At 42.4% G+C, this 57671-nt stretch carries 57 protein-coding genes and 1 other RNA gene (2 of these 58 running past the window's edge); 56 read left to right on the plus strand and 2 right to left on the minus strand.

Annotation, left to right across the window (positions count from 1 at the left end; all coding sequences use genetic code 11):
* The 18 genes from rpmA to D1155_RS05520 all read left to right on the plus strand — a co-directional run.
* On the plus strand, window positions 1-76 hold the end of the coding sequence (gene rpmA, locus D1155_RS05435) for a 50S ribosomal protein L27 (protein ID WP_148491958.1). The gene continues 185 nt to the left of window position 1, outside the view; 76 of the gene's 261 nt are visible here — the last part of the coding sequence; its start codon lies off the left edge, out of view; the stop codon is at window positions 74-76.
* Window positions 77-392: 316 nt separating this feature from the next.
* Window positions 393-1685, plus strand: a complete 1293-nt coding sequence (gene obgE, locus D1155_RS05440) for a GTPase ObgE (RefSeq protein WP_160201373.1) — start codon at window positions 393-395, stop codon at window positions 1683-1685.
* Window positions 1686-1736: 51 nt separating this feature from the next.
* Window positions 1737-2243, plus strand: a complete 507-nt coding sequence (locus D1155_RS05445; RefSeq protein WP_160201374.1) for a M23 family metallopeptidase — start codon at window positions 1737-1739, stop codon at window positions 2241-2243.
* 30 nt (window positions 2244-2273) lie between these two features.
* Window positions 2274-2792: an HD domain-containing protein gene (locus tag D1155_RS05450; RefSeq protein WP_160201375.1), complete on the plus strand. Its 519-nt coding sequence runs from the start codon at window positions 2274-2276 to the stop codon at window positions 2790-2792.
* Window positions 2793-2811: 19 nt separating this feature from the next.
* A complete protein-coding gene (locus D1155_RS05455) occupies window positions 2812-4656 on the plus strand; it encodes a TIGR03960 family B12-binding radical SAM protein (RefSeq protein ID WP_160201376.1) in 1845 nt (614 codons plus the stop codon).
* Window positions 4649-5308: a TIGR03936 family radical SAM-associated protein gene (locus tag D1155_RS05460; protein ID WP_160201377.1), complete on the plus strand. Its 660-nt coding sequence runs from the start codon at window positions 4649-4651 to the stop codon at window positions 5306-5308. Before D1155_RS05455 ends, D1155_RS05460 begins: the two co-directional genes overlap by 8 nt.
* A gap of 81 nt (window positions 5309-5389) precedes the next feature.
* Window positions 5390-6082: a helix-hairpin-helix domain-containing protein gene (locus tag D1155_RS05465; protein ID WP_160201378.1), complete on the plus strand. Its 693-nt coding sequence runs from the start codon at window positions 5390-5392 to the stop codon at window positions 6080-6082.
* A 43-nt stretch (window positions 6083-6125) separates the two neighbouring features.
* Window positions 6126-6635 carry a hypothetical protein gene (locus D1155_RS05470; RefSeq protein WP_160201379.1) on the plus strand — a complete coding sequence of 170 codons (510 nt, stop codon included), beginning with the start codon at window positions 6126-6128 and terminating at the stop codon, window positions 6633-6635.
* A 4-nt stretch (window positions 6636-6639) separates the two neighbouring features.
* Window positions 6640-7668: a SpoIVB peptidase gene (spoIVB, locus tag D1155_RS05475; RefSeq protein ID WP_160201380.1), complete on the plus strand. Its 1029-nt coding sequence runs from the start codon at window positions 6640-6642 to the stop codon at window positions 7666-7668.
* A 173-nt stretch (window positions 7669-7841) separates the two neighbouring features.
* Entirely contained in the window at window positions 7842-8648 is an 807-nt protein-coding gene (gene spo0A, locus D1155_RS05480; protein ID WP_160201381.1) for a sporulation transcription factor Spo0A, read from the plus strand.
* Between the two features lie 59 nt (window positions 8649-8707).
* Window positions 8708-8887, plus strand: a complete 180-nt coding sequence (locus tag D1155_RS05485; protein ID WP_201759535.1) for a DUF896 domain-containing protein — start codon at window positions 8708-8710, stop codon at window positions 8885-8887.
* A 147-nt stretch (window positions 8888-9034) separates the two neighbouring features.
* On the plus strand, window positions 9035-9478 hold the full coding sequence (locus tag D1155_RS05490; protein ID WP_160201382.1) for a hypothetical protein: 444 nt from the start codon (window positions 9035-9037) through the stop codon (window positions 9476-9478).
* A gap of 74 nt (window positions 9479-9552) precedes the next feature.
* Window positions 9553-10722, plus strand: a complete 1170-nt coding sequence (nifS, locus tag D1155_RS05495) for a cysteine desulfurase NifS (protein ID WP_160201383.1) — start codon at window positions 9553-9555, stop codon at window positions 10720-10722.
* Between the two features lie 4 nt (window positions 10723-10726).
* Window positions 10727-11173, plus strand: a complete 447-nt coding sequence (gene nifU, locus D1155_RS05500) for a Fe-S cluster assembly scaffold protein NifU (protein ID WP_160201384.1) — start codon at window positions 10727-10729, stop codon at window positions 11171-11173.
* A complete protein-coding gene (gene mnmA, locus D1155_RS05505) occupies window positions 11151-12230 on the plus strand; it encodes a tRNA 2-thiouridine(34) synthase MnmA (protein WP_160201385.1) in 1080 nt (359 codons plus the stop codon). Before nifU ends, mnmA begins: the two co-directional genes overlap by 23 nt.
* Before the next feature lie 83 nt (window positions 12231-12313).
* Window positions 12314-12502 (plus strand): hypothetical protein, encoded by a 189-nt coding sequence (locus tag D1155_RS05510; protein ID WP_160201386.1) that lies wholly within the window; start codon window positions 12314-12316, stop codon window positions 12500-12502.
* Between the two features lie 402 nt (window positions 12503-12904).
* Window positions 12905-13459 carry a helix-turn-helix transcriptional regulator gene (locus D1155_RS05515; protein ID WP_160201387.1) on the plus strand — a complete coding sequence of 185 codons (555 nt, stop codon included), beginning with the start codon at window positions 12905-12907 and terminating at the stop codon, window positions 13457-13459.
* A 46-nt stretch (window positions 13460-13505) separates the two neighbouring features.
* Complete coding sequence (locus tag D1155_RS05520; RefSeq protein WP_160201388.1) at window positions 13506-14039, plus strand: hypothetical protein; 534 nt, start codon at window positions 13506-13508, stop codon at window positions 14037-14039.
* A 71-nt stretch (window positions 14040-14110) separates the two neighbouring features.
* Here the strand turns inward: D1155_RS05520 and D1155_RS05525 are convergent, their stop codons facing one another.
* A complete protein-coding gene (locus tag D1155_RS05525) occupies window positions 14111-15184 on the minus strand; it encodes a hypothetical protein (RefSeq protein ID WP_160201389.1) in 1074 nt (357 codons plus the stop codon).
* 134 nt (window positions 15185-15318) lie between these two features.
* Between D1155_RS05525 and D1155_RS05530 the strand changes: the two genes are divergently transcribed.
* The 12 genes from D1155_RS05530 to D1155_RS05585 all read left to right on the plus strand — a co-directional run bounded on the left by D1155_RS05530 (window position 15319) and on the right by D1155_RS05585 (window position 28656).
* Window positions 15319-15561, plus strand: a complete 243-nt coding sequence (locus D1155_RS05530) for a hypothetical protein (protein WP_160201390.1) — start codon at window positions 15319-15321, stop codon at window positions 15559-15561.
* A gap of 4 nt (window positions 15562-15565) precedes the next feature.
* On the plus strand, window positions 15566-16816 hold the full coding sequence (locus D1155_RS05535; protein WP_160201391.1) for a pitrilysin family protein: 1251 nt from the start codon (window positions 15566-15568) through the stop codon (window positions 16814-16816).
* A gap of 24 nt (window positions 16817-16840) precedes the next feature.
* A complete protein-coding gene (dut, locus tag D1155_RS05540; protein WP_160201392.1) occupies window positions 16841-17269 on the plus strand; it encodes a dUTP diphosphatase in 429 nt (142 codons plus the stop codon).
* Between the two features lie 2 nt (window positions 17270-17271).
* Window positions 17272-18279 (plus strand): deoxyguanosinetriphosphate triphosphohydrolase, encoded by a 1008-nt coding sequence (locus D1155_RS05545; RefSeq protein WP_160201393.1) that lies wholly within the window; start codon window positions 17272-17274, stop codon window positions 18277-18279.
* 85 nt (window positions 18280-18364) lie between these two features.
* On the plus strand, window positions 18365-20320 hold the full coding sequence (locus tag D1155_RS05550) for a Dam family site-specific DNA-(adenine-N6)-methyltransferase (RefSeq protein WP_160201394.1): 1956 nt from the start codon (window positions 18365-18367) through the stop codon (window positions 20318-20320).
* 16 nt (window positions 20321-20336) lie between these two features.
* Window positions 20337-22115, plus strand: coding sequence for a restriction endonuclease FokI C-terminal domain-containing protein (locus D1155_RS05555; RefSeq protein WP_160201395.1), 1779 nt, complete (start codon window positions 20337-20339; stop codon window positions 22113-22115).
* Window positions 22116-22270: 155 nt separating this feature from the next.
* Window positions 22271-24022 carry a DNA primase gene (dnaG, locus tag D1155_RS05560; RefSeq protein WP_160201396.1) on the plus strand — a complete coding sequence of 584 codons (1752 nt, stop codon included), beginning with the start codon at window positions 22271-22273 and terminating at the stop codon, window positions 24020-24022.
* A gap of 62 nt (window positions 24023-24084) precedes the next feature.
* Window positions 24085-25224: an RNA polymerase sigma factor RpoD gene (gene rpoD, locus D1155_RS05565; protein WP_160201456.1), complete on the plus strand. Its 1140-nt coding sequence runs from the start codon at window positions 24085-24087 to the stop codon at window positions 25222-25224.
* 6 nt (window positions 25225-25230) lie between these two features.
* Window positions 25231-25956, plus strand: coding sequence for a class I SAM-dependent methyltransferase (locus D1155_RS05570; protein WP_160201397.1), 726 nt, complete (start codon window positions 25231-25233; stop codon window positions 25954-25956).
* Window positions 25949-26731, plus strand: a complete 783-nt coding sequence (locus tag D1155_RS05575) for a Nif3-like dinuclear metal center hexameric protein (RefSeq protein ID WP_160201398.1) — start codon at window positions 25949-25951, stop codon at window positions 26729-26731. Before D1155_RS05570 ends, D1155_RS05575 begins: the two co-directional genes overlap by 8 nt.
* A gap of 153 nt (window positions 26732-26884) precedes the next feature.
* An RNA gene (gene rnpB / locus D1155_RS05580) (RNase P RNA component class A) lies at window positions 26885-27230 on the plus strand.
* A gap of 67 nt (window positions 27231-27297) precedes the next feature.
* The gene (locus tag D1155_RS05585; protein WP_160201399.1) at window positions 27298-28656 is read left to right on the plus strand and encodes an MATE family efflux transporter; all 1359 of its coding nucleotides are present in this window, start codon (window positions 27298-27300) and stop codon (window positions 28654-28656) included.
* 1 nt (window position 28657) lies between these two features.
* Here the strand turns inward: D1155_RS05585 and D1155_RS05590 are convergent, their stop codons facing one another.
* A complete protein-coding gene (locus tag D1155_RS05590; RefSeq protein ID WP_160201400.1) occupies window positions 28658-29218 on the minus strand; it encodes a hypothetical protein in 561 nt (186 codons plus the stop codon).
* A 129-nt stretch (window positions 29219-29347) separates the two neighbouring features.
* Between D1155_RS05590 and D1155_RS05595 the strand changes: the two genes are divergently transcribed.
* The 26 genes from D1155_RS05595 to D1155_RS05720 form a co-directional block, all read left to right on the plus strand.
* Window positions 29348-33565 carry a 2-hydroxyacyl-CoA dehydratase gene (locus D1155_RS05595; protein ID WP_160201401.1) on the plus strand — a complete coding sequence of 1406 codons (4218 nt, stop codon included), beginning with the start codon at window positions 29348-29350 and terminating at the stop codon, window positions 33563-33565.
* 366 nt (window positions 33566-33931) lie between these two features.
* Window positions 33932-34537 (plus strand): superoxide dismutase, encoded by a 606-nt coding sequence (locus D1155_RS05600; protein ID WP_243151025.1) that lies wholly within the window; start codon window positions 33932-33934, stop codon window positions 34535-34537.
* 117 nt (window positions 34538-34654) lie between these two features.
* Window positions 34655-35383: a YebC/PmpR family DNA-binding transcriptional regulator gene (locus D1155_RS05605; RefSeq protein WP_160201402.1), complete on the plus strand. Its 729-nt coding sequence runs from the start codon at window positions 34655-34657 to the stop codon at window positions 35381-35383.
* A gap of 480 nt (window positions 35384-35863) precedes the next feature.
* Window positions 35864-37528 (plus strand): phospho-sugar mutase, encoded by a 1665-nt coding sequence (locus D1155_RS05610; RefSeq protein ID WP_160201403.1) that lies wholly within the window; start codon window positions 35864-35866, stop codon window positions 37526-37528.
* Window positions 37529-37608: 80 nt separating this feature from the next.
* Window positions 37609-40227 carry an alanine--tRNA ligase gene (alaS, locus tag D1155_RS05615; RefSeq protein WP_160201404.1) on the plus strand — a complete coding sequence of 873 codons (2619 nt, stop codon included), beginning with the start codon at window positions 37609-37611 and terminating at the stop codon, window positions 40225-40227.
* A gap of 49 nt (window positions 40228-40276) precedes the next feature.
* Window positions 40277-40522, plus strand: coding sequence for an IreB family regulatory phosphoprotein (locus D1155_RS05620; RefSeq protein WP_160201405.1), 246 nt, complete (start codon window positions 40277-40279; stop codon window positions 40520-40522).
* Between the two features lie 59 nt (window positions 40523-40581).
* Window positions 40582-41055 (plus strand): Holliday junction resolvase RuvX, encoded by a 474-nt coding sequence (gene ruvX / locus D1155_RS05625; protein ID WP_160201406.1) that lies wholly within the window; start codon window positions 40582-40584, stop codon window positions 41053-41055.
* A 5-nt stretch (window positions 41056-41060) separates the two neighbouring features.
* Entirely contained in the window at window positions 41061-41555 is a 495-nt protein-coding gene (gene purE, locus D1155_RS05630; RefSeq protein ID WP_160201407.1) for a 5-(carboxyamino)imidazole ribonucleotide mutase, read from the plus strand.
* A gap of 30 nt (window positions 41556-41585) precedes the next feature.
* Window positions 41586-42305 (plus strand): phosphoribosylaminoimidazolesuccinocarboxamide synthase, encoded by a 720-nt coding sequence (gene purC / locus D1155_RS05635; protein WP_201759537.1) that lies wholly within the window; start codon window positions 41586-41588, stop codon window positions 42303-42305.
* 2 nt (window positions 42306-42307) lie between these two features.
* A complete protein-coding gene (gene purM, locus D1155_RS05640) occupies window positions 42308-43351 on the plus strand; it encodes a phosphoribosylformylglycinamidine cyclo-ligase (RefSeq protein ID WP_160201408.1) in 1044 nt (347 codons plus the stop codon).
* Window positions 43345-43929 (plus strand): phosphoribosylglycinamide formyltransferase, encoded by a 585-nt coding sequence (gene purN, locus D1155_RS05645; protein ID WP_160201409.1) that lies wholly within the window; start codon window positions 43345-43347, stop codon window positions 43927-43929. Before purM ends, purN begins: the two co-directional genes overlap by 7 nt.
* Window positions 43930-44646 carry an IMP cyclohydrolase gene (locus D1155_RS05650; RefSeq protein ID WP_160201410.1) on the plus strand — a complete coding sequence of 239 codons (717 nt, stop codon included), beginning with the start codon at window positions 43930-43932 and terminating at the stop codon, window positions 44644-44646.
* A gap of 37 nt (window positions 44647-44683) precedes the next feature.
* Window positions 44684-45868, plus strand: coding sequence for a phosphoribosylaminoimidazolecarboxamide formyltransferase (locus tag D1155_RS05655; RefSeq protein ID WP_160201411.1), 1185 nt, complete (start codon window positions 44684-44686; stop codon window positions 45866-45868).
* Window positions 45869-46314: 446 nt separating this feature from the next.
* A complete protein-coding gene (gene purD / locus D1155_RS05660; protein ID WP_160201412.1) occupies window positions 46315-47583 on the plus strand; it encodes a phosphoribosylamine--glycine ligase in 1269 nt (422 codons plus the stop codon).
* 21 nt (window positions 47584-47604) lie between these two features.
* Complete coding sequence (locus D1155_RS05665; RefSeq protein ID WP_160201413.1) at window positions 47605-51312, plus strand: phosphoribosylformylglycinamidine synthase; 3708 nt, start codon at window positions 47605-47607, stop codon at window positions 51310-51312.
* Window positions 51313-51404: 92 nt separating this feature from the next.
* Window positions 51405-51851 (plus strand): acyl-CoA thioesterase, encoded by a 447-nt coding sequence (locus D1155_RS05670; RefSeq protein ID WP_160201414.1) that lies wholly within the window; start codon window positions 51405-51407, stop codon window positions 51849-51851.
* Between the two features lie 74 nt (window positions 51852-51925).
* Entirely contained in the window at window positions 51926-52804 is an 879-nt protein-coding gene (gene spoIIIAA / locus D1155_RS05675; protein WP_160201415.1) for a stage III sporulation protein AA, read from the plus strand.
* The gene (locus D1155_RS05680; RefSeq protein ID WP_160201416.1) at window positions 52797-53312 is read left to right on the plus strand and encodes a stage III sporulation protein AB; all 516 of its coding nucleotides are present in this window, start codon (window positions 52797-52799) and stop codon (window positions 53310-53312) included. Before spoIIIAA ends, D1155_RS05680 begins: the two co-directional genes overlap by 8 nt.
* Window positions 53313-53337: 25 nt before the next feature.
* Window positions 53338-53532 carry a stage III sporulation protein AC gene (gene spoIIIAC, locus D1155_RS05685; RefSeq protein ID WP_160201417.1) on the plus strand — a complete coding sequence of 65 codons (195 nt, stop codon included), beginning with the start codon at window positions 53338-53340 and terminating at the stop codon, window positions 53530-53532.
* 2 nt (window positions 53533-53534) lie between these two features.
* Complete coding sequence (locus tag D1155_RS05690; RefSeq protein ID WP_160201418.1) at window positions 53535-53918, plus strand: SpoIIIAC/SpoIIIAD family protein; 384 nt, start codon at window positions 53535-53537, stop codon at window positions 53916-53918.
* A gap of 3 nt (window positions 53919-53921) precedes the next feature.
* Entirely contained in the window at window positions 53922-55010 is a 1089-nt protein-coding gene (locus D1155_RS05695) for a stage III sporulation protein AE (protein ID WP_160201419.1), read from the plus strand.
* The gene (locus D1155_RS05700; RefSeq protein ID WP_160201420.1) at window positions 55007-55174 is read left to right on the plus strand and encodes a stage III sporulation protein AF; all 168 of its coding nucleotides are present in this window, start codon (window positions 55007-55009) and stop codon (window positions 55172-55174) included. The genes D1155_RS05695 and D1155_RS05700 overlap by 4 nt, the downstream gene beginning before the upstream one ends.
* A gap of 37 nt (window positions 55175-55211) precedes the next feature.
* Entirely contained in the window at window positions 55212-55577 is a 366-nt protein-coding gene (locus D1155_RS05705) for a hypothetical protein (RefSeq protein WP_160201421.1), read from the plus strand.
* A 5-nt stretch (window positions 55578-55582) separates the two neighbouring features.
* Window positions 55583-56215 (plus strand): SpoIIIAH-like family protein, encoded by a 633-nt coding sequence (locus D1155_RS05710; protein ID WP_160201422.1) that lies wholly within the window; start codon window positions 55583-55585, stop codon window positions 56213-56215.
* Between the two features lie 335 nt (window positions 56216-56550).
* Window positions 56551-56982, plus strand: a complete 432-nt coding sequence (locus D1155_RS05715) for a hypothetical protein (RefSeq protein ID WP_160201423.1) — start codon at window positions 56551-56553, stop codon at window positions 56980-56982.
* 471 nt (window positions 56983-57453) lie between these two features.
* Window positions 57454-57671, plus strand: the 5' portion of a protein-coding gene (locus D1155_RS05720) for an Asp23/Gls24 family envelope stress response protein (RefSeq protein ID WP_160201424.1). The gene runs 145 nt beyond the window's last position; only the first 218 of its 363 coding nucleotides appear in the window; its start codon is at window positions 57454-57456; its stop codon lies beyond the right edge, outside the window.

The raw sequence follows: 57671 nt of genomic DNA on the forward strand, positions 1-57671 counted from the left end.
GATTGAAGGTACTGTTAAGTTCGAAAGAAAAGACAAGACTAGAAAACAGGTTAGTGTTTATCCAAAAGAAGCTTAATTTTTAAGTAAGATTTAAGAATCGTGGAATTTCAACGATTTTAAGAACGGATAGGAGTAGTTAGGAAGAGAAAAAGTATGTCATTCATACAGTATTCCTACACTACTCCTATATTCTTTCTTACATCAAAAACTAAGAAACAGGGGATATTGCTAAAGTGGACAAAGATTTATTTTTTGTCAATTTTGTCAACGTTTTTCTAATAAAACTGTGACAGAATTGACAGATTCTCAGAAATTTGTCCAATTTAGCAATATATGATACACTAAGCAGACGAATTTTGAACGAAAGAGAAAACAGTAAAGGAGGCTTTGACATGTTTGTAGATAGAGCCAAAATATTCATAAAATCAGGGAAAGGTGGCAACGGATGCGTATCCTTTCGTAGAGAGCCCTTTGTACCGGAAGGCGGTCCTGACGGTGGAGACGGCGGCAAGGGCGGCGATGTAATCTTTCAGGCGGATAGAAACTTAAGAACGCTAATGGATTTTCGCTACAAGAGAAAATACGAGGCAGAAAATGGTCAGGACGGTATGAAGAAAAAGCGGTACGGAAAAAACGGGGAAAACCTGATTATTAAAGTGCCAATGGGTACTGTGATTATTGACGAGGAAACCGGTCTTGTGATGAAGGATTTGGTGGAAGACGGCGAAAATTTTGTAGCGGCAAAAGGCGGAAAAGGCGGAAAAGGAAACACCCATTTCAAGAATTCAGTACGTCAGGCGCCGAATTTTGCGGAAGCGGGCGGCTTTGCTAAGGAAAGAAGCGTTATTCTTGAAATGAAGATGATTGCTGATGTGGGACTTGTAGGTTTTCCAAATGTTGGAAAATCAAGTCTTCTGGCGACGGCAACCAGTGCACAGCCGAAGATTGAAAACTATCATTTTACCACCATTGCACCGAACCTGGGTGTAGTAGAAATCTTTGACACCAGCTTTGTTATGGCGGATATTGCCGGCATTATTGAAGGTGCACATCAGGGACTGGGTTTGGGGCTGAAATTCCTAAAACACATTGAAAGAACCAAGGTTTTGATTCATGTGGTAGACGCGTCTGGCAGCGAAGGAAGAAATCCTATCGAGGACTTTGATAAAATCAACAACGAGCTGCTTAAGTACAGCGAAAAGGTGGCGAACAAGCCAATGCTGGTAGCAGCAAATAAGATGGATATGACCAGCGAAGACGATCCTGCATACATTGAGTTTAAAGAGTATGTGGAGGAAAAGGGATACAGGGTATTCCCAATTTGTGCGCCGATTAACGTGGGTGTTCATGAACTCATGTCGGCAGCCCTGGAAGAACTGAAAAAGGCGGCACTTAATTCGCAGGACGAGGACGAATACGAATATTTTGACTTTGAAACCGATGATAAAGACCCGAACTTCAAAGAAATTTATGCTTCGAAAGAGGGTAATGTTTACGTGCTTACCGGAAAACAGCTTCAGAAAATTTTTGATTCCACGAACTTTAATGATATGGGTTCTCTTCGATATCTCTATAAATATATTGAAAAGAATGGTGCCATTGAAAAGCTTTTGGAAATGGGACTAAGCGAAGGAGATACCATTCGGCTCTTCGACTATGAGTTTGAGTATTGGGACGAATACTAAAACGAGTTATATTCTTCACCTCTATATAATACTTTATATAGAGGTGATTTTATGAACAAGAAGAAACTCTACTGCCAGGTGACAGCTTGTCTTTTGATTTTGACGGCAGCTTCCTATGGCGGAGAAATAAAGAACGAGACGTTTGCTAAGTATTATGAAAAAGCAAAAGCTATGGTGATGTATCAGATGTCCATGGAAGATGTCAAAAGCGCTGCGGTATCGGTATCTACAGCACTTTCTGGTGCACCAGACAAAGTGGTTTCAGCCGTTGCGAAGATTAACGAGACGTCTAAATACGGCGTGCCCATTGACGAAAAATCTGACGAGCAGATAAAGCAGGTTCATGCAGTAGCAGGCGGCGTTGTGACCGCTTCAGGAAAGGATAAAGAGAAAGGGCTTTACGTGGAAATTCGTCACGAGGACGGAACCTCTATTTACGGCAATTTAGAAGAAATCAGCGTGGTAGAATCAGAGCGCGTTCAGAGAGGGGAAATTATTGGAAGCTATAATACGCAAAATGAAAAAGAATTTTATTATGAACTCTCGGAAAATCTGTGATATACTAATAGCTGAAAGGCTGGTATAATTATGACAAAACGAATTACAGAGAAAGAATGTGAGGCGCTGTATGCGAAATATAAAACGCCTCCCCATGTAATCAGACATTGTAAGGCTGTCAGCAGGGTGGCGCGAGAAATCGGAAAACAGATGAATCTTCACGGCGCCCAGCTTGATTTAGATTTAATAGAAGGGGCTGGACTTGCCCACGACGTGGCAAGAACCAGCGATAAGCATTGGGAAATTGGCGCAGATATTTTGGATGGCCTTGGCTATCATGCAGAGGCAAATATCGTTCGCGTCCATATGACTTACGATTTTCACGACTTTAAAGAAATTGACGAAACGGACTTAGTCTGCCTTGGCGACCGTCTTGTCAAAGAAGATCAGTATGTGGGTCTTGATGAGCGAATCGACTATATCCTGCATAAAGCGCCGGACGAACCGGCAGTGCACGACAGAATTTTAAAGAAAAAAGAACAGACCAGACAGCTGATGAAACAAATCGAGGCTTTGATTGGACAGACCATCGACAGCCTGTTTGAGTAAGTGAAAGGAACCGCAGAAAATGAACTTGACTGAAACTTTGAACCATCTGCTGAAACAGGTGGAAAAGCCTGCCAGATATATCGGCAACGAAATTAATATGATTCGAAAGAAGCCGGACAGCGTAAAGGCGCGCCTTGCCTTTGCATTTCCGGATTTATATGAAATCGGCATGTCCTATATGGGACTATCGATTCTTTACAATATTATAAATAAAGACGATGAACTGGCGTGCGAGCGAGTTTTTGCGCCAGCACCGGACATGGAAGCGCTCATGCGGGAGATGGACGTGCCTCTCTTTACGCTGGAGAACAAGACGCCAGTAAGAGAGATGGATTTTCTGGGCTTCACTTTGCAGTATGAGATGTCCTTTACAACCATTCTTAACATGCTGGAGCTTGGTAATATTCCGCTTTTAGCAGCGGAGCGCACCGAGGAAGATCCGCTTATTATTGCAGGCGGCCCTTGCGCGTATAACCCGGAACCGCTGGCTGATTTTGTAGATATTTTCTTAATTGGTGACGGTGAAAAAAGTTTGCCGCTACTTTTGAAAAAGTATGGCAGAGCAAAAGAATCGGGCATGGACAAAACATCGTTTTTAAAGGAAATTGCAGGAGATACAGGCGTTTATATTCCGTCTTTTTACAAAGCAATCTACAACGAAGACGGCACGGTGAACTCCTACGAGAAAAACTTTGAGGGCGCACCGGACAAGGTGCAGCGCTGTATTTTACCTGATATTGAAGATGTTGATTTTCCAACGAATCCGATGGTGCCGCTGATGGAAACGGTGCATGACAGAAGTGTAGTAGAAACCTTTCGGGGCTGTACCCGCGGCTGCAGATTTTGTCAGGCAGGCATGATTTACAGACCAGTGCGTGAGCGTTCCAAAGACAAGATTATGGACCTTGCTATGAAACAGCTAGCAAACAGCGGACATGAGGAGCTTTCTCTTTTATCTTTGTCTACCAGTGATTATTCGGCTTTTGAACCTCTTGCCATCGAACTGATGAGAAAATGTAAGGAACAGAACGTTTCACTGTCTCTGCCTTCTCTGAGACTGGATAGCTTTTCTTTTCAGGTGCTCGAGGAGATTCAAGGGTATAAGAAGTCGGGATTGACCTTTGCGCCGGAAGCCGGTACGCAGAGACTTCGTGACGTCATCAACAAAGGTATTACCGAAGAAGATATTTACAGCGCTGTGGAGCAGGCTATTGAGCTGGGTTGGAAGCACATCAAGCTGTATTTTATGATTGGACTGCCGACGGAAACTGACGAAGATTTGGACGGCATCGCAGAGATTGCCAGAAAGGTCGTACAGCTTCACCGCGACTCAGGTAAGGGCGGTCGTTTTACAGTAACGGTCAGCGTTTCTAACTTTGTGCCAAAGGCGCATACTCCGTTCCAGTGGGCACCACAGAATACGACGGAAGAATTTACCCGCAAACATAATTATCTGAGCGGAAAGCTGAAAATCAAGGGCGTTACTTTTAACTATCACGATGACGCTGTCAGCACTTTTGAGGCGGTTTTTGCCAGAGGCGATAGAAAGCTAGGAAAATTACTCCTTGCTGCCCATAACGAAGGCTGCCGTCTGGATGGCTGGTCTGAACATTTCAGTTTAGAAAAATGGAACCGTGCGGTTGAAAAAAGCGGCATTGATATGGATTTTTATACCACGAGAGCCCGTCAGTTTGATGAAATATTGCCATGGGATATCGTAGACGCTGCAGTTTCCAAGAAATTCCTGATTTCTGAGGCCGAAAAAGCTGAAAAGGAAACCACAACGAAGGACTGCAGATACGGCTGCGCAGGCTGTGGTATTAACAGCAGAGTAGAGTGCAAATGGGGAGGTATTTATGCGTAAATATGTGATTCAGTTTTCAAAAGAAGGCTACATAAAGTATACTTCGCATTTGGACATGCTGCGGCTTTTTAAACGCGCATTTAAAAAGTGCGGCATAGCTATGGCATACTCTCAGGGGTTTAACCCCCACCCGAAGATGGGCTTTGCACAGCCCCTTTCTTTAGGCTATACCAGTCGCTGCGAACTTTTGGAGTTTGAGACGACGGTGAACTATGAACCACAGGAAATAGCTGAAATGCTGCGCAAGGTCATGCCGGAGGGTGTGGAAATTCTTTCCTGCGACTACGACCGCTCAAATGCAAAATCTTTGGCTGCGGCAACAGAAGCAGCAGAATATCTGGTTCAGTTTCCCGTAGCTTGTGATAAAGCGAAGCACGAAGAACTTTTGGTGTCATACTTAGCTCAGGAAAAAATCTTTGCTGAAAAAAGGCAGAAGAAAACTAAGAAAATGGTGACGGTGGATATCCGCCCCAAAATTCGCTCTATTGAGCTGGCAGATGGAGAAAATTTGGCGCTGTCTATGATTCTTGACTGCGGTAGCACATCCAATTTAAGTCCGGAACAGGTCATCTCTTCCTTTGTGGAATTTGCTAGGCTTGATGTGCCTCGCTATGAGATCGAGGTAGAACGGAAAGAGATTTTCTTTGGATGATTTGGAATAAAATAGAATAATTTCCTTGACTTTCCATTTTTCTTCGGGTATGATAGAAGAAAATAGGAAAGGGGAAGCAAGATGGAACAACTAAAACTTTACTTGCGAATATTTAAGGAACACAAAAAAATATTTCAGATAACGGCAATGATTGCGATTGTAATCATTGCTGTTTTAGTTTTTGGACAGTATGGGGAAAAGGACGAATTTTCCGAACAATTCACTGAAGATAACGGACTGACAGTAGAAGAGGACGGCGCATCAGGCGGTGAAATGGATAAAGGCGAAAATCAGGCAGAGTCTGCAGAAAGCGCAAAGATTTATGTAGATATCGGTGGTGAAGTCAGAAATCCGGGTGTTTATGCAGTAGTCGAGGGGACTCGACTCTTTGAAGTGATTAAAGTTGCAGGTGGTTTGACGGATGAGGCTTTTACTGAGCAGATTAATCAGGCAGAGGTGGTAGTTGACGGACAGAAGGTCGTTATTCCATCGTTTGAGGATAACAACGGCACTGCAGCTTTTGGGAGTAGCGGAAATATAGGCGGCACAGGAGAGCCAGCAGCCCTCGGAAAGGATAGTCAGGGACGAATCAACATCAACTTAGCAGACAGCAGTGTTTTGCAGGAAATTCCGGGTGTTGGCCCTGCTACGGCGGAGAAAATCATCGCTTACCGGGAAGAAAACGGTAAATTTTCTCAAATTGAAGACATAAAAATGGTCAGCGGCATTGGAAATAAGACATTTCAAAAGATGAAAGATAAAATTACTGTATAAGCTTTTCTTTCTCTGGCAATAATATCCGCTAAGAGGTGATGAAATGTTTAGCCAGAAAAAGAAAAACCATACATGGATTTATGCATGCGCTGTGCTTATCGTTGCGATTTTCGCTGTGGTGGTGCTCATTGCAGCGCTGACAGGAAAGGAAAGTGAAGAAGAAGCGCTGAAAGCGAACCTTGAAAGCAGAGTAGGTGAAGATGTCGCTAAAGCGGCAGATCCGGGAGATTCAGCGCCGACGTTAGATGATGAGAAGGATAACAATGATGACAATGATGACAATGATGATGTAGCAGGCGAGGACAAAGATGAACCGCAGAATCATGAAAAAGATACACCAAGTCAGTTTTATCAGTCATATTATTTGATTAAATACGATAAAGATGTTATAAAGATTTTTTTTTCTGATGAGACGGGACACCTGATTGAACTGGAGGATACGACTATTGTATATGAAACTTTATCGACTCAGGATCAAAACCGGTTCAAGGAAGGAATTAAGGTCGAAAACAGAGATGATTTGAATCGATTAATGATGGATTATGAGAGTTGATGGTATGTTAAATGAAAAATTGAAAAAGTGTATCTGGTTGTTTATCGGTATAACAGCTGTTGTTCTTTGTACTGGAGTCCTTTTTCCTCAGCAGCTTTCTGTACTGACAGGGGGGCATAGCGTGGTTAGCGAGCGGGTGCTGATTCCTGGTGGACAGTCTGTGGGGATTCAGATGGATGTAAAAGGGGCGCTCATTGTAGGTGTTGAGAAAAAGATAGGTCCCGAGGTTGGTGACATGATTGTTGCAGTGAACGGGCAGAAAGTGGATGGACCTGATGATGTTAACAGAGTTGTATCAGGAAGCGGAAAAGCTGTGCAGCTGACGGTCATTAGAAATAATAAATCTATGGACTTCTCGGTAACTCCCTATTATGACAAGGCAAGCAGAGAATACAAGCTGGGACTTTGGATTAAAGAAAAAATTGCAGGCATTGGAACACTTAGCTTTTATGATCCAAAGACAGGCAGCTTTGCAGCGCTGGGTCACGGAATTTATGAAGCCGAGACTGGTATGCTGCTGGAAACCAGAACGGGAAGTCTTTTGCACACTAGGGTCAGTCAGATTAAGGCAGGAGAAAAAGGTGTGCCGGGGGAAATTGGCGGTGTAATCTATGATTTTCAAAATCCGCTTGGAGAAATTATGAAAAACACTGAGTTCGGTATCTATGGGAAAGGTGATGATCCCCAGGATTTTGACTTGGATCATCCCATGGTGATGGCGTATCAGGAAGAAATCGAAGAGGGTAAGGCGTACATTCTTACAACCATTGATGAAACGAAGGTAGAGCAGTTTGAAATTGAAATTACGAAGGTGAAAAACCAGAATAAAGCAGATAGTAAAGGTCTTGAATTTGAGGTGACTGATAAAAAATTATTGGAAACCTGTGGAGGAATTGTCCAGGGCATGAGCGGAAGTCCAATTATACAAAATAACCGAATAATCGGTGCGGTTACCCATGTTTTCGTAAATAACCCTAAGAAGGGTTACGGCATTTTCGTAGAATGGATGGTGGAACAGACCGAAAAATCATGAGACCTGTCGAATATCCGATAAAATCCCTACAAATTGCGGTAAAATTGATGCACACAAACGCAAAATATGTTGTAAAATTTTATAGGCAGGGCAACCTCACCAAAGAGACAGTGCGCAGGTCTTTTTGTGGAAAAGAAGAAAGAACGAGGCATATGCCCGGGAAGGATTACATTATGGGAAAAATTAAGTTAGGATTAGTAGATGATAACAAGGAATTTTGTGAAGCAATGCAAGACTACTTCGCACGCCAGATGGATATGGAAGTAATTTTTATTGCACATGACGGTCTTGGTGCCATTGAACAGATTCAAAAGGAAGAAGTAGATGTGCTGATTTTAGATTTGATTATGCCGCATCTGGATGGAATCGGTGTTTTGGAAACGCTGAATACTGTGGAACTGAAAAAATATCCGAGAGTCATTATGGTATCAGCCATTGGACAGGATATCATGATTCAAAGGGCTGTTTCTCTCGGTGCGGAATACTATTTGGTGAAACCTATTAACATGGATATTCTTTCAAAGCGCATCAGACAGGTTATGAATAAGGATACAGTGCTCAAACGCAACTTTGCAGGACAACAGAATCTAAAGAAATCGACGATTTATAAAGATATACTAAAAGAAAACGACTTAGAAATTGAAATTACTAATCTGATTCATGAAATCGGTGTGCCTGCGCACATCAAGGGCTATCAGTATCTCAGAGATGCGATTACCATCGTTGTGGAAGATATGGACATACTCAGTGCTGTGACGAAAGAACTTTATCCGACCATTGCAAAAATGAATGATACTACGCCTAGTAGAGTAGAGCGAGCTATCAGACATGCCATCGAAGTAGCGTGGAACCGTGGAAGAATTGAGACCATCGATGCCTTATTTGGTTACACCGTCAAGAATGACAAAGGCAAGCCAACCAATTCAGAGTTCATCGCAATCATTGCAGACAAGCTGAGACTAGAACGGAAAGTTGGCTAGAAAACTCCTTGCAGTCCCTCTTCATAAATGTTATGATAAAGGAACGGAGGAGACAGTTTATGATTACAGAAGCACAGATTCAGAGAATTAACGAGCTTGCGAGGAAATCAAAGACCGAGGCAGGATTGACAGAAGCAGAGAAAGAAGAACAGCAGCTTTTGCGCAAGCAGTACATCGAAGCCTTTAAGGCTAACCTGCGTTCCCAGCTCGATAATATCGAGTTTGTCGACGAAAAATAGCGGCAAAGGCAGCAGGCACGTAATTTTATACAGAAAAACAAAGAATGAGAGCAGGATTTTACAAATTTTGCTCTCTTTTTGTTGTAAGATATCTCTATAGATAGTACAAGCTTCAGTTCGCTTTAGCTTAAACAACAGGGGGTATTTATGAAAAAGGTATACGTATTTCAAATCTGTGCGCTACTTTTGATTTTTCTCACGGCGGGAGTCATTATAAAGCCGCAAAGCGATGACAAAATCATGGAAAGCCAGATTCAGTCGAGGATTGAAATTTTGAACAAGTATTATGACGGCAGTTGGGATTACGACAGGACAGAGACGGCCCTTGAGAAAGTGGAGAAAGGGCATCTGCTGAAGACAGATACGGCTCTGATGAAAGATTATGAGCTGACCGATATGGAGCAGGTGACAGAATATGATGTGAGTGTAATTTCTTCTCGCACAACAAGGTATAATATGGTAAAATGTACAGTGAAAATTGATTATACCATGTACGGTCAGCAGGGAAAGCGAAAGGAGTCTCACAAATACCTGTTTACAGGGGAAAAAGAAAAGAAAAAAATTCGCCTTTCCGGAATGCAAATAATTTAAAATTACCGTTTGAATCTGTAAATTTTTTGGTATAATATATTAGTAGAATCGAAAAAGTGAAAGGAGTAGCTTTTATGAGACAAGTATATTTAGACTATTCAGCAACAACTCCGGTAAAAGAAGAAGTATTGCAAGAGATGATACCATATTTTACAGAGCAGTTTGGAAATCCTTCCAGCCTTTATACTATGGGGCTCACATCTAAGGAAGCTGTGGATAAGGCAAGAAGCCAGGTTGCTGCATTAATCGGAGCTGATTCAAAAGAGATATATTTTACTGGCTGCGGCAGTGAAGCTGACAACTGGGCAGTATTTGGCACAGTGGATAAGTTTAAAGAAAAAGGCAATCACATTATTACAACCAGAATTGAGCACCACGCAATGCTCCATTCCTGCGAGTTTTTAGAAAAGAACGGCTATAAGGTTACATACCTTGAGGTAGAGCCTGACGGTACAGTAAAGCCAGAGAACTTAGAGGCTGCTATTACCGATCAGACCATTTTAATCAGCATTATGATGGTAAACAACGAAGTGGGAACCATCGAGCCGATTAAAGAACTGGCGGCAATCGCAAAGAAGCATGGGATTTTGTTCCATACCGACGCAGTGCAGGCGCTTGCTAATGTGCCAATCGACGTAAAGGATTTGGGCGTGGATATGCTCAGCGTATCTGCGCATAAGATTTATGGGCCGAAGGGAATTGGCGCGCTTTACATTCGCAAAGGGCTGCGCATTTCCAATTACATGCATGGCGGAGCTCAGGAAATGGGAAGACGTGCAGGAACCGAAAATCTGGCAGGGATTGTTGGCTTTGGAAAAGCGGCTGAGCTTGCAAAAATCAATATGGAAGAACATATTGCGCACTGCAGCCAGCTTCGTGATTATCTCATAGACAGAATTACCAGGGAGATTCCTGATACCTTTGTCAACGGTACTATGGAGCATAGACACCCGGGTAATGCCAATATTACTTTCAAGTACATTGAAGGGGAGTCCATTTTACTTCTGCTGGACTATAAGGGAGTTTCCGTTTCCACCGGCTCAGCATGTTCCTCCAAGTCACTGGAGCCGTCTCACGTGCTGACTGCGCTGGGAGTTCCGGTAGAAATGGTGCACGGTACGGTGCGTTTTACCGTAGGAGACTTTACAACAAAAGAAGACATTGATTATACAGTAGAATCATTGAACGAAATCGTAGAAAAATTGAGAGCGCTGTCTCCTGTAAACAGCGAGAAAGGTTGGTAATCACATGGGCTTATATAACGATACAGTCATGGATCATTTCATGAATCCGAGAAACGTAGGGGAACTGGAAAATCCTGATGGAACAGGCACTTACGGAAGTCCTGTCTGCGGCGACATGATGCAGATTCAAATCAAAGTAGAAAACGATGTAATCACAGACGCAAAATTCAAAACGTTTGGTTGCGGCAGCGCTATCGCTTCTTCCAGTATGGCAACTTCCATGATAATCGGAAAAACGATTGATGAGGCGCTTGAAATCAGCAATAAGCAGATTATCGAAGAACTGGGCGGTCTTCCTGCCGTAAAGGTACATTGCTCTGTTCTTGCGGATCATGCTATCAAGTCAGCAATCTATGACTATGCTGAGAAAAACGGTAAAACCTACAAGGGCTTAGAAGGTTTTGACCCGAATGCAGATGAGGACGATCATGACCACATTATCGAAGAATAAAATTGTACTGGGTCTTTCCGGCGGCGTGGACAGCACGACCGCCGCTTTGCTGTTAAAGGATCAGGGCTTTGAGGTGATTGGATTTTATTTTGACGTGATGGGAGATAATGCAGATGGAAAGCGTGCGGCGGAAGAACTGGCTGAAAAGATGGAAATTCCTCTTCATATTATGGATGTATCTGAAGAATTCTCCAAATCAGTCATAGATAATTTTTGCAGTCAGTACGCCTGTGGCAGAACACCGAATCCCTGTGTTGTCTGCAATCCGGCAATCAAGTTTAAAAAGCTTCTTGAAATTGCAGATAGGGAGAACGCTTACTATATTGCGACTGGTCACTATGTCGGTGTTACTAAAGACGACACGTCAGGAATTTACTATATTCAAAAAGGCTCCAGTGAGAAAAAAGACCAGTCCTATATGCTTTACAGGCTGGGTCAGCAGGTGCTGTCGAGATTGATTTTGCCTCTCGCTGATATGAAGGATAAAGATACCGTTCGCAGGTTGGCAAGAGAAAATGATATGCCTAATGCCCAAGCAGCTGACAGTCAGGAAATTTGCTTTATTGACGAAGAAAAAGAAGACTATGTATCTTTTATGGAGGCGCGCGGTTTTGCTTGCTCAAAAGGGCATTTTGTGGATGCAGAAGGGAAGATTCTCGGTGAACATCAGGGAATCAATAGGTATACTGTTGGACAGCGAAAAGGTCTTGGCATCGCCCTGGGCAAACCGGTATTTGTTACAAAAATTGACAAAGAAAAGAATCAAGTAGTTTTGGGCGACAATGCGGATTTGTTTCATACAGAAGTTGTCTCCGCTGAAAACTTTTTTACAGAAACAGGCTGCGGGGAAATCCCTGAAAGGCTTTTGGAAAAACAAGGCATTACAGCTAAAATTCGCTATGCGGCAAAACCTGCTCCCGCTGTTTTACATAAAACGTGTGACGGCAGAGTCGTGACCGTCTTTGAACAGCCACAGAGAGCTGCGACACCGGGGCAGTCCATCGTCTTTTATGACGGCGACCGGGTCGTTGGCGGCGGATTTATTGAGCCGTATTAAATAACAGCAGAATCTGCTACACATATTCACTTTACATCCATGCCATACTAAGTTTATAAAACTAGGAAAAGGGGTGTGAAGAGATGAACAAATTTGTCAAAGACGCAGCAATGCTTGCTGCTGCCGGTGCTGCAGGATTTTGCGCATACAAGTGGATGTCTCCGTCTGACAAGGATAAGATTTCCAGGGACATGCGACGCACTGTGGAAGACATGGGTGATGTAAAAACAGACGTCAGCCGCATGGCAAGCACAATTAAAGACACATTTTAACGATGAAAGAAAGGAAGTCCCTAGATAAGTAGGTGGGAATTTCTAAAGAAACAGAAAGTGACGTAAGAGAAAGAGAGATTCTTGCGTCACTTTTTCTTTTTTGCCTTATCTTTTCGCATGATTTCAGAGTATTTATTATTATCAAAATATCTATCATGACAATTATTTTAATTTAAATTAATATGAAGGCTCGGATCACTTTTCGAGTCAAGGTTAATTTGCTTGTAGCGGTTACTTCCATTTTTAGTTTTATGTAATTGATTTATGCGGAAAAGAATGATAAAATCTCTTTAACAATGAAATTTCAACAGATTTCAATAACTCTACGATTCGTCGATTGCATTTTGCAGAAATTGTACTATATTTAAATTAAACAGCATGAATGTGAGAAAGGAGGTTTAAATGGATGAAAAGAGATTCGGAAGGTTTATTGCAGAGAGAAGAAAAGCAAAAGGGTGGACACAGGTAATGCTAGCAAAGAAAATTTGTGTGACAGATAAAGCAGTATCTAAGTGGGAACGAGGCGCAGGATTTCCTGACATTAAAACGTTAGAACCTTTGGCATCTGCATTGGATATAAGTTTGAGTGAGCTGATGTATGGTGAAAAACTGGAGAAAATAACTTCCACACATAAACTAGACGAAGTTGTTTCTAATACTATTGATTTGGCTGTTTACCAAAGTGAGATTCACATGCGAAACATGCTAATTGGTATAGCAATTACAGCTTTTTTACTGGTGACACTTTTTTTATTAGATTTAGAAAATGGTGTGGGAACATTCTTCTTTATTTGCTTACCATTACTTATATCACTTCTCGGAATCGCAATCATCTGTATTGGTGTACAACGCAAAAAAAGAGATTGCAAATGGAAATGGCATTTTATATTAGGGGGAATACTGGCTTTATTTCCGATAGAATGCTATGCATTGATTTTAATAATTGTTGCATTATGATTCAAAACGAGCAGTCTTATGAAAAGGTATTATTAGTGATACACAAATGCAAAAAGCAGCAATTACAAAAGCTGTAGTAAGAGCTAGCCTAGCGATGGCAGCAGAAGATGCAAGAACGTTATTGGGTTATACTACTGCGAGTGTATGCCTAGAACACTCTTTGCAGGATAATCCTGTAGATGTATCAATCACATCGACAGACCCAATTTCTACTCAAGTTAAAAACTCTAGCGCTTGTAAAGAAATCATTAGTGAATTCAAGTCTTATGTGAAAGGTAAAAAACTGTCAGCTCGAACGACTAGCGGAAGTACAGCTTTAAATAGTTCGCATGATTTAACTTTAGCTTTTAATAAAGTTAGCTATGTGGCGTCGGGTACGAAAAATAGTAAAGGTGTATGGACATTAAAAATCAAATTCAAGGACACTTATGACTTTGACTGTGATAAGTGGACAAATGTAAAAGGGTTCAGAGCGGCTACTATTAATGGATTAAATAGCTACGGGAAATATGCACAATCAATTGGAGCAGTAGTTCCATATAAAATTCAAATTGAAGTAAGAACTACATTTTCTGAATAACGTGTAAAACATAATTGCAAAAACACACGCAGCTTTGAAAACTGCGTGTGTTTTTGTACTTTAGGTCATTATTAATGTCTTGGCTGCGGTCTTCTTGGCGGTTCGCAAGGGTTGCAGTCACATGGCGGCGGACACGGCTCGCATGGTTCGCAGCACGGTTCACACGGTTCGCATGGGTCACAGCAGGCCGGCTTGCAATCGCATGGGTCACAGCATGGATCACAAGACTCTGCCTGTGGCTGCGTGCTGCCTGCATTATTTCCAGAAATGGTTCCAGGGAACAGACTTGGGAAAGTTGTGCAGATGGCATTTTGCTGCAGAGGTGCATCGACGTAACCGGTGGTAAGAACGCAAAGCTGTACCGGTACGACAATTTTCTTTTCACAGGTTAGACAAATGGCAACGATAAGATTTCCGGAAATCTGTCCATTGCAGTCCACGTTCAGATCTCTGCCGCAGTTGTTGGTTGCAAGGCGTGCTTCACAGGCGGAATTGCAGAACTCCGTAAAGCGAGGCAGGAAAGCGGTGTCGATAGAAGATGGCATGCAAATTTCAAAGAAGTTGGTCAGTACCATAGGCTGGTTTTGTGAAGCAATGCATACTTCAGTGCAGACAGTGAAACAGGTTTCGTTGTTACAGCTGTCGCAAAGAAGTAAATCCAGCTCGATAATAATATTACCAGAAATAGCAACGCATTGCGTGCCGAATACCGGAGTGCCCATGCACTGCTCATCACAGTCAGAGCTTTCCGCATACATAATCCGCTCGGAATATGTACCATCTGCACCAACCACATTCAGGAAATTGCCCTGTCTGTCTTTTAGGAAAGTAGCGCCGGAAATGCCGGTATCTACATCCAGAGAAAGGTTTCTTGGGTCATCAACATTATCTGGGATAAAAACTCGCTTACACCTGATATCTATGACACGTTTAATTCTGTGTCCGGGTGGAAGACACGGCTGGAAAGTCTGCTCATTAAAAGTTTTCATTCCCTGCAGATTGAATTTTACTGCGTCGAAAACCTGCTGCACGTAGATGGGAGCAGTGACAACGCTGCTCATATCGCCGTCGAACTCACACAAATTATTGGCATTACAACAATTCTGATAGAGGTCCGGTGTTACTCTTGTTCCAAAGCAACTCATAAAATTACCTCCTTGTAGGTTATATAATCTTTCTAGATAAGTATATGATTTGGTCGCGTTTTGTGTTACAATTAAAAAAATGATGGTGAAACGCACATAGCAATATATGCGCAAGGGGAAGAAAAGGAACATAAATGGATAACAATTTGGAAAAAGAGACACAGCCAAGGGATAGCAAAGAGCGGACAGAACAAAAAGAGGCAGGCAGATTTAAAGTTAATCTGGCGATTTATCTGGGCGTCTTTCTGGTATTTGCGTTAATTATATTAGTGACCGGTATTTTAGGTCAGGCCTTTGGCAAAACAGTAGAAAATATTGCCTTGATTGGCATTGCTATTATACTGGTACTATTACTAATTCAGTCGAAAAGGAGTTAATACGATGGTAATTACAAAAGAATTAAATTCTAAAGTCAGAGTAGTGATGGAACAGATTCCATATGTGCAGTCTGTTGCCATTGGAATTTGGGTAAAGGCAGGTGCAGTAGACGAAGAAGCAAAATATGCGGGTATTTCTCATTTTATCGAACATATGATGTTCAAAGGCACTGAGAACAGAACAGCGAAACAGATTGCTGCAGATATTGATAAAATCGGCGGTCAGATTAATGCGTTTACAGGCAAAGAAGCAACCTGCTATTATGTAAAAGCGATTTACAGCAATTATAAGCAGGCGGCTGACGTAATTGTCGATATGCTGTCTTCTTCGCTCTTTGACAAGGCGGAAATGGATAGAGAACGTCAAGTCATCTGCGAGGAAATCAAAATGACTCAGGATGCGCCCGATGATTTGGCTCATGATACCATCACTTCTATGGTGTTTAAAGGTTCCGCCCTGGGAAATTCAATTATCGGAACCCCGGCTTCGTTGGAGAATATTTCAAGAGATGTCATTAAAGATTATTTTAACAGTGAATACACGCGAGACCATATTGTAATTTCTGTAGCTGGAAATTTTGAACCGGATGATGTATGCGCTTACTTCGATGACAAATTGACTGGTTTGAAAGAATCTAAACCAGAAAAAGAAAGCACTGTTTCTGTTTATACACCAGCGTACAAAGTAATTACCAAGGACATCGAGCAGTCCCATATTTGTCTTGCCGTAAAAGGATTGCCATTGAATGACAGCAGATACTATGCGTTCTCTATCCTGAATAATATTCTGGGTGGCAGCATGAGCTCCAGGCTCTTTCAGAATATCAGAGAGCAGAAAGGCCTTGCTTATTCAGTTTACTCTATGGCAGGCTCTTTCAAAAACGATGGCTATTTTAATATTTATGCCGGTGTCAGCCATGACAAAATCAAAGAAGCCATTGGTGGAATCAGGGAGGAGCTTGCTGAGATTGCAGCTCATGGAGTGACAGAGGAGGAACTGGAATCTTCCAGAGAACAGCTGAAAGCTTCCTATATCTTTGGTCAGGAAAACGTGGCGGGTCACATGTTTAAAAATGGTAAGAATCTGCTTTTGGGGAATCCAATTCTAACTGGAGAAGAGGTCATAGCGGGGTTTAATGCGGTTACTATAGACGATATTGAGAGCGTGAAAAGCTTAATTTGTGACTTTGAAACCTATTCTGCAGCAGCAGTTACCAGAGACGAGGTAAATCTGAAAGGATTTATGGGCAGATAATTTGCGGCGAAAGGAATACTACAAATGAAAATAAAAATGATTTCAGAAAGCGGAAGGCTTCCGAGGTATGAGACAGCAGGCTCTGCAGGATTTGACATCGCTGCTCATTTGAAGGAGCCCATTACTCTGCAGCCAGGAGAAAGGAGCCTGATTCCAACGGGAATTTATATGGAAATTCCGCTTGGATATGAAGCGCAGGTTCGGGCAAGGAGCGGTCTTTCTATCAAGAATGGAATCGGTCTTGTCAATGGAATTGGTACCATCGACAGCGACTACAGGGGCGAAATAAAGGTACCGCTGATTAACTGGGGGCAGGAAGCCTTTACAGTAACAGACGGGCTTAGAATTGCCCAGGTTGTGATTTGTAAATATGAACAGGCGGAGCTTGTTCCGGCAGAAACACTTTCAGAAACTGAAAGGGGTGCCGGCGGCTTTGGACATACAGGAGTATAAAGATGTTACATCGTGAAGATTTAGAGAAAAAAGAAGAATTGCTGGCACCGGGAGCCAGTCGCTCTGGCAAATCTAAAGGACGGGATGTTTTTGAAGAGCCTTGCAAATTCCGGACGGAATTTCAGAGAGACAGAGATAGAATTATCCATTCCAAGTCTTTCCGCAGGCTAATGCACAAGACTCAGGTGTTTCTTTCGCCGGAGGGAGACCATTACAGAACTCGTTTGACTCACACTTTAGAGGTGTCTCAGGTTGCACGTACTATCGCAAGAAGCCTGGGGCTCAACGAGGACTTAACAGAAGCTATTGCTATGGGACATGATCTTGGTCATACTCCTTTTGGGCACAATGGAGAAATGGTTCTCAACGATGTGCATCCAGGTGGTTTTAGACACAATGAGCAAAGCCTTCGGGTGGTGGAAGTGCTGGAATCTACCCCAAGCAGAAAAGGCATGAATTTGACCTTTGAAGTGAAAGACGGCATACTAAATCACACAGGAAGTCTTCCAGCGGCGACCTTAGAAGGGCAGATTGTAAAGATCAGTGACAGGATTGCCTACATAAATCACGATATTGACGATGCCGTGCGAAGCGGAGTCATCACTTTGGAGGATTTGCCAAAGGATGCAATCGCCATGTTTGGAAAGGGTCACAGAGAAAGGATTGACTGCATGGTTTCCAACGTGGTGTCCTTTAGTGACGGTAGAGACAAGGTTTCCATGGACGAGGAACATGGTGCGCAGCTTAATCTGTTGCGTAATTTTATGTTTGAAAATGTTTATAGAAGCCAGCGGGTTAAGAAAGAAGAAGATTTGGCAAAAGTAGAGGTTGTTATCAGTTCTCTTTACAATTATTTTCTGCAATATCCGGAAAAACTTCCGGAGGATCACGCACAGCTTCTTGACTGTGATGATATCCACGTTGTAGTAAAAGATTACGTGGCTGGCATGACCGACCGGTATGCACTAAATCTTTACGCTGATTTGTTCGTGCCGAGAGGGTGGAAATAATAACTGATTAAATTTTAGTGTTGCTTTTGCTTGTGGGATAAAGTATAATCTTACCAGGATGTTTCGGGATGTATGGAGGAATAACGTGAGATATATTGGAAGCAAAGTAGCATTGTTAGACAGCATTGAATATGTAATCAAAGAAAATACATCAGGAAACGAGAAAATTTTTTGTGACTTGTTTTCAGGAACAGCATCTGTAGCAAAGCATTTTAAAAATAAATATGAAGTGATTTCTAATGATTTTATGTATTTTTCCTATGTGTTGCAAAAGGCAACAATAGAGAACAACCATATTCCTGATTTTAAAAAATTAAAGAAGATTGGCATTCAAGATCCTTTTAAATTTTTAGAGGAATCAACTTGTAATAAGGTTGAAGAAAACTATTTTATTACGAGGAATTATTCCCCATATGGCGAAACTCATCGCATGTATGTATCAGTGCAAAATGCAATGCGAATAGACTATATTCGCTCGACTATAGAAGCATGGAAAAACGAAAATTTATTGAATCAGGATGAGTATTTTTATTTATTAGCAAGTCTTATTGAAGGTGTACCTTTTGTTTCGAATATTACAGGAACATATGGGGCATATTTGAAGAACTGGGATAAACGGGCGTACAAAAATTTTGAAATGATAAGACTGGATGTTGAGAATAACGGTCATAGAAATAAATGCTATAATAGAGATGCAAGTGAGTTGATATTAGAGATAAGCGGAGATATTTTATACTTGGATCCACCTTATAATTCTAGGCAGTATGCGCCAAATTATCACTTGTTAGAGACGATTTCAAGATATGATGCGCCAAAGATAAAGGGCGTAACAGGGATGCGCAATTACGACAAGCAAAAATCTGCCTTCTGTATAAAAAAAGATGTGGCGAATGCTTTTGAAGATATTATGAAAAAGGCTGACTTTGAGCATATTGTTTTGAGTTACAGCAGCGAAGGCATCATGAGCTTTTCAGAGATAGAAGAAATAATGAAAAAGTATGGCATTGCAGAAACATATAAAAAATACAATATACAATACAGAAAGTATAAGAGTAAAATAAATAACGAAGAAAAAATTTTGTATGAATATCTTTTTTATATAAGGAAAGATGTGCAGCGAGAAAAACCAATGCTTATTGCGGAGAACACAATCTCCTATAATTACAAAAGCAGAATGAAACCTTCCAATAAAAACAAAAAATTTATTAAAAGTCCGTTGAATTATATCGGTGGAAAATACAAACTATTGCCACAGATTATGCCTTTGTTTCCTAAAGATATCAATCTTTTCATTGACTTGTTTTCCGGCGGGGGTAATGTGGGGATTAATGCAGAAGCGGATAAAATTCTGTGTAATGATATAAATACAAAAATTATTGAGTTATTCAATACATTTAAAAACAGAAGCACAGAAGAAGTATTAAAACAGATTGATTTAAACATACAAAAATATTCACTTTCAAAAACCAATGAGGAAGGTTTTTTGAGATTTAGAAAGGATTACAATAAAACACCGGATCCGATAGATTTGTACACATTGACCTGTTACTCTTTTAATTACCAGTTCAGATTCAATAATAGCCATGAATACAATAATCCTTTTGGGAGAAATAGAAGTCAGTTTTCTGAAAGAATGAGGAATAATTTGATTTCAGTTATGAATCGAATTAGAGAGATTGATATTATATTTTCTAGTAAGGATTTTATGGAATTGGACTTAACAACCCTTGGCCCGCAAGATTTTGTCTACTGTGATCCACCTTATTTAATAACAACGGGAAGTTATAATGATGGAAATCGAGGATTTAAAGACTGGGGAGAAGAAGAAGAGTCTGATTTGTATGATTTATTAGATTACCTGAATAAAAAAAATATTAAATTTGCTCTTTCTAATGTGTTATCTCATAAGGGTCAAATTAACAAAAGTTTATTAGAATGGAGTAAAAAATATCATGTAATTCATTTAAATTACAACTATATAAATTCCAGCTATAATACGAAGAGAGGAGAAAGCGACGAAGTTTTAATTATTAATTATTAACTTCTTGCGCAAAGATATGATTCATATAATACCTACACAAAATATAAAATTCAGAACTTTTGGCTGGGTACAGGATCCAAGTGATTTTAGAAGTTTATGTGATATAGTAGCGATTTTTGACAATATGTCAGAGAAACATTTTGAGCTGAAGACACAGATTATTCCATCTCTAATAGAAGAGCGAGATGGGAAATCTCGTTTTATTGAGGTGCTTAATTCAGAACCATTATGCATTAAATATGCAGATTTAGTTGGAACTTCTTTCTCTCCTAGAAGCATTGCTCGTTGCAATGGGATAATACAGGCAGCCATACCAGGACAAAAAAGAGATTTTATCGGAGATTGGCCAGCAGATAATTTTGTGCGCTGGGCGCATGCGTTAGGATTTATTCAGTACGATTATCAGACAGATACATTCGCTATTTCAGATAGTGGTTTAAGACTGTCTCAAGCAAGAACAGCAGGAGAAGAACTAAACGAACAGGAAAATGAAATTCTTCTTACAGCTGTTTTGTCTTATCCTCCAGCTGTGCGTGTTTTAAAGCTATTAGCGGAAGATGAAAATACACATTTAACAAAATTTGAACTTGGAAGCAAATTGGGATTTATTGGAGAAGATGGATTTACTAGTCTTCCTCAGTCTATTTTAATCAGAACACTTGCAATGACAAAATCAAATAAAGAAAAAAATAAAATGAAAACCGACTGGGATGGCTCTTCTGATAAATATGCGAGGATGATTTCAAAATGGCTGGAAAAACTTGGTTTGGTGATGCAGGTTCCCAAACAGGTTTCGGTAAATGTTAACGGACAGGAATTTAGTGAAACTATTGGACAGGCATACATGATTTCGGCAAAGGGTAGTTCTGCATTGAATCGCGTAGTAGGGCGAAGCAGACATCACAGAATATCAAAAAATGTTTATTATGAGATGATGGCTACGAAGGGAAATGACAGGGAATTATTACGAACTCGCAGAACGCTCGTTCTAAAGGCGATTATGGAAAAAGGAGACTATATTTGTGCATATGAAATTAAAGATTATTTAGCGTTATATAATATAGCTGTTGCAGTTGAAACCATTCAAGATGATGTACGAGGATTAATCAATATTGGATTAAATATTATCATAGACGAAGATGAATTTCTTTGGAATGATAATATCAATGATTTTATTTTACCATTGAATCAAGATTTAACCCGAACAGATTTGTTAGATGTGAAAGAAGAACTTCGTGAGAAACTTACACATCTTTCTCATGAGTATCTGGCATTAATTGATTTAGCCTATGATTCAAGACAGCATAGACTGTTTGAAATGAAAACGATGGAATTGCTGATTGAAGAATGTGGTTATCAGGGAGATCATCTAGGAGGTTCAAGAAGACCAGACGGAATATGCTATACCCATAATCTATATGAAAATTATGGAATTATTATAGATACGAAAGCTTATAAGGATGGATATAACTTGCCAATCACTCAAGCAGACGAAATGGAGCGCTATATTGGCGATAATGCCATACGTGATACTCAAAGAAATCCGAACAAATGGTGGGAGCATTTTTCACAGGACATCCGATTATTCTATTTTATGTTCATTTCCGGTCATTTTAAAGGGCAATATCAGGATAAAATAAATCTCTTGGAATTAAACACCGGAGTTTGCGGTGCTGCAATAGATATAAAGAAATTGTTGTTAACCGTTAATTATTATAAAGCGGGGATAATATCTCATGAGGATATTGCGAGCGATTTTTTTCAGACAACAAATGATGAGGCGGATAATAGTTAGACAGCAATTAAATAACCAGTAATAAAGTACTGTTTACTGAGAATTATTTTGATATTTTGCTAAAAATTTGTCAAGAGTTTTTTTAAAAAAAATAAAGGAAAAGTCTGTTTTTTGTAGAATAGTACTAATAGGAAGACAAAATCGGGAGACAGACTATGAGTTTTTCAAGTTCTACCATAGAAAATTTGAAAAATCAAGTGAATATTGTAGATGTCGTAGGAAGAAGCGTGCCTCTGAAACGAGCAGGTTCCAACTATAAAGGTTGTTGTCCGTTTCACAATGAGAAGACGCCTTCTTTTGTTGTCTCCGAGCAGAAGCAGATTTTTACCTGCTTTGGTTGTGGGGCGACCGGTGATGTCATCGAATATGTAAAACGCTATTATAATCTGGATTTTTCTGAGGCGGTAGAGAAAATCGCTGCCGAAGAGGGCATTACCGTAGAGAGAAATGCTCGCAGTGACAATAGAGATATTTATTACAAGGTTAACAAACTGGCGGCCAATTTCTTTTATCGCTCCTTTACGGAAAAGGCAAATAAAGGCTACGCTTATATGAAGCGCAGGGAGATAGCACCTGCTATTTTGAAGAAGTTTGGTATCGGATATGCCGATGAGCAGTGGGATAGCTTGTATCAGTACCTGTTGTCACAGGGCGTCGATAAAAAGATTATGGTAGAGCTGGGGCTGGTATCAGAAAGCAAAGGAAAATACTACGATAAATTTAGAAATCGGGTCATTTTCCCAATCATTAATACCTCCGGCAAGGTCATCGGCTTTGGGGGAAGAGCTATTGATCCGGGTGATAATCCCAAATATTTGAATTCGCCTGAAAGCAGGATTTTTCAGAAGAAGAATAATCTTTATGGTCTGAATATTTCCAGACAGAGTGTAGGCAAAGAAAATTTTATTATTCTAGTTGAAGGATATATGGATGTGATTGCTCTGTATCAGAGCGGTGTAGAGAATGTGGCAGCTTCTCTTGGAACTGCGCTGACGGAGAATCAGGCAAAACTGATTAAGCGATATACCAAGGATGTGGTTCTTTCTTATGATGCTGATAATGCTGGACGGGCAGCTGCTCTTAGAGGTCTTGAAATTCTAAAGAAAGAAGACTGCAAGGTCAAGGTGCTTCATGTTACCGATGGAAAAGACCCAGACGAATATGTTAAGAAAAACGGAAAGACGGCGTTTCTAAAGCTGATAGATGGGGCACTGCCTTATGGAGACTACCGTTTGGAATCGGCTAAAGTGGGTTTTGATTTATCACAGGATGAAGACAAAATCGACTACATGAAGAAGGCTATTGATATTTTGCGCCAGATGAGTCCTGTTGAACAGGAAATTTACATAAAAAAACTGTCTAAAGACCTGAAAATTGCAGAAGGTGCGATTAGAATGGAACTTTTAGGAAATGATAATACACAAAAGACGCAGCAACGGTCTGCACCGGTTCGCGAACAGCGCTCACAACAGGAGGAAGTAGAGCATGTGGCACTGAAACCCATAGAGAAAACACTGTTGAAAGTTTTACTGACGGAAGAAAGATATATAGACAGGCTAGTAGACTATCCGGGAATTTTAGAAAGTGAATTTGCCCTGAAGATTTATCAGCTTCTTGCAGAAAGCTATGCACATCATCATTTCATTGATTTGAACCAGATTATGGACGGGCTTTCCGATGAAGGAGCTGCAGGGCTGCAAGAAGTTTTGAATCATGTAGTCGTCGGCAACGAGGAACAGGTATTTCACGACTGTATCAGAACGTGGAACCATGAGCGGTTGACCAGAGAAGAGCAGAAGCTTTTGACGCTTCTTTCCATGGCAGACGAAAATGATAATCAGGATAGAATTATGGAACTGACCGATCAGCTTATGAAAGTGCAACGAGAACTTAAAAACCAACAATAGGGAGATGTAGAATGAGCACAGAAACAAAAAAAGCAAACAATTTAAATGAAACCTTTGCAGGCATGAGCCCAGAGCAAATTAAGAACGAACTCATCAGTCAGCTAGTCAAAAAAGCTAAGACAAAGAAAAATATTCTGACCTATACGGATATGGCGGATTATTTAGATTCTTTTGATTTGGACAAGAATGTGGTAGACGAAATCTATGAAGCGCTGCTTTCTAAGGACATTGAGATTGCCAGCGAAACAGAACCTGAAGATTTTCCTTCCATGATGGAACGGGATGACGATTTTGACGGCAATGAAGAAGATGACGGCATTGTTATGACCGAAACCGGTGAAATCGATATCGAAGCGACTTTGCCAAAAGGAATTGCTGTAGACGATCCTGTTAGAATGTATCTGAAGGAAATCGGAAAGGTACCTCTTCTCAGTGCCGATGAGGAAATCGAACTGGCTCAGAGAATGGAAAAAGGGGACGAGGAAGCAAAGAAAAAGCTTTGTGAAGCAAACCTTCGTCTTGTAGTCAGCATTGCAAAACGCTATGTGGGCAGAGGGATGCTGTTCCTGGATTTGATTCAGGAGGGAAATCTGGGACTGATTAAAGCTGTTGATAAGTTTGATTATCGCAAAGGGTACAAATTTTCCACTTATGCAACATGGTGGATTCGTCAGGCAATTACCAGATCCATCGCTGACCAGGCGAGAACCATTAGAATTCCGGTGCATATGGTAGAAACTATCAATAAGCTGATTCGCGTATCCAGACAGCTGCTGCAGACTTATGGAAGAGAGCCGAGCCCGGAAGAAATCGCAAAGGAAATGGGTATTTCTGTAGACAAGGTTAGAGAAATTCAGAAGATTGCACAGGAACCTGTATCGCTGGAAACTCCAATCGGTGAAGAAGAAGACAGTCATTTGGGAGATTTTATTCCAGATGATGATGTACCAGCACCGGCTGAAGCTGCGGCATTTTCCATGCTGAAAGAACAGCTTGTAGAAGTGCTGGACACTTTAACAGAGAGAGAACAGAAGGTGCTGAAACTGCGTTTCGGTCTTGAAGATGGACGTTCCAGGACCTTAGAGGAAGTCGGCAAGGAATTTGACGTAACAAGAGAAAGAATCAGACAGATTGAGGCAAAGGCGCTTAGAAAGCTGAGACACCCAAGCAGAAGTAAGAAATTAAAGGATTATCTGGAGTAACGAAAGATGAAATTAAGCGAGAGATTGCAATATATCGCTGACGAAATAAGAAAAGGAGAAACCATGGCGGACATTGGGTGCGACCATGGTTTCTTGCCACTGTATTTAATGGAAAAGCATAAATGCCCAAAAGTGATTATGACCGATGTCAGCGGCGGTTCTTTAAAAAAGGCAGAAACCAACTGTAAACTGGTGAAACCTAAAGGCGACTACGAATTGCGCCTCGGCGACGGCATCGATGTTCTTTCCGATGGGGAAGTTGATGTGGTTGTCATGGCGGGCATGGGAGGTCTTCTCATTGCAGACATGCTTAAATGGAATCTAAAAAAAAGCCGGTCTATTAAAAGATATATTCTGCAGCCGAGAAACAACCCTGGCAGACTTAGACACTTTCTGGCATGCAATGGTTTTTCCATCGTAAAGGAAGGAATCGTCAGAGAGGGAAAGTTTCTCTGTGAGATTTTGACCGTTGAAAGCGGACCGATACCAGTTTTTACAGCGGAAAATCCGCAGCCTGTTTATAGTGCGGAATTTGAATATCCTGCTTCGCTTATTGCTTTTGGAGGCGTATTGACAGGGGAATATCTGCAGAAACACCTCGAAACCGAATATCAGATTCTGGGTAAAATCGAAGAGAACGCGAAAGATGTACAACAGCAGAGTAAAGAAACCAGAGATAGAATTGTGAGACTGGAAGCGTTAATTAAGGAATGGGAGGCAGCGAATGAATAAAGAAAGATTGACTGCCGTTATCGAGGAAATCTGTCCTTCTGAGTCAGCTGAAAGCTGGGATAACTGTGGTTTTCAGCTGGATATGGGGGCGGCAGAAATAGATACTGTGCTGGTATCTTTAGAGGTTACCGGTGCAGTAATTGATGAAGCCGCCGCTTGCGGCGCGCAGATGATTTTGACCCATCATCCGCTACTTTTTAGCGGAATCAAGAAAATTGAACAGACAGATGTGATTGGAAATTACTTGATTCGACTGATTCAGGCAGGCATTTCCGTCTATTCCTGTCACACTAGCTTTGATAAATTAAAAGACGGTAACAATGATTATTTTGGTCTTCTTTTAGAATTTCAGGGTGTACATCCCTTTGATGCAGATAACGGTTTCTGCCGCAAAGGACAGACGCCTTTTGATATGACTTTTGCGGAACTGATTCGCAAGGTTTCAGAGGAGCTTACGATGGAGGAGCGGTATTTTAGATGGGTCGGCGACTTAACCAGACAAATTAAAACCGTCGGCTGGTGTACTGGCGCCGGCAGTGAATTTATTTTAGATGCGAAGAAAGAAAGCTGCGACCTTTATATTACGGGCGATTTGAAATATCATGAGGCGCAGATGGCGAAGGAAGCCGGCATTTGTGTCCTTGACATTGGGCACTATGGAAGTGAAAAGATATTTACTGGGAATATGGCTGACATGCTGCGGGAAGCGACTTTTGGAACCGATTTAGAGGTTTTGGAATCGCAGCTGGATTTGAATCCGTTCGGCTGCATTTAATTCATACCTGTCAGCAGTTTCAGTCCCCTAATTATAATCGAATTCTAATTTTTTAAACAAAAAACCAGCCACGCATTCAACGCGTGGTTTTCTGTGACTGTCCACAAAAAAGACTGGAATTTATAATTGATTTATGCTATAATTACATAGTTATGGGTAAACCAGACAATCGCGTGCAATTTGCATGAGGAAAGTCCGGGCTCCATAGGGCAAGGATGCCGGATAACGTCCGGCGTAGGTAACTATAGGGAAAGTGCAACAGAAACATTCCGCCGAAACGGGTTATGCCGTGGTAAGGTTGAAATGGTGAGGTAAGAGCTCACCGGCGTCATGGAGACATGGCGGCCGTGTAAACCCCATCCGGAGCAAGGTCAAATAGGGCGCAAAAAGCGGCGGCCCGTCGCTGCCCGGTAGGTAGACTGCAAGAGCGTGCAGTAATGTTACGCCTCAGATAGATGATTGTCTAATACAGAACCCGGCTTATAGGTTTGCCCATACTTTATTTCAGGAAATACGCAGTATTTCCGTTTTATTTTGTTTATATATGATAGGAGGGAGGAGATATTATGACAAACGAAAAAGAAATTCAAGGCAACAAAATGGGTACGGAGCCGGTTGGAAAACTGCTCGCTTCCATGGCATGGCCAGCCATTCTTTCTATGACGATCAATGCTCTTTACAACGTAGTGGACAGCATGTTCGTTGCAATGGTCAGTCAGAAAGCGCTGACAGCCGTATCTCTTGTAATGCCGATTCAAATGCTGATGATTTCCATGGCTGTGGGTAGTTCTGTCGGCGTAAATTCTCTGATTTCCAGAAGACTGGGTGCTAAGCGGTTTGATGAAGCTAATAAGGCAGCCTCGACCAGTATCAGAATTGGGCTGTTTAACTTTCTGATTTTTGCATTGATAGGTATTTGTCTTGCCAGTCCGTTTATGCGTGCGTATACAGATGATACTATCATCTTTGAGGGTGGTGTTACATATCTTAGAATTATTACCATTTGCAGTCTCTTTAGCATGATTCAGATTCAGCTTGAGAAGGTGCTGCAGGCGACAGGCAATATGATAGCTCCGATGATTATCAGTTTGAGCGGTGCACTGACCAATTTGGTTTTGGATCCGATTCTGATTTTTGGACTTTTCGGTATGCCAAAACTTGGTATTGCTGGTGCAGCCATTGCAACAGTTACTGGTCAGGCAGTGGGTATGTGCGTTGCAATCTTCATGTTCTTTAGAAAAGAGCATGAGGTGAAAATCCAGTTGAAAGGCTTCAAAATCGACTGGGCTGTGGTAAAAGATATCTACGGCGTAGGACTTCCATCTATCATCATGCAGGCAATCGGTTCTGTTATGCTGCTGGGCTACAATGCCATCTTAGCGACTTCTGCAACAGCCGTTGCGGTATTGGGCGTTTATTACAAGCTGCAGTCCTTTATCTTTATGCCGGTGTTCGGTCTCAATCAGGGTGCTATGCCAATTATGGGCTATAACTTTGGCGCAAGGGACAGACATCGTCTGATGGAGACTTACAAAAAAGCGCAGATTACTGCACTGGTGATTATGGCAATCGGAACTATTTTATTCCATTTATTCCCAGAAGTTTTCTTGAAAATGTTTAGTGCGGACGACGAAATGATGGAAATGGGTGTACCGGCACTGAGAATCATCAGTATCTGCTTTATTCCGGCAGCCTTTGGTATTATGTCATCGACGCTGTTTCAAGGAACCGGTCATGGGGTATATAGTTTAATAGGATCACTTTTGCGTCAGCTTGTCGGTATTTTGCCGCTGGCTTACATCATTTATCACACCGCAGGTGTGACAGCTTCCTGGGCATCATTTCCATTGGCAGAAATTATCGGTGTCGTTTATTCGGCGATTATGCTTATCAGATTATACAAAAAAGAAATCAAGACCTTGTAATTTACCATTCAAGGTCTTGAAATTCTTCGTATTCCCGGTATTGGCGATATTCGGAATCTTCTTTGACAAGGTCGTAAATAAGCGGATCTCGCAGAAGATGTTTCCAGCAGGTATAAGTTGCCTTGACAAAAGCAGGATTCAGCTCCATTTCTTCTGTAATTAGAGGACAGCTGTAGGGCAAGTCGCTGTCATTTCGTACCAGAGATAATACACCGTCTTCGTCAATATGAGGCGTCAAAGGAAAGGTTCTGCATTGCATGGGCCTTTTTTCTCTGGGACAGATTGGCGGCGTTTTGCATCGTACAAAGTAAACTTTGCCGCTCCAGGACTCCGGAAATTCATAATCCTCGGCGTATTCTGCACTCCATGTGAGCCAATCGTCTGTTCGGTCGTGGACTTTATCTTCGCCAGGAAGGAGATAAATACCGAGGTTTTCATCGTCATTACCGCAGCTGCAGCAGATGGCACCGCAAAGAGCTCCGCAGTCATAAGGAACAGGAGAAACCCTGTCCAGCAATCGGTAGATTGCCTGATAAGTTCTTTTTTTGATTGTACTTTTCATAACAATTCATTCTAACATAGGAAATCAGGCGATACAACCAGAAATTAGTACTAAATTAAACCTTGAAAAAGGTCGAATTTTGGTGTTAAAATTATAAAATACTCAATTACACAAATAAGAGGTAAGATTATGAAGTTAGGAATTGACGTAGGCTCAACTACCGTCAAACTCGTTTTACTTGACGAAAAAAACGAAATTACATATGCTCGTTATGAGAGGCATATGTCTAATGTTTTTGAAAAAGTAAAAGAACTCATAGAAGAAATGTATGCCCAGTTTGGTTCCATAGAAATCAGACCTGTTATTACAGGCTCTGGCGGTCTTTCCCTGGCAAACCTTCTGGGTGTTTCCTTTGAACAGGAGGTTATCGCCTGCAGCAAAGCGGTGGAGACTCTAATTCCTGATACAGATGTTGCTATAGAACTTGGTGGCGAAGACGCAAAGATTACGTTCTACGGCGCTACCATTGAGCAGCGAATGAACGGAACCTGTGCAGGCGGCACGGGCGCGTTTATTGACCAGATGGCGGTGCTTTTGAATACTGATGCAGGGGGACTTAATGAGGCAGCAAAGAACGTAAAGATGATTTATCCTATTGCAGCTCGCTGCGGCGTTTTTGCAAAGACGGATATTCAGCCTCTGATTAATGAAGGTGCGGCAATAGAGGATTTAGCTGCTTCCATTTTTCAGGCTGTGGTTAACCAGACCATCAGCGGACTTGCTTGCGGACATACCATCAAAGGGAACGTAGCATTTCTAGGCGGACCGCTGTCCTTTTTGTCTGAGCTTCGTAAAAGATTCATTGAAACATTGGAATTAAAGCCGGAGGAAGTGATTTTTCCAGAGGATTCCAAGTATTTTGTCGCCATCGGTGCAGCTATGCTGGCAGAAACCAGAAAACAGATTTCATTGGGAGAAATTGCCGAGCTAATCAAAGGATCTGATTCAAGTCAGCTTTCTGAGACCAAACATATCGAACCGCTGTTTATTAATAAAGAAGCGTATAACGCATTTATAAACCGTCATAACCAGCACAAGATTCGCAGGAAAGATATCAAACGCGCTAAGGAAGAGACTTTTCTAGGCATTGACGCTGGTTCCACAACCACTAAGGCGACCCTGATTGACTCCGACAAAAATCTGTTATATTCCTTCTACAGAAGCAACGAAGGAAATCCGCTGGAAGCGGTTAAGACCATGCTCAAAGAGCTTTATTCGCTGCTGCCGCAGAATGCCTTTATTGCAAATACTTGCGTGACCGGTTACGGAGAAGGCTTGATTAAGACGGCTTTTAAGGCGGATTTGGGCGAAATTGAGACCATGGCTCATTATAAAGCGGCCGAGGAATTTTTGCCAGGCGTAGAATTCATTCTGGATATCGGCGGGCAGGATATGAAGTGCATGAAGATTAAAGATGGCGCTATTTACAATATCATGCTTAACGAGGCTTGTTCTTCCGGGTGCGGCTCTTTTCTCGAAACTTACGCAAAATCTGTAAATCTGGACACCAATGCATTTGCGGAGGAAGCGCTCTTTGCTGAAAATCCTGTAGACCTTGGTACCAGATGTACAGTGTTCATGAATTCCAAGGTAAAGCAGGCACAAAAAGAAGGGGCATCCATCGGCGACATTTCCGCGGGACTTTCTTATTCGGTTATCAAGAATGCGCTGTACAAAGTGATTAAGCTCAGGAACCCAGAAGAGGCTGGTGAGAAAATTGTAGTGCAGGGCGGCACCTTTATGAACAACGCTGTGCTGCGAAGTATCGAAAAGATCATTGGTAAGGAAGTTGTCAGACCGGATATTGCAGGACTGATGGGCGCATATGGCTGTGCGCTGATTGCTATGGAAAACCATCTTGAAGATACGGAATCCTCTCTGCTCAGCAAAGAAGCGCTGGAAGATTTTCAGGTGGAGCATACCAACGGCAGATGTAACGGCTGTGAAAACCGATGCATTTTGACCATTAATAAATTCAGCGACGGATCCAGATTTATTACAGGAAATCGCTGCGAAAAAGGGGCAGGAGGCGCGCAGCACGCGAACAAACTGCCGAATCTTTACGAATATAAACTGCAGAGACTCTTTGGATATAAGCCGATTTCTGATTTTGATGCAGTGCGCGGCACGGTGGGAATTCCAAGAGTACTGAATATGTACGAAAATTATCCGTTCTGGTTCACTTTCTTTACGGAATTGAAATTCAGAGTGGTTTTATCGCCGCTGTCGACAAAGTCCATCTACGAGAAGGGAATGGAAACTATTTCCTCTGACACGGCTTGTTATCCTGCCAAAATGGTTCACGGACATATTAAATGGCTTGTGGAAGAGGGTGTGAAGTGGATTTTCTATCCATGTTTAAACTATGAACGCAACGAAGATGAAACGGCACCAAATCACTATAACTGCCCAATTGTAGCGACTTATCCGGAAGTGATTGCAAACAATATGGACGATATCTTTTCAGAAAACATGGTGCGTTTTTCTCACCCGTTCCTGCCTTACGATAACGACCTGAAACTGGCAAATATGCTCTACAAAGAGTTTAAGGATTTTCATATCAAGAAAGAAGAAATCATGCGCGCAGTCAGCCGCGCCAGAAAGGAACAGGTTCGCTTTAAAAACGATGTGAGAAAACAAGGGGAATACTCACTGAAATTGGCGAGACAGAAGGGAAAAAAGGCTGTCGTTCTGTCGGGAAGACCATATCATCTGGATCCGGAAATCAATCACGGCATTGACAAACTGATTAATTCCTTCGATATGGTTGTCCTTTCGGAGGATTCCGTGGCGCACATGGGACAGTTGCCAAGACCGCTGCGCGTGCTGGATCAATGGGTTTATCATTCCAGACTTTACAAAGCGGCAAGCTTTGTAGGCACCTGCGATGATGTGGAGCTGATTCAACTCAATTCTTTCGGATGCGGTCTTGACGCAGTTACCACAGATCAGGTGGAAGAAATCTGCCGCGACAGCAATAAACTTTACACAGTTTTAAAGATAGACGAGGGCTCTAATCTCGGCGCAGCAAAAATTAGAATTCGTTCCCTGAAAGCGGCTATGGACGAGCGCGAAAAGAACGGTGTCAAGGCAAGCGGAAACTTTAAGGCTTATGAGCGAAAACTTTTTACGGCTGAGATGCGAGAAAACTACAATATTTTGGTGCCGCAGATGTCACCGATTCATTTTACTTATTTGGAAGAAGCAATGAAAGCCTGCGGCTACAATGCGGTACTTTTACCGCCGGTCGACAAGAATTCGGTAGAAGAGGGGTTAAAATATATCAACAACGATGCTTGCTATCCGACTATCGTGACTTTGGGACAGATTATTTCTGCACTAAAATCAGGAAAATATGATTTGGATAAGACGGCTGTATTCATGTCTCAGACGGGGGGTGGATGCCGCGCCAGCAACTATGTGGCGCTTCTGCGTAAAGCACTCAAAGATTTGGATATGGTACAGGTTCCGGTGGTATCTTTTAATGCTGTTGGACTAGAGAAAAATCCGGGCTTTAAGATTACTGCTAAGATGGGGCTTCGCCTAGCAGTTGGCTGTGTTTACGGAGATCTTGTTATGCGGATTTTGTACGCGACAAGACCATACGAGAAAGTGCTAGGTACCTGTCAGCAGATTTTGGATAAATGGCATGACAAAATTATACATAATGTGATTCACTTTAACAAAGGGGAATATGAGAGAAATCTCAAAGGTATTGTAGAGGATTTTGATAAAGTTGAAAGAACTGGTGAGAAAAAGCCGAAGGTGGGCGTAGTCGGTGAAATTTTGGTGAAATATCACCCTAACGCCAACAACGACATTGTCGGCATTATCGAATCGGAAGGTGGGGAGGCAGTGGTTCTCGACATGCTGGACTTCTTTCTTTACGGTATGCACAGCAAAAAATTCAACTTTGAAAATCTGTCAGGCTCTTATAAAGCGATGATGACGAATCAGCTTGGAATCAAGGTTGTGGAATGGCTTAGAAAGCCGATGAGAAGCGCTCTTGCTGCAAGCGAACATTTTACGGAGCCATCTTATATCGAAGAAACGGCGGAAGCGGCGTCAGCTATCAGTTCTATCGGTAATCAGTGCGGTGAAGGCTGGCTTTTGACCGGTGAAATGGTGGAACTGATTCACAGTGGCGTAGAAAACATCGTATGCCTGCAGCCATTTGCGTGCCTGCCGAATCATGTAACGGGAAAGGGCATGATGAAAGCACTCAGAAAGATAAATCCAAAGGCTAATATTGCTGCTATCGACTACGATCCGGGCGCCAGTGATGTAAATCAGCTGAACCGGATTAAGCTGATGATGGCGACGGCTCATAAGAATATGGAAAAGTAGATATAACGAGAGTAACAAGAGGTGTCTGCTAAGAGGTGATTCTGCTGGGCAGACACTTTAGCGTAAAAGCTTTATATAAGAGTTTTAAAAGAAAAGGACATAGAATCTAGATGAATCCCATATGCTTGACTCTATATCTTTTCTTTGTATAAGGAAAGCCATCAGATAAGCAAGTGGTTTATTATTTGTAGAATTCTTTTTCTGAATCTGACAAAATGAAACCACCATTTAGTTTAGAGCGTTTTTGTTTTACCTTCATCAAATGGAAGGGCGTGTCTGTACCCTCTTAAGAAATTTAAAGAGCAGACACTTTTTTTAGTTTGAATTCATATGTTGAAAGGAAGACATTATCTTAGGAGGACAGAGATGGAAGAAAGTTTGAAACAGCACTATCCCTTTGTAAATCCGCCGCTACCTTACGCCTATGATGCACTGGAACCTTTTATTGATGAAGAAACCATGCGTCTGCATCACGACGCACATTTACAGACCTACGTGGATCATCTCAATATCATCATCAAACAGTATCCTGCGCTGCACAATTGGACTCTGGAACAGCTAATCAAATGGAATGACAATTTACCCGTAGAAATTCAGGACAGCGTGCGCAATAATGCGGGCGGCGTTTACAATCACATTCTGTATTTCAGTCGTCTAGCACCGCCGGAAACAGCAGTCTGGCCCAGCGGAGAGTTTCTTTTGCTGCTGGAAAGAAGGTTCGGTGGCTTTCAGCAGTTTAAAGAGGCGTTTAAGAAAGCTGCAATGTCGGTATTCGGTTCGGGTTATGCATTTCTTGTAGCGAATCGAGACGGTCTGCTTGAGATTGTCACCACTGCCAATCAGGATAATCCGTTGGAAATAGGCTATTATCCTATTCTTGTACTGGATGTTTGGGAACATGCTTACTATCTGAAGCATCATAATAAAAGGGATGGGTATATAGATGATTGGTTCAATCGTCTTAGCTTTTAACTCCTTGCGGCAGCAGCAATAGGGAGATAAATTTCAAAAATGCGTTGAAAATCCTTTTATAGTGTAGTATACTGTTTAAGTTGAAAATTTCTAAAGATAAAGATAGGAGGTGTCTCCATGGGAAGACACGGTACAATTGCCGGAAGAAAGGCGGCACAGGATTCTAAGCGAGCAGCTATGTTCACCAAATATGCTAAGGCTATTACAGTAGCAGCAAAAGACGGTGGAGATCCTGAATACAATGCAGGTCTTAGAGTGGCAATCGAAAAAGCAAAGGCAATCAGTATGCCTAATGATAATATTCAGAGAGCGATTAAAAAGGGTACAGGAGAACTGGGCGGCGCTTCTTACGAAGAACTTTCCTTTGAAGGCTACGGTCCCGGTGGTGTAGCAATCATTGTTGATTGTCTGACTGACAACACCAACCGTTCCACTTCCTTTGTTCGTTCCACATTTGATAAGCACGGTGGAAATTTAGGTACTCCAGGCTGTGTATCTTACATGTTCTCAAGAAAAGGCGTTCTTATTATCGAAAAAACAGACGGAATCGACGAAGACGCTCTGATGGAAGCAGCATTAGAAGCTGGTGCAGACGACATGGTAACAGAAGAAGACAGCTTTACTGTTTACACTGAACCATCTGCATACGCAGACGTATATCAGGCATTGGCAAGCGCAGGCTATGAATTTGTAGAATCTGACGTAGAATTTGTTCCATCTATGGAAAGCGCGCCGACCGAAGAGCACGATATCAAGAAGCTGAGAAAGCTTATCGACATCTTAGAAGATAACGATGACGTACAGAAGGTACATACCAACTGCGGTATTGATTTGTACGAAGAATAAACGAATAGAATGTAGAAAAACCCTCTTTGCATGTGCAGAGGGTTTTTCTTGTAGATGCCGTGTGTAGCATTTATTGCGTATGGCGATTCTTAACCTAAATTACGTTGTTTTTCAAAAAATGTATAAGAAATTTTATAAGAATAATGTGCGACTTGCATTATGCGTAAGATTAAAGGTAAACATTGAAAAAACATACGTAAAATGCAAGAATCTCTGTTGGATTCAGAGATAAAGAACGGTTATAGATCGCTTGAGAAGTGTGATATGGAATTCACTTATACACTTTTTTAGCATTTTCTAATTTTGGGTTAAGATTTCGAGATTTTCTTATACATTTTTTTGCCCTAAATTGATTTTAAGTTAAGTTACTGTGCTTTTAGGCGAAAACCTGGTAAATCTGCGAAAAACATCTTGCCCCCACATTGCATTCCGTTTAAAATATTACTATCACCAGATAGAGAGGAACGTGAAGTCAGCGTTATGAATAAAGAAGAAATCAGAACTTTTGCGATAGAGGAATATCATAGATGGCAGCAGGCGGCTGAGCACTTCGGCGATATAGAGCTTCTTTCGGAGCTTGCACAGCTTGCAGAAGAAGAGGAAGAAGTCATTGACTCCTTTTGTGCCAGCCTTCGTTTTGGAACATCTGGCATTCGGGGCATACTGGGAGCAGGCACTAACCGTATGAATGAGTATGTGGTGCGAAGGGCTACCCAAGGGCTTTCCAATTATTTGAATAAAGTCACTGAACGCCCTAAAGTGGTCATCGCCTATGACACCAGAAGAAAATCCAGAATTTTTGCGGAGGAAACCGCAAAAGTTCTTAGAGGAAACGGCATAGAGGTGTGGCTTTTTTCGGAGCTTGCAACGGTGTCGCTGCTTTCCTATACCATTAAAGAACTGGGCTGCACTATGGGAATTATGATTACAGCCAGTCACAATCCGAAAATTTTCAATGGTTATAAGGTATATAACAGCAACGGTTATCAGATTGTGGGCAGCGTGCCCGAAGAGATTTTGAGAGAAATCGATAAACTGGATTATTTCGATGAAATTGCTTCGTCAGACGAAGGCATTCAGCTGGTGCCCAGAAGGGTATCAGAAAGCTTTATTGAAAAAATCATTTCCATGTGCCCAGCTGATATTGAAGAAATTAAGGAAAGTGATCTGAAACTTGTTTATACGCCGCTCAACGGCACAGGCAATGTTTACGTCAGGAAGGTACTGCAGGCCATCGGGCAGAAAGATACCGTCATTGTAGCGGCGCAGGAAATGCCTGATGAGAATTTTGCCACCTGTCCGGCGCCGAATCCGGAGAAAATTACCGCTTATTCGGAAGGCTTCAGAACCATGGATCAGGTTGGCGGAGATTTGATTGTAGCAACAGATCCTGATTGTGATCGAGTAGGTGTTTGCATCTACCATGATGGCATGAAGGTGCTGCTGACGGGAAATCAGCTGGGGGTTTTAATGCTAGATTATCTTTGCAGCGTAAAACCGCCAAAAGCAGGGCAGTTTATTGTCAAGAGCATTGTAACCACACCGCTTGCTGAGAAAATCGCAGAAAAACACGGACTGAAAGTAATCGATACTTTAACCGGTTTTAAGTATATTGGGGAAATCATTACAAAGCTGGAGCAGGAGGGGAGAACAGAGGATTACTATTTCGGTTTCGAAGAGAGCAACGGCTATCTGATGGATTCTTTTATCAGAGATAAAGACGGTATCAGCAGCGCTATGCTTTGTGCCTGTCTGTCCGCCTATTATAAAAAGCAAGGACTTGATCTTGTAGACAGACTCCATCAGATTTATGAGGAACATGGGCTCTGTATCGACAAGACCGTCAATTATTTCTTTGAGGGACCTTATGGGAAGCTTTCCATGGAACAGGTCATGGAGTATTTTCGCACTGAGATAGGGGATACTATCGCAGGATACAGAATCAAAGAAAAGATAGATTTCCTTGGAGAAACAGGACTGCCAAAATCCAATGTGATCCGTTTCTGTTTAGAAAATGGAACCCAGTGTATCATCAGACCTTCTGGTACAGAAGCCAAGATAAAAGTTTACTATTTTGAGACCGGGCAGGCTGCTGAACTGGAAAAGTATATAAAAAACACCGTAGAAAGTTTCAAAGACCGCTAAATCAATGGACAAACGGGTTGTTTTATGATAAAATAATTGAATGTTCAAGGAAATATTAATTCATCAAGGAGTAAATATACATGGAAAAACTAGGTTTAAATCAAATCAGACAGATGTTCAGAGATTTTTATGTAAGCAAGGGTCACTATGCAGCAGGCAGTGCGTCACTGATTCCGAAGAACGATAAATCACTTTTAATTATCAACTCCGGTATGGCGCCGCTGAAGCCTTACTTTGCAGGAGTGGAAACACCTCCCTCCAAGAGAATGACCACTTGTCAGAAATGTATCAGAACTGGCGATATTGATAACGTAGGCATTACTTCCAGACATGGTACATTCTTTGAAATGCTGGGGAACTTTTCCTTCGGCGACTATTTCAAAGAAGAATCCCTGCATTGGGGCTGGGAGTTCATCACAGAACATTTAAAAATGCCGGTTGACAGAATCTGGGCAACCGTTTATCAGGATGATGACCAGGCTGTAGAGATTTGGAAGAAAATCGGTGTTCCGGAAGAAAGAATCGTCCGTCTTGGCAAGGAAGACAACTTCTGGGAAATCGGATTGGGACCATGTGGACCTTGCTCCGAGATTTATTTTGATAGAGGAGAGGAATACGGCTGCGGTAAGCCCGACTGCAAACCAGGCTGTGACTGCGACAGATATCTGGAATTCTGGAATCATGTATTTACACAGTTTTCTAAAGAAGAAGACGGCAGTTACAGCGATCTGGAACATCCGAATATCGATACCGGCATGGGGCTTGAGAGAATGGCATGTATTATGCAGGGTGTAGATTCCATCTTTGATGTAGATACGATCCGCCACATCTTAAACGGCGTTGTAGAAAAGTCCGGCGTCAAGTACGAGGACGGTGCTGCAAAGACTGACGTTTCCATTCGTATCATTACAGACCACCTCCGCTCCATGGTATTTATGATTGCTGACGGAATTATTCCTTCTAACGAAGGCAGAGGATATGTGCTGAGAAGACTCATCAGAAGAGCAGCAAGACATGGTAAGATTTTGGGAATCGAAGGCAAGTTCCTCGTGGAGCTTTCAAACAGAGTTATCGAAGTGTCCGGCGAGGCCTATCCGGAGCTTGTAGAAAAGAAAGACTATATCCAGAAGATTATTTCTGTAGAAGAAGAAAAATTTGCTTCTACCATTGACCAGGGAACCTCAATTATCCTGGAATACGTGGAAGAATTAAAGAAAGAAAATAAAACAGTTTTAGAAGGCGAGAAGGTATTTAAACTTTACGATACTTTTGGATTCCCATTGGAACTGACTGAAGAAATTCTGGCGGAAGCTGGCTGCACAGCTGATGTGGATGGCTTTAACGCAAACATGAAGAAACAGAAAGAAATGGCAAGAGCCGGCAGAAAATCCACCGAGGAAGAAGCGTGGAAAGAAGCCGAAGCTGCTGTAAACGTGCCGGAAACAGTATTTACCGGCTACACAGAAACAGAAGACGAAGCAAAGGTTCTTGCAATCTATATAGACGGCAAAGAAGCTCAAACCGCCGAAACCTACCAGAATGCGGTGGTATATTTGGACAAAACACCGTTCTATGCTGAAGGCGGCGGACAGGCTTCCGATAACGGAATTATGTCAACCGATAAATGCTGCGCAAAAGTGACTGCTGTTGAAAAATCACAAGGCATTTTTGCACATAAGGTGCTCATCGAGGGCGGGAGCCTTTCCAAAGGAGATACTGTTTCCTGCGGTGTTAATGTGTTTAAGCGTAATGCAACGGCTAGAAACCACACTGCAACACATCTGCTGCAGAAAGCACTCAGAGATGTGGTTGGAGCCCATGTAGAACAGGCAGGCTCCTCCGTCAATGAAAACGCGCTTCGTTTTGACTTTACGCACTTTGAGGGAGTAACACCTGAACAGCTTGCGCAGGTTGAGCTGTTAGTCAACGAAAGGATTACCGAATTTCTGCCTGTGACGACTGTGGAAACTTCTATGAAAGAGGCACAGGAAATGGGTGCAATGGCGCTGTTCGGCGAGAAATATGGCGATAAAGTCAGAGTGGTAAACTGCGGTGACTTTAGCATTGAGCTTTGTGGCGGCACTCACGTTGCAAATACCGGACAGATCGGCGTGTTTAAGATCGTCAGTGAAACAGGCGTAGCCTCTGGTGTTCGCAGAATCGAAGCCGTAACCGGTACAGGTGTTCTCTTAAAAGCTATGGAAGCCGAGGAAACCGTAAAACAGATTGCCGAGAACCTAAAGTCAAATCCAGCAGCTGTGGTACAGAAATCAGCTTCCATTGTAGAAGAACTGAAGGACACTAAGAAGGAGTTGGAAGACTTCAAGAAAGCTGCCATGGGCAGTGAAGTTGATGATATGGTAAAAGAAGCTAAAGAAATCGGCGGTATAAAACTGGTAACCAAAGAATTTAAGGATTATAACATCAACGATTTGAGAAATCTGTCTGACGATATCAAAGCGCAGCACAAGGGCATTGTTATGGTATTCGCCACAGTCAATGGTCCGAAAGTTACCTTCCTGGTATCCATTACCGACGACTTGCTTGCGAAAGGACTTCACGCCGGCAATATGATTAAACAGATTGCGGCAGCCTGCGGCGGAGGTGGCGGCGGTAAAGCCGACATGGCGCAGGCGGGAGCAAAAGATCCGACAAAAATTTCTGCTGCATTTAAGGTTGCAGAAGAACTTTTATCATAGTATACTATAAGTACGAGCCGTACTAGCCACATGAAGGAGGTCATAATTCATGGAAAGAAAAACAATTATGTTTGATGCAGCAAAGACTCAGCAGAGGACTACCAAGGAAGTACTGGAGACTGTTTATGCTGCTTTAGAAGAGAGAGGGTATAATGGAATCGACCAGATGGTTGGATACATTCTTTCTGGTGACCCATCCTACATTACAAGTCACAATAATGCGAGAACCATGATCAGCCGCATTGACAGAGATGACTTGGTAGAAGAGATTCTGAGAGACTACTTGAGAAAGTAATATAGAAGCATCGGCAGGATTATTTTCCCTGCCGATGTTCCTTTTGAGAGGTAAATCACATGAGAAAAATAGCCCTTGATGTGGGAGATAAGACAGTAGGTATTGCATTAAGCGACGCCCTTGGTATTACAGCGCAGGGTCTGATGACCTTGGAGAGGGTAGGCATTCGCAAGGACACCGGCAAAATTTTAGATTTAGTAAAAGAGTATGAGTGCGACACCATCGTCATCGGACTGCCGAAGAAGCTTGACGGTACCGACAGCATTCAGACAGAAAAAGTTTACGAGTTTCGTACCATGCTGGAGAATAAAATGCGCAGCACCGGAATGAAGAATATACAGGTCGTGTGGCAAGACGAAAGACTGACTACGGTCATGGCAGAAAAAGTCTTAATCGAGGCGGACGTTAGCCGCAGCAAGAGAAAAAAGGTCATTGATAAACAGGCTGCAGTGATTATTATGCAGAGTTATCTTGACCGTCTTGCAACAGAAAAGCGATTAGAAGAAAATGATAACAATTCTTTTGGAGGTTAAAATACATGAAAAAAATCGGAATCATCATGGGAAGCGACAGCGATCTTCCTGTAGTTGAGAAAGCAATGACGACTTTGGACGAATTTGATGTGCCTTACGAAGTTCACGTATATTCCGCCCATAGAACGCCGTCAGAAGTCAAAGAGTTTACGCAAAATGCCAGATCAAACGGATTTGGCGCAATTATTGCAGCAGCAGGAAAGGCAGCTCATCTGGCAGGCGCCATTGCAGCCAGCACGACCCTTCCTGTTATCGGAATTCCGGTAAAGTCATCTACACTGGACGGACTGGATGCACTCCTGTCTACGGTACAGATGCCGGGTGGTATTCCTGTTGCAACCGTAGCTATTGATGGTGCCCAGAATGCGGCACTTCTTGCTATTCAAATGCTTGGCATAGAGGATAGTGAAATTGCAGCAAAGCTTGACATCCAAAGAAAAGAAGCTGCTAATAAGGTTCTTTCTAAAAATGCAGCAATTGAAGAAAAGTATAATAAATAATGAATTTTAGATAGGAAGAAGATGAAACAAATGACAATTGAAAAAAAAGAACAGCTCTATGAAGGAAAAGCAAAAAAAGTATTTGCAACCAATGATGAAAATCTTTGCATTGTATCCTACAAAGACGATGCTACCGCTTTTAACGGACTAAAAAAAGGCACCATTACAGGAAAAGGTGCTATTAACAATAGAATGTCCAATTTCCTGATGAAAATGTTAGAGGAAAAGGGCATTCCGACCCACTTTGTAGAAGAATTAAGTGATAGAGAAACCGTTGTAAAGAAGGTTTCTATCGTACCCCTTGAAGTCATCGCAAGAAACATTGCGGCAGGCTCTCTTGCAAAAAGACTCGGCGTTGAAGAAGGCTATCCAATGAAACGCACAGTCTTAGAGTTCAGCTATAAGAACGACGATCTGGGCGATCCAATGGTAAACGACTATCACATTCTCGCTATGGAGTTTGCTACAGAGGAAGAACTTGAAACCATCAAGAAAATGGCCCTCGACATCAACGCTATTTTGAGAGAATATCTGGCAGCGGACGGAATCGATTTAATCGACTTCAAGCTGGAATTTGGTAAAACAGCAGATGGCTCCATCGTACTTGCCGATGAGATTTCACCGGATACTTGTAGATTCTGGGACAGCAAAACCCACGAAAAACTGGACAAAGATAGATTTAGAAGAGATATGGGCGGCGTTGAAGACGCTTACCAGGAAGTATTTAAGAGAATTTTAGAGGAGAAATAAGAATGGGAAAAAGTTTCAGCGAAAGCTACAAAGAAGCCGGTGTTGATATTACTGCGGGTTACAAAGCAGTAGAACTGATGAAAGAGCATGTGGCGAAGACCATGGTATTTGGCAATGTACCCGATGATATCGGCGGTTTTGGCGGTCTCTTTGAACTGGACGTGAAAGGAATGGAGCGCCCGGTGCTGGTAAGCGGTACTGACGGTGTAGGTACCAAACTGAAGATGGCATTTTTGATGGACAAACACGACACAGTGGGCATTGACTGTGTTGCAATGTGTGTCAACGATATTCTTTGCGTTGGTGCAAAACCTCTGTTCTTCCTTGATTATATTGCAGTTGGAAAGAATTATCCGGAAAAGGTTGCGCAGATTGTAAGCGGCGTTGCAGAAGGCTGCATACAGTCGGAGGCAGCCCTTATCGGCGGTGAAACTGCTGAGATGCCGGGCTTTTATCCGGAAGACGAATACGATCTTGCCGGTTTTGCCGTAGGCGTTGTGGACAAGTCAAAGGTACTGAAAAAAGAAACCGTAGAAGAGGGCGATGTCATTATCGGACTTCCTTCCTCTGGCGTGCATTCCAATGGATTTTCTCTGGTAAGAAAAGTACTGGATGTAGAGAATGAAGATATTAAGACTCCGCTTGCTGAACTTGGCGGCAAGTCCATCGGCGAGACCCTTCTGACACCGACCAAAATTTATGTAAAGCCAATGCTGAAGCTTTTTGAAGAAGTGACCGTAAAGGCTGCTGCCCACATCACTGGCGGCGGATTCTACGAAAACATTCCAAGAAGCCTGCCGAAAGGTTATGGTGCAAAGATAAAAAAGGACAACGTAAGGGTTCTGCCAATTTTCAAGCTCATCGCAGAAAAGGGCAGCATTCCTGAAAGAGATATGTTCAATACCTTTAATATGGGTGTGGGCATGACTGTTATCGTTTCTGCAAAGGACGCAGACAAAGCGCTGGAAGTGCTGCACGCTGCAGGTGAAGACGCGTATATCCTCGGCGAGGTTGTAAAGAGTGAGGAAGGCGTGGAATTATGGTAAAAACAAAGATTGCTGTGCTGGTTTCTGGCGGCGGCACCAATCTGCAAGCTTTGATAGATGCTCAGAAAAGCGGCATTTTACACAGCGGTGAAATTGTGCTGGTCGCCAGCAACAAAGAAAACGCATATGCCCTAAAACGTGCACAGGAAAACGGGATTAAAGCGGTTTTTGCGAAAGACGAGGAAGCGCTTCTCAAAATCATGGAAGCTGAAGGCATTGAACTGGTCATTCTTGCAGGATTTTTAAAGATCCTCAGCAGCGAATTTATTTCTGCTTATGAAAATAGAATCATCAATATTCATCCGTCATTGATTCCCTCGTTTTGCGGTAAAGGCGCTTATGGTCTGCATGTCCATGAAATGGCGCTTTCCTACGGTGTAAAACTTACAGGTGCTACGGTGCATTTTGTCAATGAAGTGCCTGACGGCGGTCAGATTATTGCCCAAAAAGCGGTTGAGATTCTGGAGGGTGATACGCCGGAGATTTTGCAAAGACGTGTTATGGAACGGGCGGAATGGGTGCTGCTTCCACAAGCAGCCGAAATGATTAGTGAAAAAATAGCGAAAGGAAAGAAATAGATGAACGTTTACGAAACTAAAACCATGAAAGCTGCTGTCAAAGGGAATTCCTATGTTGGCAGAGGCATCGTTCTCGGAAAGTCTAAAGATGGAAAAAAGGCTGTCAGCGCTTATTTCATCATGGGAAGAAGTGAAAACAGCAGAAACAGAATCTTCCTTGACGAAGGGGAAAATGTGATGATTAAACCCTTTGATGAATCTAAGGTGGAAGACCCGTCTCTGATTATTTATTATCCGATGCGTAAACATGAGAACAAGCTGATTGTAACTAATGGTGATCAGACCGACACGATTTACGAATTTTTAAAAGAGGGCAAATCCTTTGAGGAAGCACTGGATACCAGATGTTTTGAGCCGGACGGTCCAAACTGGACGCCGAGAATCAGTGGTATGTTTACATTTGGCGAAAAACTGACTTATAAGATGAGTATTTTAAAGAGCGCAGATGCTGAAGGCTCAGCTTGTAACCGCTATTATTTCAACTATGACGCTCTTTGCGGTTTGGGACATTTTATCCATACATATGTGCAGGACGGAAATCCGATTCCAACTTTCCAGGGAGAGCCTGAACGCGTTGAAATTCCAGATGATATCGACGCATTTACAAAGGAAATCTGGGATAACCTTGATGAAAATAATAAAATTTCCCTTTATGTAAGATATATTGATCTTGAAACTGGTGCAGCTGAAAACCGCATGATCAACAAAAACGCATAACCCTTTTAGAACAGATAGATAGAATGGAGCAATTGTAATGAAAGAATTTGAACTGAAATATGGATGTAATCCCAACCAGAAGCCTGCAAAGATTTACATGGCTGACGGAAGTGAACTGCCTCTTGAAATTTTAAACGGCAGACCGGGATATATCAATTTTTTAGATGCTTTTAACAGCTGGCAGCTTGTGAAGGAACTGAAGGAAGCCCTGGGTATGCCGGCAGCTACCTCTTTTAAACATGTCAGCCCTACATCTGCTGCTGTAGGCGTTCCGATGAGTGAAACGCTGAAAAAAGCCTGCTTTGTAGATGATATTGAAGGACTTGACGATTCACCTATTGCAACAGCCTATGCAAGAGCGAGGGGTACCGACAGAATGTCCTCCTTCGGCGACTGGGTTGCTTTAAGTGATACCTGCGATGCTGTGACTGCAACGATTTTAAAGAGAGAGGTTTCCGATGGAATTATTGCGCCGGACTATACCGATGAAGCGCTTGAAATTCTAAAAGGTAAGAAGAAGGGTGCTTACAATATCATCAAAATCGATCCTGACTATATGCCTTTTAAGCAGGAAATTAAGCAGGTCTACGGTGTAACCTTTGAGCAGGGCAGAAACGATTACAAGATTACGCCGGAGCAGTTGACAAATATTGTTACTGAAAATAAGACTTTAACCGAGGAAGCAAAGCGCGACCTTATTATCGCGCTGATTACGCTAAAATATACTCAGTCCAATTCCGTAGCCTATGCAAAAGATGGACAGGCAATCGGTGTTGGCGCAGGTCAGCAGTCCAGAATCCACTGCACCAGACTTGCAGGGAACAAAGCTGATTTCTGGCATCTAAGGCAGGCTGACAAGGTAATCAACCTGCCGTTCCGTGAAGATGTAGGCAGAGCTGTTCGTGACAACACCATTGACGTATATCTGGGAGATGAATACGAAGATGTGCTGGCAGATGGCGCTTGGGAAACCCTCTTCACTGAAAAGCCAGAACCATTTACAAAGAAAGAGCAGCGTGCTTATCTTGACACTGTTACAGGAGTAGCCCTCGGCAGTGACGCATTCTTCCCGTTCGGAGATAATATCGAGCGAGCAAAGAAGAGCGGCGTATCCTATATCGCAGAACCGGGCGGCAGCGTTCGTGACGATCAGGTTATCGAAACCTGCGACAAATACGGCATGGTTACCGTATTCACCGGCATGAGACTGTTTCATCACTAATGGTTCTGCCCCGCAAGTGTATGTGGATACATGCACGAGTGGCAAGGCAGACCTTATGCTGGCGTTCTCCGGCTTTAGCCGGCTAAGAACGCGTCGTATAATGGAGTTGCTCCAATTTACGGAGTAAATTGATGAGAACTCCTTATGCTTTAAATCCCCAAGAGAACGAGCAAATTGCGAAGTTCGATTGGAAGGATTTAGTCGTATAATGGAGTTGCTCCAATTTACGGAGTAAATTGATGAGAACTCCTTATGCTTTAAATCCCCAAGAGAACGAGCAAATTGCGAAGTTCGGTTGGAAGGATTTAGTCGTATAATGGAGTTGTCCTAATTTGTGAAACAAATTGATGAGAACTCCTTATGCTTTTGCGGTCCAAGAGCGAAGCGATTGGCAAGCCGCAAGTCGTATCATGGAGTTATATCCAGAAAGGACAAGGTATTAAATAATGAAAGTTATGGTTGTTGGCGGCGGCGGAAGAGAGCACGCCATCATCAAAAAAATAAAAAAGAGTCCAAGAGTATCCGAAATTTATGCGCTGCCGGGTAATGGCGGTATTGCGTCCGATGCGACGTGCGTAGATATCGGTGCTAAAGATCTTGAAAATATAGTAAAATTCGCAAAGGAAAATGCTATTGAATTTGCAGTTGTCGCACCGGATGATCCGCTGGTTTTAGGGCTTGTGGACCTCTTAAGAGCAGAAGGCATTCCTTGCTTTGGACCTGATAAAAAAGCAGCTATCATCGAAGGCAGCAAGGCTTTTTCCAAGGATTTAATGAAGAAATATCAGATTCCAACCGCTGCTTATGAAACCTTTACAGAGATGGAAAATGCCCTTGCATATCTGGACACCTGCAAGATTCCAGTGGTTGTAAAGGCGGACGGTCTGGCGCTGGGCAAAGGCGTTATTATTGCCGAAACGCTGGAAGCAGCCAAACAGGCAGTCAAGGATATGATGGAAGATAAAGTCTTCGGCGACAGTGGCAGCAAGGTTGTTATCGAAGAATTTCTTACAGGTCCAGAAGTTTCTGTCCTTTCCTTCACAGACGGTAAAACACTGGTTCCAATGGTATCTTCCATGGATCACAAGAGAGCCTTAGACGGCGACAAAGGACTGAATACCGGCGGTATGGGAACTGTAGCGCCGAATCCTTATTACACCGAAGAAATCGCAGAGCGCTGCATGAAAGAAATTTTCCTGCCGACCGTGGAAGCGATGAACAAAGAGGGAAGAACTTTCAGTGGCTGTCTTTATTTCGGCCTGATGATTACAGAAGATGGACCGAAGGTTATCGAATACAACTGCCGCTTTGGCGATCCTGAAACCCAGGTTGTGCTGCCGCTTCTCGATAGTGACCTATTTGAGATTATGGAACATGTTGCTGCAGGAACTTTGGCAGAGGCAGATGTCAACTTTGCAGACGATGCGGCATGCTGTGTGGTTATGGCGTCAGAAGGCTATCCTGTCAGCTATGAGAAAGGCTTTGAGATTAAAATTGACGATGTAGAGGACGTTTACATTGCCGGCGCAAAGCTGTCTGCGGATGGCAGACTACTTACAAACGGCGGACGTGTTCTGGGTGTTACCGAAAGAGGCGCAGACATTGCAGAAGCCATCGAAAAAGCATATAACTCCGTAAAAAGAGTTACCTTTGACAATGCGTTTTATAGAAACGATATCGGCGCAAAGGCGCTGGCTGCATTAAATGAAAAATAGTAAAACAAAGTAGGGAGAATTATGGTTTATAGAATATATGTTGAAAAGAAAAAAGCTTTCGCCCATGAAGCAGCGTCTTTAAAAAACGATATCGTAAAACTGCTGCAGATTCAGAATTTGCAGGATTTGCGGATTGTAAACCGCTATGACGTTGAAAACCTGGACAGAGAACTCTTTGACTATGCTGTAAGCACTGTGTTTTCTGAGCCGCAGGTAGATGATGCCTTTGAAACCCTTGATTTTGCAGGGGCAGATCATGTCTTTGCGGTAGAATTTCTGCCGGGACAGTTCGATCAGAGAGCAAATTCTGCTGCAGAATGTATCCAGATTATTTCAAAAGGCGAAAGACCTGCAGTTAGAACCGCTAAGGTGTATCTGCTGCAAGGTTCTTTGACAAAGGCAGAACTTGCTGAAATTAAGAAGTATGTCATCAACCCGGTAGAAGCAAGAGAAGCGACCTTGGAAAACTTTGACACCCTGAAAGTGGACTACGAAATTCCGACAGAAGTTGCGGTTTTAAACGGCTTCAATGAACTTGACGAAGCTGGACTTTTGGAATTTCTAAAAGACTACGGACTTGCCATGGATTTGGGCGATTTAAAATTCTGTCAGGAGTACTTTAAAAGTGAAGACAGAAATCCGACTATTACGGAAATCAGGGTAATCGATACTTACTGGTCCGATCACTGCAGACATACCACCTTCAACACAACGATTGACAGTGTCAAGTTTGAAGATCCTGCAGTGCAGGAAACCTATGAAGAATACATCAAAACCCGTGAGGAACTAGGCAGAACCAAGCCGATTAATCTGATGGATATCGGCACTATTGCCGCAAAATACCTGAAAAAGCACGGCTTACTGGATAAACTGGACGAATCTGAAGAAATCAACGCCTGCACCGTAAAGATCGATGTAGATGTCGACGGCGGAACAGAAAAGTGGCTGCTTTTATTTAAGAACGAAACTCACAACCATCCGACTGAGATCGAGCCTTTTGGCGGTGCTGCAACCTGTGTTGGCGGTGCCATCAGAGACCCGCTTTCAGGAAGAAGCTATGTATATTCTGCTATGCGTGTTACTGGTGCAGCTGACCCGTTAAAGCCAGTTTCTGAAACTATGGAAGGAAAACTTCCGCAGAGAAAGATCGTAACAACTGCTGCCAACGGATACAGTTCCTACGGCAACCAGATTGGGCTTGCTACAGGGCAGGTAGATGAACTTTATCACCCAGGCTACGTGGCTAAGAGAATGGAAATCGGTGCAGTAATTGCTGCAGCGCCTGCTGAAAACGTACGCAGAGAGAGACCTGTTGATACTGACAGAGTTATTCTCTTGGGCGGAAAAACCGGTCGTGACGGCTGTGGCGGCGCAACCGGCTCCTCCAAGTCCCATACAACTGAATCTTTGGAAAGCTGCGGCGCTGAGGTACAGAAGGGTAATGCACCGGAAGAAAGAAAGCTACAGAGACTCTTTAGAAATCCGGAGGCTTCCAAGCTGATTAAGCGCTGTAACGACTTTGGCGCAGGCGGCGTGTCTGTTGCTATCGGAGAACTGGCTGACGGTCTTGAAATCAACTTGAACGCAGTGCCGAAGAAATACGATGGTCTTGACGGAACTGAGCTTGCCATCAGTGAATCTCAGGAAAGAATGGCTGTTGTTGTTGCGGAAAGTGATGTAGAGCGTTTCTGTGAACTGGCTGTTTCTGAAAATCTGGAAGCCACGGTTGTAGCAGAGGTAAAGGAAAATCCATATTTAAAGATTTTCTGGAACGATAAGCCGATTGTAAATATTTCCAGAGCTTTTCTTGACACCAACGGTGCAGAAAAACACATTGATATTGAAATCCCAATGCACGAGAACTTTGAAAAAAAAGTCAGCGGTGACTTTGTGCAAACATATAAGGCTCTGGCAGGAGACTTAAACGTCTGCTCTAAAAGAGGCTTATCCGAGCGTTTTGACTCCACCATCGGCGCAGGCACTGTCTTAATGCCCTTTGGCGGTATTAGACAAAGAACGCCGAATCAGGCAATGGTAAACTTGATTTCTGTAGAAAAGGGACACACTGACACCTGCTCACTGATGTCCTGGGGCTATAACCCGTATATTGCAGAGGCAAGCCCTTATCACAGTGCGTATCTGGCAGTGGTGGAATCCGTATCCAAACTGATTGCTGCTGGCGCATCCTTTGAGGATGTATACCTTTCCTTCCAGGAATACTTTGAAAAGCCGATGAGAGATGCGATGCGGTGGGGCAAACCGATGGCTGCAGTTCTGGGCGCATTCAAAGCGCAGAAGGAGCTGGGCGTGGCGGCGATTGGCGGTAAAGACTCCATGAGCGGAACCTTTGAAAACATCGACGTTCCACCAACGCTAGTATCTTTTGCAGTTACTACAGGTAATGTTAAAACGATAATTTCTCCGGAGTTCAAACAGGTAGACAATAATATTATTATGTTTACTCCGGAAAAAGACAAAGAAGGTCTCCCAAAGGCTGAAAGTCTGAAAGAAATTTACGAAACGGTCCACAGACTTATCTCAGACGGTAAAATTGTCAGCGCTTACACACCAGGATTTGGTGGTGTTGCGGAAGCCATATTGAAAATGGCTATGGGTAATGATATCGGTTTTGCCTATGATTCTGTGGATATGGAAACCATCTTCGGCTATCAGTACGGCGGCTTTGTTGCCGAACTGGAAGGAGAAGTTGAAATCTCTGCAGACGGATTTTCTGTGATTACCCTTGGTAAAACGACAGCAGAAAAGACCATCACTTATGGCGCTGAATCTCTTGCGCTTACTGATCTTTGTAAGATTTATGAGGATAAGCTGGAGTCTATTTACACTTGCAACATTGAAACTGAAAGCAGCAAGCTTGAAACTTTCCGTTATGAGGCTACAGAAAGACCTCATGCTAAGGTAAAGGTTGATGTGCCAAAGGTATTGATTCCGGTATTTCCAGGCACCAACTGTGAATATGACTCTGCAAAGGCATTCCGTGACGCTGGCGCAGAGGCTGAGATTTTCGTTGTAAACAACCTGACTGCTGCTTCTATTGCAAAATCCGTAGAAGATTTCGCCGCAAAGGTGCGTGAATCCCAGATTATCTTTATTCCGGGCGGTTTCTCCGGCGGCGATGAACCGGACGGTTCCGGAAAGTTTATCACTGCATTCTTTAGAAATCAGGAAGTAAAGGAGGCCGTGACCGATTTACTGGACAACAGAGACGGTTTAATGCTGGGTATCTGCAATGGATTCCAGGCGCTAATCAAACTGGGACTTGTACCTTATGGCAAAATCATCGATACCGATGAAAACTGCCCGACACTGACTTTCAACGAAATCAGCCGCCACCAGTCTAAACTGGTCAGAACAAGAATTGCTTCCAATAAGTCTCCATGGCTTGCAAATACAACACCTGATCAGATTTATACCGTTCCGATTTCCCACGGTGAGGGAAGATTTATCGCTTCAGAAACGCTAATTCGTGACCTTGCTGAAAACGGTCAGATTATCACCCAGTATGTGGATCTTGAAGGAAACGTTACTTCGGATATTCAGTACAATCCAAATGGTTCTTACTTCGCTATCGAAGGTATCACTTCACCTGACGGCAGAGTACTGGGCAAGATGGGACACTCCGAAAGAATCGGTGCAAATCTTTACAAAAACGTGCCGGGTGACTTCGACATGGGTATGTTCTGCGCTGCTGTAGAATATTTTAAGTAAAATATGAATAGGTTAAATTAGAGTTAGAATTAGCCTCCGCCTGCCAAAAGCTTTCGGAGGCTGATTTTTATAAAGAAAGAGAGGTTTTATATATGGATACAAGGTATCAAGTTGTTATGAGCCAAGTTATGCTGCCGCATCAAGCCAATGTAGCAGGCAATGTACACGGTGGTGAAATTATGAAATTTATGGATACAGCAGCAGGAGCTTGCGCTATGAAATATGCAAGAAGTAACTGTGTTACAGCTAGAGTGGACGAACTGATTTTCCACCTGCCGATTTTTGTCGGGGCACTGGTAACCTGCACTGCAACCATTGCATACGTAGGAAACACGTCTATGGACGTTTACGTGCGCGTAGATTCTGAAGATATGGAATCCGGAAATGGACCAGAAAAGGCTCTGTGTGCCCATTTTACTATGGTTTCCATGAACAAAGCCGGAAGACCTCAGAAAGTACCTGCATACACACCGGAAACGGAAGAAGAAAAAATACTTTGGGAAGAAGCCGCAGCGAAAGTGAAGGCTAGAAAAAGATAAAATCTCATACGCAAATTTTAATCATATTTGCCTGTCCTACTCATATAGTATTAGAGAAAGGACAGGTATTTTTTATGAACCATTTTGAGAAAGTTTTCCAGTGCTTTCCCATAGAAGTCCAGCGGCAGATTGGCGGGCTTGCATCGGAAATACAGGAGGAAATCAACGAAATTCGAGTGTACCGGGGAAAACCGGTACAGCTTTACGCAGGGAAAAATCAGTACTTGCTGAAGGGCTATATCACTGGCGGACAAATTCACAGTCTCTTAAATAATCTGATGAAATTTTCCTATTATGCTTACGAAGATGATATCGCAAAAGGCTTCATTACTATTGATGGCGGACATCGGGTGGGTCTTTGCGGCAAAGCAGTGGTGGAGGATGGGAAGGTTACTCTGATTCGTGATATCAGTTCTCTCAACATTCGTTATTCCAGAGAGATTATAGGCTGCAGCGACAAAATCATGCCTTACGTCTTTAATGAACAGGGGAATCTTTGCAATCTGCTCATTGTCTCGCCTCCAGGCTGTGGTAAGACTACATTGCTCCGGGATTTAGCAAGAAATATCAGTCTGCAGGGTATTAAGGTCGGTATTTGTGATGAGCGCTCTGAAATTGCTGGTATGTCCGGCGGCATCAGCGCTTATACTTTTGGAAATGCGGTGGATGTGCTGGATGGCTGTCCAAAGGCATCGGCTATGCAGATGATGGTTCGTGCCATGTCTCCTCAGCTTCTCATTACAGATGAAATCGGAACAAAGGCAGACGCAGACGCAATCAGAAACTGCAGCGGAAGCGGTGTAAAGGTAATCTGTTCCATGCACGGAAGCTGCATGGAGGATTTGAAAAAAACAGGAGTTTGGGAAATTGTTGAAGGGAATTCTTTTGATTACATTATATTTCTCACAGATCAGCCAGTTATCGGAACAGTAAAGGAGATTTGCCATGGTTAAGATAATTGGACTATTTCTGGGCGTCATAGGCTGTGGTGCAATCGGACTGTTAAAAGCACGAGATATCAAAGATCGAAAACAGCTGCTTCTTGAATTCAAAAGCCTGCTTCTCCACATTTCCACAGAAATCAGCTATTTTAAGGAACCGCTTCCGCAGATTTTTGAGCGTCTGTCGGCGGAAAACGAAGGCGCATGTGGGCTCCTTCTGAGAAATTGCCTGACCAGCTATTTGACAAGCGGTAGAGACATGGGAGAACTTTGGAAAGATTCGGTGGATTTCGTATATGAAAGTCTTCCTGTTACTGAGCAGGATGTAGTACTCATGAAGAAATGCGCAGATTTTCTTGGACAAAGCGATTTCAAGAGGCAGCAGGAGCACTTTCTGCTTTTACACAGGCAGCTTGATGAGCAGATTGAGGAGGCGCAGAGGTGGATTGATTCTAAAGGGAAAATGTATGAAAGACTGGGTTTTTCGGCAGGTCTTGTAATCGCCATTGCACTGATATAGATATAAAACAAAGGGGGAAAAGACATTGGAAATCAGTATTATTTTCAAAATTGCAGGTATCGGCATTTGTATAGCGCTGGTGAATCAGATTCTGGTTAAGGCAGGAAAGGATGAAATGGCAATGATGACAACGCTTGCCGGTGTAATCATTGTGCTGGTAATTATCGTCAAAATGCTGGCAGAATTCTTTGAAACGATGAAAGTCTTTATGGAATTTTAGTGATGGAAATATTAAAAATTGCCATGCTTGCGCTTCTTGCAGTGGCACTGATTACACTGGTAAAGAGCTATAAGCCGGAGTTTGGGATTTACGTGGTCATCGCATGCAGTATTTTGATTCTCTATTTTATGATTGACAGCTTGAAATATGCTGTGGCGTATGTATCGGGGCTGTACGAGAAACTGGAATACGGAAAAGGATATTTTCCCATTATTATAAAGGTTCTCGTCATTGCTTACGTTACCGAATTCACTTCGCAGCTTTGCAAAGATGCGGGGGAGACATCGATCGGCGCAAAGGTAGAACTGGCGGGAAAGGTGATTATCTTTTGTGTTGCGATTCCGGTATTTGTGTCGATTATCAGTCTGGTGGAGGAACTGTTATAAACTATGGAATTTGATGAAATTTTAAAGGAACAGATGAAAAAAATCGTCGATGAGAAGCAGACTGACTCGCTTTCTGATTATGCCAGCGGTCTATCCGGGGGAATTTCTGATTACTTTACGCTGGATAAAATCGTAGACGCAACACTAAATGGGGAGAGCATTTTTAGTTCAGAGGATATGATTTCCAGTTTAAAGGCGCTGTTTCTCTATGAATTAAAGGCGGCACTGGTGGTGGGTGTGGAAATACTGACCGTCTGCATCGTCATCGGTCTTCTTAAAAATCTATCTGGCTCCTTTGGAAAAAAAGGTGTCACGGAGATTGCAAGTCTTGTCTGCAGCATCGTCATCATCGGTCTTGCTGTCAGCAATTTTCAGACCATCTACCAGATGACCATTGACGCGATTGCAACGATTACATACACGATGGAGCTTTTGCTCCCAGTGCTCATAACCATACTCATTTCCATGGGACAGGTGACGGGTGGAACAATTATGAGTCCGCTGATATTGACTGCGATTACGATTTTTGAATCGATTCTAAAGAACATCGTGCTGCCGGCACTGTTTCTATCGACGGTACTCAGTTTGCTCAATTGTTTAACAGAAAAAGATTACGTAAACCATTTATCTAAATTTCTGAGACAGGCGGCGCTCTTTGTGACCGGACTGGTGCTGACGCTAATGTCGGGAATTGTCGCTGTGCAGGGGCTTATTACACAGACTTCGGACAGCCTGATTATGGGAACGGCAAAATATTCCTTGGATGCGTTTATTCCCATCGTCGGTGGGTTTACTGCAGACACTGTGGAGCTTTTTATCAAGTGCATGGGATCAATTAAAGGAATTGTAGGGATTTTTGGAATTCTCCTCATTGTATCCCTTATGCTGATTCCTATACTAAAAATCATGGCAATTTCTGTCATATATAAAGTGACGGCGCTGCTGATTGAACCGGTCGCCTCAAAGAAAATTGCCGCAGGGGTTTCAGACATTGGCACGTGTCTTGTTACCATGGGCGCTATCGTGTTCTTTGCATCACTTTTGTTTATCATTTTTATTACATCCATTATTCGTCTCGGAGGCAGCATATGAGCGTGATTACAGCATGGGTCAAAGACATTTTCATCGTAATTTTAGCGATTACCTTTCTGGAGATTTTGCTGCCAGAAAGTTCCATGGCAAAGTATCTGAAGTTTATTTTTTCTATCATCGTACTGGCGACAATTTTATCACCGCTGGCAAGTTTTTTGGAATAAATAGACAGATAAAAAATATTTTTTAAGAGAGGGTATTATGTTTGAGAAGCTAAAAATCACAAAAGATACCATAGTCAAGATCATTACGCTTTTGCTTATCGCCTCGGTATTTCTTTTGACTATGAGCGTTTTAACTGATGACAACGACAGCAGAAAGCAGGTGACCGATGACGATGGCGCCACAGAAACCATGCTGTGCAGCTTTTTATCGGAAATCAAAGGAGTGGGTGATGTCAATGTGATGATGGAGTACGATGAGAATCGTGCGGTAACCGGAGTGATCGTAACTGCTGAGGGTGCAAGTGACCCCGTAGTAAAAAATGATATTGTAAAAGGGGTAGCAACCTTATTTGATTTGCCGGTTTCCAGCGTAATGGTATTTGAAAAAAGTCAGGAGGATTGAGAAAGATGAAAAAGAAATTTAAACTAGATTTAAAAGGATTTTTTAATAAGAAAGAAAATGTGGCAGTTGCCGCTTTAGCCTTGGTATTTTGTGCAGGACTTGTTGTGACGGAAGTCAAAGCTAACAATATTCCACTTCACGACGGAGATGTTCTTGTGGACAGCCGCAACATTGCGCAGGTTGAGGAGGATTCTAATTCCGAAAGCAGTACTGATGGAGACAGTGAAAAGACTGAAAAAACTGCAGGGGATGACGTGAATGGTGAAGATGGCGAAGGAGATGCCGCTACAAAGGGCAATACCTTTGCGGAAAAAAGAGCAAAACTAGATCTTGAAAGAAATGAACTGATTGCAGGCTATGACAGCACCATCAAGAATTCCACTAACGACGCAGAGAAGAATAACGCGGTGGCAAACAAAGAAAAACTGACCAAATATATGGAACAGGAGGTTTCTATTGAAAGTCTGATCAGCAGCAAAAATCTGCCGGAATGCCTTGTTATCATCACAGAAAGCACCATCACCGTTACTGTCGATGAGCAGGAACTGACACAAAACACTGTAGCGAAAATCTGCAATATTGTCATGGCAGAAACAGGAAGAGGTGCCGATAAGATTATTATTCAAAGTAACTACTAAAGCATTTTCTAAATAATAGCAAATACCTATATAAATAATATAAATAATATAAATAAAATCAAAAAGCCACACCAAGACAATGTGGCTTTTTTACATAGCTGAATCCATAAGATGTGTTTGAGAGCGGAAGCAAAATCCTTTACAGATGGACCGAAACAAGGTATGATGAAAGTGGAAACCTGACTAGCGATGGGGCGTTTTATATAATACATCAGCGGATGTCCCAGAGATATCTGAAGAATATAATTTGCGCAGGATACTGTAAGACTTGGTGCAATCCTGCATTGCAATGAAACACATACTTTAGAGGTTTTGGAGAATTTGGATTTATAAAAATGGAAAAACTTAGACGTTACATTCGTATTGAAAAAGCAATTATATTGTGTATACTTACAGCGATTTTCTTGATTGATCTATGCTGCGTATTTTTCTATGGGATAGACGCCTTAAATATAGTTTTCTTTCTTATAGACATTGGAATGATTATTTTAAATTTCCATCCTGTAACGGGTAAGTTTTGCTGCTGGATTGAGATTCGTGGTGCTGAGATATATTTGCTGAATTTCAAAGGCGAAATACGCAGGTTTTCTGCTGGAGATATTATTAAAGTTGTATATGGATTTATGTTTTATAGACTATATTTTTGGAAAGACGGAAAACAAGTGATAATCCAATGTCATCCTAGAGTGAAAGTCAGTAAAAACGGAAAAAAACATAGAGGGATTTGGCTCGAGGATTTTCCGCAGGCAAAGTTTGAGGATAAGTAAGAAGCAAATCATTTGGGTAGGCAAAAAAGGATTTTAACCTGCCTTAAGATTTTCCTTCAAAAATGTATAAATCTATGGTCAATATCGTTGGTGTAACTTGCATAATCCGCAAGATATGTGAATTTGCATACGGTAATTTTACGTAAATGGAAAGTTTTATCACTAAAATGGGCTCAATTGACCCGATTATCACAACAAACTTATACATTTTTCTCAGATTCTTAGATTTTCGGTTAAGTTTTAAAGAATTTCTTATACATTTTTCTAATGTAATTCTTGTATAAGTTAACCCCTGCTATTTTCATCTAAAGCGCATGCAAACCAGGTGGTTTGTGCAATCTTAATTTCGCAAGTATGCCTGCGGTTTTCTTTCCCCGAAACATTGCGAAGGTCTCTGAATAATGATATAATGAATGCAGAGATTTATACCGGCGCTGCCGATGACAAATTTTGAATGAATAGAGGTTACGTATGCAGGAAGAAAATATTGGCACCGTTAAGATTTCTGACGATGTGATTACAGCTTGTGCGGCCAGCGCCGCTTTGCAGATTGAAGGCGTATGTCAGCTTGCCGGAGGTTTTACAGATAATCTTTCCATCAATATTTTGGGAAAAGAGCCGGAAGGCAAAGGGATTAAGCTGTCCCGCGACGAAGAAGGAATTTCTCTGGACGTTTACGTCATCGTAGC

Origin of the sequence: Anaerotruncus sp. 80 (assembly GCF_009936115.1) — a bacterium.
Lineage (GTDB): Bacteria > Bacillota > Clostridia > Peptostreptococcales > Anaerovoracaceae > Senimuribacter > Senimuribacter intestinalis.

Coding starts and splice junctions, on each gene's coding strand:
- obgE (WP_160201373.1), top strand. CDS start 393: ATGTTTGTAGATAGAGCCAAAATATTCATAAAATCAGGGAAAGGTGGC.
- D1155_RS05445 (WP_160201374.1), top strand. CDS start 1,737: ATGAACAAGAAGAAACTCTACTGCCAGGTGACAGCTTGTCTTTTGATT.
- D1155_RS05450 (WP_160201375.1), top strand. CDS start 2,274: ATGACAAAACGAATTACAGAGAAAGAATGTGAGGCGCTGTATGCGAAA.
- D1155_RS05455 (WP_160201376.1), top strand. CDS start 2,812: ATGAACTTGACTGAAACTTTGAACCATCTGCTGAAACAGGTGGAAAAG.
- D1155_RS05460 (WP_160201377.1), top strand. CDS start 4,649: ATGCGTAAATATGTGATTCAGTTTTCAAAAGAAGGCTACATAAAGTAT.
- D1155_RS05465 (WP_160201378.1), top strand. CDS start 5,390: ATGGAACAACTAAAACTTTACTTGCGAATATTTAAGGAACACAAAAAA.
- D1155_RS05470 (WP_160201379.1), top strand. CDS start 6,126: ATGTTTAGCCAGAAAAAGAAAAACCATACATGGATTTATGCATGCGCT.
- spoIVB (WP_160201380.1), top strand. CDS start 6,640: ATGTTAAATGAAAAATTGAAAAAGTGTATCTGGTTGTTTATCGGTATA.
- spo0A (WP_160201381.1), top strand. CDS start 7,842: ATGGGAAAAATTAAGTTAGGATTAGTAGATGATAACAAGGAATTTTGT.
- D1155_RS05485 (WP_201759535.1), top strand. CDS start 8,708: ATGATTACAGAAGCACAGATTCAGAGAATTAACGAGCTTGCGAGGAAA.
- D1155_RS05490 (WP_160201382.1), top strand. CDS start 9,035: ATGAAAAAGGTATACGTATTTCAAATCTGTGCGCTACTTTTGATTTTT.
- nifS (WP_160201383.1), top strand. CDS start 9,553: ATGAGACAAGTATATTTAGACTATTCAGCAACAACTCCGGTAAAAGAA.
- nifU (WP_160201384.1), top strand. CDS start 10,727: ATGGGCTTATATAACGATACAGTCATGGATCATTTCATGAATCCGAGA.
- mnmA (WP_160201385.1), top strand. CDS start 11,151: ATGACCACATTATCGAAGAATAAAATTGTACTGGGTCTTTCCGGCGGC.
- D1155_RS05510 (WP_160201386.1), top strand. CDS start 12,314: ATGAACAAATTTGTCAAAGACGCAGCAATGCTTGCTGCTGCCGGTGCT.
- D1155_RS05515 (WP_160201387.1), top strand. CDS start 12,905: ATGGATGAAAAGAGATTCGGAAGGTTTATTGCAGAGAGAAGAAAAGCA.
- D1155_RS05520 (WP_160201388.1), top strand. CDS start 13,506: ATGCAAAAAGCAGCAATTACAAAAGCTGTAGTAAGAGCTAGCCTAGCG.
- D1155_RS05525 (WP_160201389.1), bottom strand. CDS start 15,184: ATGAGTTGCTTTGGAACAAGAGTAACACCGGACCTCTATCAGAATTGT.
- D1155_RS05530 (WP_160201390.1), top strand. CDS start 15,319: ATGGATAACAATTTGGAAAAAGAGACACAGCCAAGGGATAGCAAAGAG.
- D1155_RS05535 (WP_160201391.1), top strand. CDS start 15,566: ATGGTAATTACAAAAGAATTAAATTCTAAAGTCAGAGTAGTGATGGAA.
- dut (WP_160201392.1), top strand. CDS start 16,841: ATGAAAATAAAAATGATTTCAGAAAGCGGAAGGCTTCCGAGGTATGAG.
- D1155_RS05545 (WP_160201393.1), top strand. CDS start 17,272: ATGTTACATCGTGAAGATTTAGAGAAAAAAGAAGAATTGCTGGCACCG.
- D1155_RS05555 (WP_160201395.1), top strand. CDS start 20,337: ATGATTCATATAATACCTACACAAAATATAAAATTCAGAACTTTTGGC.
- dnaG (WP_160201396.1), top strand. CDS start 22,271: ATGAGTTTTTCAAGTTCTACCATAGAAAATTTGAAAAATCAAGTGAAT.
- rpoD (WP_160201456.1), top strand. CDS start 24,085: ATGAGCCCAGAGCAAATTAAGAACGAACTCATCAGTCAGCTAGTCAAA.
- D1155_RS05570 (WP_160201397.1), top strand. CDS start 25,231: ATGAAATTAAGCGAGAGATTGCAATATATCGCTGACGAAATAAGAAAA.
- D1155_RS05575 (WP_160201398.1), top strand. CDS start 25,949: ATGAATAAAGAAAGATTGACTGCCGTTATCGAGGAAATCTGTCCTTCT.
- D1155_RS05585 (WP_160201399.1), top strand. CDS start 27,298: ATGACAAACGAAAAAGAAATTCAAGGCAACAAAATGGGTACGGAGCCG.
- D1155_RS05590 (WP_160201400.1), bottom strand. CDS start 29,218: ATGAAAAGTACAATCAAAAAAAGAACTTATCAGGCAATCTACCGATTG.
- D1155_RS05595 (WP_160201401.1), top strand. CDS start 29,348: ATGAAGTTAGGAATTGACGTAGGCTCAACTACCGTCAAACTCGTTTTA.
- D1155_RS05600 (WP_243151025.1), top strand. CDS start 33,932: ATGGAAGAAAGTTTGAAACAGCACTATCCCTTTGTAAATCCGCCGCTA.
- D1155_RS05605 (WP_160201402.1), top strand. CDS start 34,655: ATGGGAAGACACGGTACAATTGCCGGAAGAAAGGCGGCACAGGATTCT.
- D1155_RS05610 (WP_160201403.1), top strand. CDS start 35,864: ATGAATAAAGAAGAAATCAGAACTTTTGCGATAGAGGAATATCATAGA.
- alaS (WP_160201404.1), top strand. CDS start 37,609: ATGGAAAAACTAGGTTTAAATCAAATCAGACAGATGTTCAGAGATTTT.
- D1155_RS05620 (WP_160201405.1), top strand. CDS start 40,277: ATGGAAAGAAAAACAATTATGTTTGATGCAGCAAAGACTCAGCAGAGG.
- ruvX (WP_160201406.1), top strand. CDS start 40,582: ATGAGAAAAATAGCCCTTGATGTGGGAGATAAGACAGTAGGTATTGCA.
- purE (WP_160201407.1), top strand. CDS start 41,061: ATGAAAAAAATCGGAATCATCATGGGAAGCGACAGCGATCTTCCTGTA.
- purC (WP_201759537.1), top strand. CDS start 41,586: ATGACAATTGAAAAAAAAGAACAGCTCTATGAAGGAAAAGCAAAAAAA.
- purM (WP_160201408.1), top strand. CDS start 42,308: ATGGGAAAAAGTTTCAGCGAAAGCTACAAAGAAGCCGGTGTTGATATT.
- purN (WP_160201409.1), top strand. CDS start 43,345: ATGGTAAAAACAAAGATTGCTGTGCTGGTTTCTGGCGGCGGCACCAAT.
- D1155_RS05650 (WP_160201410.1), top strand. CDS start 43,930: ATGAACGTTTACGAAACTAAAACCATGAAAGCTGCTGTCAAAGGGAAT.
- D1155_RS05655 (WP_160201411.1), top strand. CDS start 44,684: ATGAAAGAATTTGAACTGAAATATGGATGTAATCCCAACCAGAAGCCT.
- purD (WP_160201412.1), top strand. CDS start 46,315: ATGAAAGTTATGGTTGTTGGCGGCGGCGGAAGAGAGCACGCCATCATC.
- D1155_RS05665 (WP_160201413.1), top strand. CDS start 47,605: ATGGTTTATAGAATATATGTTGAAAAGAAAAAAGCTTTCGCCCATGAA.
- D1155_RS05670 (WP_160201414.1), top strand. CDS start 51,405: ATGGATACAAGGTATCAAGTTGTTATGAGCCAAGTTATGCTGCCGCAT.
- spoIIIAA (WP_160201415.1), top strand. CDS start 51,926: ATGAACCATTTTGAGAAAGTTTTCCAGTGCTTTCCCATAGAAGTCCAG.
- D1155_RS05680 (WP_160201416.1), top strand. CDS start 52,797: ATGGTTAAGATAATTGGACTATTTCTGGGCGTCATAGGCTGTGGTGCA.
- D1155_RS05690 (WP_160201418.1), top strand. CDS start 53,535: ATGGAAATATTAAAAATTGCCATGCTTGCGCTTCTTGCAGTGGCACTG.
- D1155_RS05695 (WP_160201419.1), top strand. CDS start 53,922: ATGGAATTTGATGAAATTTTAAAGGAACAGATGAAAAAAATCGTCGAT.
- D1155_RS05700 (WP_160201420.1), top strand. CDS start 55,007: ATGAGCGTGATTACAGCATGGGTCAAAGACATTTTCATCGTAATTTTA.
- D1155_RS05705 (WP_160201421.1), top strand. CDS start 55,212: ATGTTTGAGAAGCTAAAAATCACAAAAGATACCATAGTCAAGATCATT.
- D1155_RS05710 (WP_160201422.1), top strand. CDS start 55,583: ATGAAAAAGAAATTTAAACTAGATTTAAAAGGATTTTTTAATAAGAAA.
- D1155_RS05715 (WP_160201423.1), top strand. CDS start 56,551: ATGGAAAAACTTAGACGTTACATTCGTATTGAAAAAGCAATTATATTG.